The sequence below is a fragment of the Streptomyces sp. NPDC006335 genome, assembly GCF_040612795.1.
GTDB lineage: Bacteria > Actinomycetota > Actinomycetes > Streptomycetales > Streptomycetaceae > Streptomyces.
In genome coordinates, this window is the sequence record NZ_JBEXQX010000010.1 from 171675 (window position 1) to 228521 (window position 56847).

Annotated in this window: 47 protein-coding genes, 1 tRNA gene and 3 pseudogenes (1 of these 51 cut by a window edge); 21 read left to right on the top strand and 30 right to left on the bottom strand. The window is 71.6% G+C overall.

The window, feature by feature from the left end:
* The 5 genes from ABZ098_RS26920 to bldG form a co-directional block, all read right to left on the bottom strand.
* Window positions 1–1017: the 5' portion of a methyltransferase gene (locus ABZ098_RS26920; protein ID WP_356595310.1), read on the bottom strand. Its footprint begins 510 nt before the window's first position; the window shows 1017 of its 1527 coding nt (coding positions 1–1017); its start codon is at window positions 1015–1017; its stop codon lies off the left edge, out of view.
* Window positions 1018–1192: 175 nt separating this feature from the next.
* The gene (locus tag ABZ098_RS26925; RefSeq protein WP_356595312.1) at window positions 1193–1792 is read right to left on the bottom strand and encodes a small secreted protein; all 600 of its coding nucleotides are present in this window, start codon (window positions 1790–1792) and stop codon (window positions 1193–1195) included.
* A gap of 214 nt (window positions 1793–2006) precedes the next feature.
* Complete coding sequence (locus ABZ098_RS26930; protein WP_356595314.1) at window positions 2007–4412, bottom strand: sodium-translocating pyrophosphatase; 2406 nt, start codon at window positions 4410–4412, stop codon at window positions 2007–2009.
* 290 nt (window positions 4413–4702) lie between these two features.
* Window positions 4703–5140 (bottom strand): ATP-binding protein, encoded by a 438-nt coding sequence (locus tag ABZ098_RS26935; protein ID WP_356595316.1) that lies wholly within the window; start codon window positions 5138–5140, stop codon window positions 4703–4705.
* A 118-nt stretch (window positions 5141–5258) separates the two neighbouring features.
* Window positions 5259–5600 carry an anti-sigma factor antagonist BldG gene (bldG, locus tag ABZ098_RS26940; protein ID WP_006132569.1) on the bottom strand — a complete coding sequence of 114 codons (342 nt, stop codon included), beginning with the start codon at window positions 5598–5600 and terminating at the stop codon, window positions 5259–5261.
* An 80-nt stretch (window positions 5601–5680) separates the two neighbouring features.
* On the opposite strand from bldG, the gene ABZ098_RS26945 reads away from it, so the two are divergent.
* Window positions 5681–8290, top strand: a complete 2610-nt coding sequence (locus tag ABZ098_RS26945; protein ID WP_356595318.1) for a DEAD/DEAH box helicase — start codon at window positions 5681–5683, stop codon at window positions 8288–8290.
* On the opposite strand, the pseudogene ABZ098_RS26950 reads toward ABZ098_RS26945, so the two are convergent.
* From ABZ098_RS26950 to ssd, 7 genes and pseudogenes are all read right to left on the bottom strand, one after another.
* A pseudogene (locus ABZ098_RS26950) lies at window positions 8259–8591 on the bottom strand (Rv3654c family TadE-like protein); the annotation flags it as partial. The gene ABZ098_RS26945 and the pseudogene ABZ098_RS26950 sit on opposite strands and share 32 nt — an antisense overlap.
* Before the next feature lie 329 nt (window positions 8592–8920).
* Window positions 8921–9286, bottom strand: a complete 366-nt coding sequence (locus tag ABZ098_RS26955; protein WP_356595320.1) for a TadE family type IV pilus minor pilin — start codon at window positions 9284–9286, stop codon at window positions 8921–8923.
* A complete protein-coding gene (locus tag ABZ098_RS26960; protein WP_356595322.1) occupies window positions 9273–9494 on the bottom strand; it encodes a DUF4244 domain-containing protein in 222 nt (73 codons plus the stop codon). Before ABZ098_RS26960 ends, ABZ098_RS26955 begins: the two co-directional genes overlap by 14 nt.
* A 105-nt stretch (window positions 9495–9599) precedes the next feature.
* Window positions 9600–10388 (bottom strand): type II secretion system F family protein, encoded by a 789-nt coding sequence (locus tag ABZ098_RS26965; protein ID WP_356595324.1) that lies wholly within the window; start codon window positions 10386–10388, stop codon window positions 9600–9602.
* On the bottom strand, window positions 10385–11314 hold the full coding sequence (locus ABZ098_RS26970) for a type II secretion system F family protein (protein ID WP_356595614.1): 930 nt from the start codon (window positions 11312–11314) through the stop codon (window positions 10385–10387). The genes ABZ098_RS26965 and ABZ098_RS26970 overlap by 4 nt, the downstream gene beginning before the upstream one ends.
* A 144-nt stretch (window positions 11315–11458) precedes the next feature.
* On the bottom strand, window positions 11459–12628 hold the full coding sequence (locus ABZ098_RS26975) for a TadA family conjugal transfer-associated ATPase (protein WP_356595326.1): 1170 nt from the start codon (window positions 12626–12628) through the stop codon (window positions 11459–11461).
* A 149-nt stretch (window positions 12629–12777) separates the two neighbouring features.
* Entirely contained in the window at window positions 12778–13896 is a 1119-nt protein-coding gene (gene ssd, locus ABZ098_RS26980; RefSeq protein ID WP_356595328.1) for a septum site-determining protein Ssd, read from the bottom strand.
* A gap of 608 nt (window positions 13897–14504) precedes the next feature.
* Between ssd and ABZ098_RS26985 the strand changes: the two genes are divergently transcribed.
* On the top strand, window positions 14505–15338 hold the full coding sequence (locus ABZ098_RS26985; RefSeq protein ID WP_356595330.1) for an HAD family hydrolase: 834 nt from the start codon (window positions 14505–14507) through the stop codon (window positions 15336–15338).
* 335 nt (window positions 15339–15673) lie between these two features.
* Here the strand turns inward: ABZ098_RS26985 and ABZ098_RS26990 are convergent, their stop codons facing one another.
* Window positions 15674–16498 (bottom strand): oxidoreductase, encoded by an 825-nt coding sequence (locus tag ABZ098_RS26990; RefSeq protein ID WP_356595332.1) that lies wholly within the window; start codon window positions 16496–16498, stop codon window positions 15674–15676.
* A gap of 101 nt (window positions 16499–16599) precedes the next feature.
* On the opposite strand from ABZ098_RS26990, the gene ABZ098_RS26995 reads away from it, so the two are divergent.
* On the top strand, window positions 16600–17586 hold the full coding sequence (locus tag ABZ098_RS26995; protein WP_356595334.1) for an ATP-binding protein: 987 nt from the start codon (window positions 16600–16602) through the stop codon (window positions 17584–17586).
* 88 nt (window positions 17587–17674) lie between these two features.
* Here the strand turns inward: ABZ098_RS26995 and ABZ098_RS27000 are convergent, their stop codons facing one another.
* On the bottom strand, window positions 17675–18946 hold the full coding sequence (locus ABZ098_RS27000) for a hypothetical protein (RefSeq protein WP_356595336.1): 1272 nt from the start codon (window positions 18944–18946) through the stop codon (window positions 17675–17677).
* Between the two features lie 297 nt (window positions 18947–19243).
* Here ABZ098_RS27000 and ABZ098_RS27005 point away from each other — a divergent pair, with 297 nt between their 5' ends.
* Complete coding sequence (locus tag ABZ098_RS27005; RefSeq protein WP_356595338.1) at window positions 19244–21685, top strand: SulP family inorganic anion transporter; 2442 nt, start codon at window positions 19244–19246, stop codon at window positions 21683–21685.
* Window positions 21686–21731: 46 nt separating this feature from the next.
* Here the strand turns inward: ABZ098_RS27005 and ABZ098_RS27010 are convergent, their stop codons facing one another.
* Together ABZ098_RS27010 and ABZ098_RS27015 are read right to left on the bottom strand one after the other, a co-directional pair.
* A complete protein-coding gene (locus tag ABZ098_RS27010; RefSeq protein WP_356595340.1) occupies window positions 21732–22337 on the bottom strand; it encodes a hypothetical protein in 606 nt (201 codons plus the stop codon).
* Window positions 22334–22939 (bottom strand): RNA polymerase sigma factor, encoded by a 606-nt coding sequence (locus ABZ098_RS27015; RefSeq protein ID WP_356595342.1) that lies wholly within the window; start codon window positions 22937–22939, stop codon window positions 22334–22336. The genes ABZ098_RS27010 and ABZ098_RS27015 overlap by 4 nt, the downstream gene beginning before the upstream one ends.
* Window positions 22940–23179: 240 nt before the next feature.
* Here ABZ098_RS27015 and acs point away from each other — a divergent pair, with 240 nt between their 5' ends.
* The 5 genes from acs to ABZ098_RS27040 all read left to right on the top strand — a co-directional run bounded on the left by acs (window position 23180) and on the right by ABZ098_RS27040 (window position 28540).
* Window positions 23180–25138: an acetate--CoA ligase gene (gene acs, locus ABZ098_RS27020; RefSeq protein WP_356595344.1), complete on the top strand. Its 1959-nt coding sequence runs from the start codon at window positions 23180–23182 to the stop codon at window positions 25136–25138.
* A gap of 152 nt (window positions 25139–25290) precedes the next feature.
* Window positions 25291–26709, top strand: a complete 1419-nt coding sequence (gene nhaA / locus ABZ098_RS27025) for a Na+/H+ antiporter NhaA (RefSeq protein WP_356595346.1) — start codon at window positions 25291–25293, stop codon at window positions 26707–26709.
* A gap of 73 nt (window positions 26710–26782) precedes the next feature.
* Window positions 26783–27289: a phage holin family protein gene (locus ABZ098_RS27030; protein ID WP_356595348.1), complete on the top strand. Its 507-nt coding sequence runs from the start codon at window positions 26783–26785 to the stop codon at window positions 27287–27289.
* Window positions 27286–28227, top strand: coding sequence for an alpha/beta hydrolase (locus ABZ098_RS27035; protein ID WP_356111305.1), 942 nt, complete (start codon window positions 27286–27288; stop codon window positions 28225–28227). Before ABZ098_RS27030 ends, ABZ098_RS27035 begins: the two co-directional genes overlap by 4 nt.
* Window positions 28228–28354: 127 nt before the next feature.
* Entirely contained in the window at window positions 28355–28540 is a 186-nt protein-coding gene (locus tag ABZ098_RS27040; protein WP_078936341.1) for a hypothetical protein, read from the top strand.
* Between the two features lie 22 nt (window positions 28541–28562).
* On the opposite strand, the gene ABZ098_RS27045 is transcribed toward ABZ098_RS27040, so the two are convergent.
* The 3 genes from ABZ098_RS27045 to nth all read right to left on the bottom strand — a co-directional run bounded on the left by ABZ098_RS27045 (window position 28563) and on the right by nth (window position 31582).
* Window positions 28563–29762 carry a MarP family serine protease gene (locus ABZ098_RS27045; protein ID WP_356595350.1) on the bottom strand — a complete coding sequence of 400 codons (1200 nt, stop codon included), beginning with the start codon at window positions 29760–29762 and terminating at the stop codon, window positions 28563–28565.
* Between the two features lie 91 nt (window positions 29763–29853).
* The gene (locus ABZ098_RS27050; RefSeq protein WP_356595616.1) at window positions 29854–30543 is read right to left on the bottom strand and encodes a CoA pyrophosphatase; all 690 of its coding nucleotides are present in this window, start codon (window positions 30541–30543) and stop codon (window positions 29854–29856) included.
* 106 nt (window positions 30544–30649) lie between these two features.
* Window positions 30650–31582 carry an endonuclease III gene (gene nth, locus ABZ098_RS27055; protein ID WP_356595352.1) on the bottom strand — a complete coding sequence of 311 codons (933 nt, stop codon included), beginning with the start codon at window positions 31580–31582 and terminating at the stop codon, window positions 30650–30652.
* A 336-nt stretch (window positions 31583–31918) separates the two neighbouring features.
* On the opposite strand from nth, the gene ABZ098_RS27060 reads away from it, so the two are divergent.
* Entirely contained in the window at window positions 31919–32593 is a 675-nt protein-coding gene (locus ABZ098_RS27060; protein ID WP_007383667.1) for a Crp/Fnr family transcriptional regulator, read from the top strand.
* Window positions 32594–32988: 395 nt separating this feature from the next.
* Window positions 32989–33813: a nucleotidyltransferase domain-containing protein gene (locus ABZ098_RS27065; RefSeq protein ID WP_356595354.1), complete on the top strand. Its 825-nt coding sequence runs from the start codon at window positions 32989–32991 to the stop codon at window positions 33811–33813.
* Here ABZ098_RS27065 and ABZ098_RS27070 read toward each other — a convergent pair.
* From ABZ098_RS27070 to ABZ098_RS27085, 4 genes are all read right to left on the bottom strand, one after another.
* On the bottom strand, window positions 33806–34636 hold the full coding sequence (locus ABZ098_RS27070) for an MBL fold metallo-hydrolase (RefSeq protein ID WP_356595356.1): 831 nt from the start codon (window positions 34634–34636) through the stop codon (window positions 33806–33808). The two genes, ABZ098_RS27065 and ABZ098_RS27070, sit on opposite strands and share 8 nt — an antisense overlap.
* Entirely contained in the window at window positions 34633–35502 is an 870-nt protein-coding gene (locus ABZ098_RS27075) for an NUDIX hydrolase (RefSeq protein WP_356595358.1), read from the bottom strand. The genes ABZ098_RS27070 and ABZ098_RS27075 overlap by 4 nt, the downstream gene beginning before the upstream one ends.
* 433 nt (window positions 35503–35935) lie before the next feature.
* On the bottom strand, window positions 35936–36406 hold the full coding sequence (locus tag ABZ098_RS27080; RefSeq protein ID WP_356595360.1) for a RidA family protein: 471 nt from the start codon (window positions 36404–36406) through the stop codon (window positions 35936–35938).
* Entirely contained in the window at window positions 36403–36567 is a 165-nt protein-coding gene (locus ABZ098_RS27085) for a DUF4177 domain-containing protein (protein WP_007383662.1), read from the bottom strand. Before ABZ098_RS27085 ends, ABZ098_RS27080 begins: the two co-directional genes overlap by 4 nt.
* Window positions 36568–36684: 117 nt before the next feature.
* Between ABZ098_RS27085 and ABZ098_RS27090 the strand changes: the two genes are divergently transcribed.
* Together ABZ098_RS27090 and ABZ098_RS27095 are read left to right on the top strand one after the other, a co-directional pair.
* Complete coding sequence (locus ABZ098_RS27090) at window positions 36685–37662, top strand: ArsA-related P-loop ATPase (RefSeq protein WP_356595362.1); 978 nt, start codon at window positions 36685–36687, stop codon at window positions 37660–37662.
* Window positions 37659–39101 carry an ArsA family ATPase gene (locus ABZ098_RS27095; RefSeq protein ID WP_356595364.1) on the top strand — a complete coding sequence of 481 codons (1443 nt, stop codon included), beginning with the start codon at window positions 37659–37661 and terminating at the stop codon, window positions 39099–39101. The genes ABZ098_RS27090 and ABZ098_RS27095 overlap by 4 nt, the downstream gene beginning before the upstream one ends.
* A 65-nt stretch (window positions 39102–39166) precedes the next feature.
* On the opposite strand, the gene wblA is transcribed toward ABZ098_RS27095, so the two are convergent.
* Window positions 39167–39505, bottom strand: coding sequence for a transcriptional regulator WblA (gene wblA / locus ABZ098_RS27100; protein ID WP_030324083.1), 339 nt, complete (start codon window positions 39503–39505; stop codon window positions 39167–39169).
* 508 nt (window positions 39506–40013) lie between these two features.
* Here wblA and ABZ098_RS27105 point away from each other — a divergent pair.
* Window positions 40014–42302, top strand: coding sequence for a transglycosylase domain-containing protein (locus ABZ098_RS27105; RefSeq protein ID WP_356595366.1), 2289 nt, complete (start codon window positions 40014–40016; stop codon window positions 42300–42302).
* 162 nt (window positions 42303–42464) lie between these two features.
* On the opposite strand, the gene ABZ098_RS27110 is transcribed toward ABZ098_RS27105, so the two are convergent.
* A complete protein-coding gene (locus tag ABZ098_RS27110) occupies window positions 42465–42929 on the bottom strand; it encodes a GatB/YqeY domain-containing protein (RefSeq protein ID WP_356595368.1) in 465 nt (154 codons plus the stop codon).
* A gap of 156 nt (window positions 42930–43085) precedes the next feature.
* Between ABZ098_RS27110 and ABZ098_RS27115 the strand changes: the two genes are divergently transcribed.
* From ABZ098_RS27115 to ABZ098_RS27125, 3 genes are all read left to right on the top strand, one after another.
* Window positions 43086–44012 (top strand): metallophosphoesterase, encoded by a 927-nt coding sequence (locus tag ABZ098_RS27115; protein ID WP_356595370.1) that lies wholly within the window; start codon window positions 43086–43088, stop codon window positions 44010–44012.
* A gap of 64 nt (window positions 44013–44076) precedes the next feature.
* Window positions 44077–44862, top strand: a complete 786-nt coding sequence (locus tag ABZ098_RS27120; protein WP_356595372.1) for a Pr6Pr family membrane protein — start codon at window positions 44077–44079, stop codon at window positions 44860–44862.
* 34 nt (window positions 44863–44896) lie between these two features.
* A tRNA-Pro gene (locus ABZ098_RS27125) sits at window positions 44897–44970 on the top strand.
* 478 nt (window positions 44971–45448) lie between these two features.
* Here ABZ098_RS27125 and ABZ098_RS27130 read toward each other — a convergent pair.
* Together ABZ098_RS27130 and ABZ098_RS27135 are read right to left on the bottom strand one after the other, a co-directional pair.
* Entirely contained in the window at window positions 45449–45832 is a 384-nt protein-coding gene (locus tag ABZ098_RS27130) for a PIN domain-containing protein (protein WP_356595374.1), read from the bottom strand.
* A pseudogene (locus tag ABZ098_RS27135) lies at window positions 45829–46028 on the bottom strand (type II toxin-antitoxin system VapB family antitoxin). The gene ABZ098_RS27130 and the pseudogene ABZ098_RS27135 overlap by 4 nt, the downstream one beginning before the upstream one ends.
* 64 nt (window positions 46029–46092) lie before the next feature.
* On the opposite strand from ABZ098_RS27135, the gene ABZ098_RS27140 reads away from it, so the two are divergent.
* Window positions 46093–46377: a hypothetical protein gene (locus tag ABZ098_RS27140; RefSeq protein WP_356595376.1), complete on the top strand. Its 285-nt coding sequence runs from the start codon at window positions 46093–46095 to the stop codon at window positions 46375–46377.
* Between the two features lie 56 nt (window positions 46378–46433).
* Here ABZ098_RS27140 and ABZ098_RS27145 read toward each other — a convergent pair whose 3' ends face one another.
* Window positions 46434–47327 (bottom strand): LysR family transcriptional regulator, encoded by an 894-nt coding sequence (locus ABZ098_RS27145; RefSeq protein WP_356595378.1) that lies wholly within the window; start codon window positions 47325–47327, stop codon window positions 46434–46436.
* Window positions 47328–47420: 93 nt separating this feature from the next.
* On the opposite strand from ABZ098_RS27145, the pseudogene ABZ098_RS27150 reads away from it, so the two are divergent.
* Together ABZ098_RS27150 and ABZ098_RS27155 are read left to right on the top strand one after the other, a co-directional pair.
* Window positions 47421–48305 (top strand): annotated as a pseudogene (locus ABZ098_RS27150) (DMT family transporter); the annotation flags it as partial.
* 503 nt (window positions 48306–48808) lie between these two features.
* Window positions 48809–49039 carry a hypothetical protein gene (locus ABZ098_RS27155; RefSeq protein WP_356595618.1) on the top strand — a complete coding sequence of 77 codons (231 nt, stop codon included), beginning with the start codon at window positions 48809–48811 and terminating at the stop codon, window positions 49037–49039.
* Window positions 49040–49061: 22 nt separating this feature from the next.
* On the opposite strand, the gene mgtA is transcribed toward ABZ098_RS27155, so the two are convergent.
* Together mgtA and ABZ098_RS27165 are read right to left on the bottom strand one after the other, a co-directional pair.
* Complete coding sequence (gene mgtA, locus ABZ098_RS27160; protein WP_356595620.1) at window positions 49062–51614, bottom strand: magnesium-translocating P-type ATPase; 2553 nt, start codon at window positions 51612–51614, stop codon at window positions 49062–49064.
* A 433-nt stretch (window positions 51615–52047) separates the two neighbouring features.
* On the bottom strand, window positions 52048–52407 hold the full coding sequence (locus ABZ098_RS27165; RefSeq protein ID WP_356595380.1) for a metalloregulator ArsR/SmtB family transcription factor: 360 nt from the start codon (window positions 52405–52407) through the stop codon (window positions 52048–52050).
* Between the two features lie 359 nt (window positions 52408–52766).
* On the opposite strand from ABZ098_RS27165, the gene ABZ098_RS27170 reads away from it, so the two are divergent.
* The gene (locus tag ABZ098_RS27170) at window positions 52767–56729 is read left to right on the top strand and encodes a WD40 repeat domain-containing protein (protein WP_356595382.1); all 3963 of its coding nucleotides are present in this window, start codon (window positions 52767–52769) and stop codon (window positions 56727–56729) included.
* Window positions 56730–56847: the final 118 nt, after the last annotated feature.

The window sequence follows — 56847 nt, forward strand, 5'->3', positions numbered from 1 at the left end:
GGCCGGGTCGCCGCGGTGGTCACCGGCGTCCCTCAGCCACAACTCGGCGTACTGCGTGACGTCCTGGACCTCGCGCTGCACGATCCACGCGTCGCAGCCGCGCGGCACCCACGACCTGAGTCTGTCCTGCCAGTCCTCCCCCGCCACGTGCTGCCAGTTGGCGAGGAACTGCGCGAACCCGCCCTCGTTCAGCAGTTCCCCCGCCCCCTGAACGACCGAGCGGCACAGATCGTCCCCGCCCATCCCGCCGTCGCGGTACGTCAGCCGGGCACCAGGCGAGATCACGAAGGGCGGGTTCGACACGATGAGGTCGTACGTCTCGCCCTGCTTGACCGGCTCGAACAGCGAGCCCTCCCGCAGATCCGCCGCCGGGGTGCCGGACAGGGCCAGCGTCAGCGCGGTGATGTGCAGCGCGCGCGGGTTGAGATCGGTCGCCGTCACGCGCGTGGCGTGCTGTGCGGCGTGCAGAGCCTGGATCCCGGAGCCGGTCCCGAGGTCGAGGGCGGAGCCGACGGGCGTGCGCACGGTGATGCCGGCCAGGGTCGTGGAGGCGCCGCCGACCCCGAGGACCACCCCTTCGTCACGGCTGCCGATGCCACCCGCGCCGCCCACGGCACAGCCCAGGTCCGACACGATGAACCAGTCCTCGCCGTCGGGACCGCCGTACGGCCGTACGTCCACCGTCGCGGCGAGCTCGTCCGTGCCGGCGCGCACCAGCCAGCCGCTCTCCAGACACGCGTCGACGGGCAGTACGTCCGCCACGCGCGCGTGGGGCACCGGCTGCTGGAGGAGGAACAGGCGTACGAGCACCTCCAGCGGGGTGTCCCCGCGGGTCGCCCGGAGCGCGGGCACGGTCTCGCTGCGCGCGAGGGCCGCGTAGGCGGGCGCGCCGAGCAGCTCCAGCAGCCCGTCGGCAGTGAAGGAGGCCCCGAGCAGGGCGTCCCGCAGCCGCGCGGTGACGTCCGGACGGCCGGGAGCGGGGGCGGCGGGCAGCGTGGGCAGACTGGAGGTACTCACGCCCCCATTGTGGCCCGCGCCCGCCGCGCGACACGCCCCACCCGGCAACTCACGGCACGGCTCGGCCACCGGCATCAGTACGGGTACCGGTACCCGTACCGGCAGGCGATCGCCCGCTCAGCCGTCGGTGGCTCAACGGGCGCTCACCCCTGGCCGCGTTTACGGCCGAACGCGCCTAGCTGTCGGTCGCCGACGCGGACGCCTCCGGGGAGGTGGACGCCGGCTTGCAGCCCGACTGCTCGGCGAGCGCCTCCTTGGTGTCGCCCGACTCCAGGTCCTTCAGCGCGGCGAGCGCGGTCTGGCGCTGCGTCTCCACCTTCTTCATCTCGGCCGAGACGTCCTTGAGACCGGTCGCGAACTTCGCCTGGTCCTTGGTGTCGAGCCCGTCCACCTGCGTCTTCATGTCGGCGTAGGACGCCGAGAGGGCCGTGAGCTGCTTGACGGCCTCCTGGAGCTTCTTCGCCCCGTCCTCGGCACCGGGAGGCGCCCCGGCGTTGCGGATGACCGTGGCGCGCGCCTTGTAGCCGTCGGACAGGTCCTGGAAGGCCTGGGAGTCGGCCTTCTGGAGCTCCGCCGGGGTGCTCTCGGTGTCCTCGGCCGCCTTGGTGATCGCGTCGTAGGCCGCCGTGATCTTCTTGTTCTGGGCCGGCACCAGGTCACAGACCTTCTTGGCCCAGGCGTCGAGTTCCTTGTTGTCCTCGCTGCCACCGCATCCCGTCAGTGCCAGTACCAGTACCGCACCGCCGGACAGTGCGGCCGCGAGCTTCTTGTTCACCGGATCGGTCCCTTCCGTGGCCTCTCAGCCCCCGGACCTTACACAGCGCACGCACCACACCCGCGCACCGAATATCACGTATGGATACTTTTACAGGTATTCGCACCAGGCGAGAGAAGCCTCACGGACGGGCGGCGCTCACGCACAGGGCGGGCGTGCGGCGCATGAACGCGCGCCGCACGCCCGCCCCTTGAGCTGGGCCTCGTGCCGGAACCTACGAAACCACCGCGGGATCCGCCGACTTGGCCACCTTCTTCTCGTTGTCTTCGTCACCCACGGCGATGCCGCGCCGCTTGGAGACGAAGACCGCGCCGGCGATCACGAGGAACGCGAGGACGGCGATGAAGATCCGTACGCCGATGCTCTTGTCGTCGCCGTAACTGAACTTGATCACCGCGGGTGCGATCAGCAGCGCCACCAGGTTCATGACCTTCAGCAGCGGGTTGATCGCGGGGCCCGCGGTGTCCTTGAAGGGGTCGCCGACGGTGTCGCCGATCACGGTCGCGGCATGGGCCTCGCTGCCCTTGCCCCCGTGGTTGCCGTCCTCGACGAGCTTCTTGGCGTTGTCCCAGGCACCGCCGGAGTTCGCCAGGAAGACCGCCATGAGCGTGCCCGCGCCGATCGCGCCCGCCAGGAACGCGCCGAGGGCACCGACCCCGAGCGTGAACCCGATGAAGATCGGAGCCATCACGGCGAGCAGACCGGGTGTGGTGAGTTCCCGCAGGGCGTCCTTGGTGCAGATGTCGACGACCTTGCCGTACTCCGGCTCCTCGCTGTAGTCCATGATCCCCGGGTGCTCGCGGAACTGCCGCCGCACCTCGTAGACCACGGATCCCGCCGACCGCGACACCGCGTTGATCGCCAGCCCCGAGAAGAGGAAGACGACCGCCGCGCCGGCGATGAGCCCGACGAGGTTGTTGGGCTGCGAGATGTCCATCATCAGGCTCATCGGCGCACCGGCCCCGCTGAGCTTCTCGCCGACGTCCTGCGCGCCGGTCGTGATCGCGTCACGGTACGACCCGAAGAGCGCCGACGCGGCCAGGACGGCGGTGGCGATGGCGATGCCCTTGGTGATGGCCTTGGTGGTGTTGCCGACGGCGTCCAGGTTGGTGAGCACCTGTGCGCCCGCGCCCTGGACGTCCCCGGACATCTCGGCGATGCCCTGGGCGTTGTCGGAGACCGGCCCGAAGGTGTCCATGGCGACGATCACACCGACCGTGGTGAGCAGGCCGGTGCCGGCCAGCGCCACCGCGAACAGCGCCAGCATGATCGAGGTACCGCCGAGCAGGAACGCGCCGTAGACGCCGAGCCCGATCAGCAGGGCGGTGTAGACGGCCGACTCGAGACCGATCGAGATTCCGGCGAGGACGACGGTGGCGGGCCCCGTGAGCGAGCTCTTGCCGATGTCCTGGACCGGGCGACGATTGGTCTCGGTGAAGTAGCCGGTGAGCTGCTGGATGACGGCGGCGAGCAGGATGCCGATCGCCACCGCGACGAGCGCGAGGATCCGCGGGTCGCCGTCCCTGCCGCTGATCGCCGTGTCGGTGACGCCGTCGAGGTCGGCGTACTTGCCAGGGAGGTAGACGAAGACGGCGACCGCCACCAGCACGAGCGAGATCACCGCGGAGATGAAGAACCCGCGGTTGATCGCGGACATGCCGCTGCGGTCGGCGCGCCGCGGGGCCACCGCGAAGATGCCGATCATCGCGGTGATCACGCCGATCGCTGGGACGAGCAGCGGGAACGCCAGTCCGGCGTCGCCGAAGGCCGCCTTTCCGAGGATCAGCGCGGCCACCAGGGTCACGGCGTACGACTCGAAGAGGTCGGCCGCCATGCCCGCGCAGTCGCCGACGTTGTCGCCCACGTTGTCGGCGATGGTCGCCGCGTTGCGCGGGTCGTCCTCCGGGATGCCCTGTTCGACCTTGCCGACCAGGTCGGCGCCGACATCGGCGGCCTTGGTGAAGATGCCGCCGCCGACCCTCATGAACATCGCGATGAGCGCCGCGCCGAGACCGAAGCCCTCCAGGACCTTCGGCGCGTCGGCCGCGTAGACCAGCACCACACAGGAGGCGCCCAGCAGACCGAGCCCCACCGTGAACATGCCGACCACGCCGCCCGTACGGAAAGCGATCTTCATGGCTTTGTGCGAGACGGCGGTGAGATCCTTTTCCGGCTCGCCTTCCGCCGGAGTGGCTTCTCGCGCCGCCGCGGCCACCCGCACATTGCTGCGCACGGCGAGCCACATGCCGATATAGCCGGTGGCCGCCGAGAACGCGGCGCCGATCAAGAAGAACACGGATCGGCCCGCGCGCTGATTCCAGTCGTCCGCGGGCAGCAGCATGAGCAGGAAGAACACGACGACGGCGAATACGCCGAGCGTGCGCAACTGGCGTGCCAGATAGGCGTTGGCGCCTTCCTGGACCGCCGCCGCGATCTTTTTCATGCTCTCGGTGCCCTCGTCGGCCGCGAGCACCTGGCGTACCAGGACGCCTGCCACGACGAGCGCCGCCAGGGCGACGACCGCGATGACGGCGATCAGCACCCGGTTGTCGTCGGTGAGCACCGCGGCCGCGAAGGTTGTGGGCTGGTCCAACTGATCAGGGGTAGAAAGCCCCGCCATTCGTCCTCCTTGACGCTTGGGCTGAGCTCAAGATGTGGACGGATTGTAGGTACCCCGCCCTGATCAAAACAGGGCGCGGTAAACGGAATTCGCCTTTACAGAACCTGAAAGCAGTAATGCCCCGAAGGCATTCATGGCCGATATCTTGATCGTGAACCAATTCACGAAAAGCATCGCACCAGACCACTGTAGGCACAGAAAGCCCACGCCGACATGCGGAAGGGCCCCACCGGTGTGGTGGGGCCCTTCCGCATGTCGAACAGAAATCTGATTCGAACCGGGGAGAAAAATCAGGGGAGCACTGCGGCCGGCGGCGTGGTCGGCCAGGTCATACGGATCTGTCCGCCATGCTCCCCTGCGGTGACCTCGACGTCGTCGACGAGGCCGCTGATGACCGCGAGGCCCATCTCGTCCTCCTCGGTCTCCACGTCGGGCTCCTCGCCCGGAGCGCCCGGCGCCCGGTCACCCGGGGCCGAACGCGGTGCCTCGTCGCCGACCTCGATGGAGAACTGCTTCTCCTCCTCGATCAACAGCACCTTGACCGGCGCGGTGATGCCGCCGCTCTGGTGCAGTCCGACGGCACGGGTGCAGGCCTCGCCGACGGCGAGCCTGACCTCGTCGAGCACGGCCTCGTCCACTCCGGACCTGCGCGCCACCGCTGCCGCCACCAGTCGGGCGGTCCTGACGTGCTCGGGCAGCGCGCTGAAGCGGAGTTCAACGGTGGCCATGCATCCCCCTCGGAACTACGGGCGTGCTGTCGGGGGACCGGGCTGCCGAAAGCCCGGACCCCCTCCTTTGCTTCTGTCGACGTCCTTCTGCCGCGCCGGGCACGGGCCCGGCAACGGGTCAGTCGGTCGCCGCCACCGCTTCCTCGACCGAGGTGTGGATCGGGAACACCTTGGTGAGGCCGGTGATACGGAAGATCTTGAGAATGCGCTCCTGGTTGCAGACCAGGCGCAGCGAGCCCTCATGGGCACGCACCCGCTTGAGTCCGCCGACCAGTACGCCGAGTCCGGTGGAGTCGAGGAAATCCACGCCCTCCATGTCGACGACAAGGTGGAAACTGCCGTCGTTCACCAGCTCGACCAGCTGCTCGCGCAGCTTGGGCGCGGTATATACGTCGATTTCGCCACCGACCCTGACGATCGTGCGATCGCCGACGGTCTCGGTCGACAGGGACAGGTCCACGGATCCTCCAGCACCTTGCTATCGAGCGGTCGCCCCTCGGGACACCTCGGCAGAGCCCCCGGGACGGTTCGCCAGCCGCGATGGCATTCAATCACTTACCGGCAGGCGTGCACGACGCCTTGGTCCCATTGTCCGTCACGCCAGTGACACACTTGGTGCCGATGGCCAAGAATCTCCGATCCGATCGACCCTCGACGGACGCCGGTCCCCGCCCTGCGCCGAGCACGGTCCTGGACCGGCTCGCCGCCGGGCCGGGCCGGGCTGCGCGCATCACTCATACGGAGCACTTGCCCCCACGTGCGGGTCGCCATGCCGTCTGGCCGGACCGGATCCGCTCGGAGGTCATCGCGGCCGTGCAGGCCTGCGGCATCGAGCACCCCTGGGCCCACCAGGCACGCGCGGCCGAGCACGCCCTGGACGGCGAGTCGGTCGTGGTCGCCACCGGCACCGCCTCCGGCAAGTCCCTGGCGTACCTCGTGCCGGTCCTCTCCACCCTTGTGGACGGCTCCGAGGCCCCGAACGGCCGCGGTGCCACCACGCTCTACCTGTCCCCCACGAAAGCCCTCGCGGCGGACCAGTGCCGCTCGGTGAAGGAACTTTCACAACCGCTGGGCAATTCCGTGCGCCCCGCGGTCTACGACGGCGACACGCCGTTCGAGGAACGCGAGTGGATCCGCCAGTACGCGAACTACGTGCTGACCAACCCGGACATGCTGCACCGCGGGATACTCCCGTCCCACTCCCGCTGGTCCTCCTTCCTGAAGGCGCTCAAGTACGTCGTCATCGACGAGTGCCACACCTACCGGGGCGTGTTCGGCTCCCACGTCGCCCAGGTGCTGCGCCGCCTGCGCCGCCTCTGCGCCCGCTACGGCGCCTCCCCCGTCTTCCTGCTGGCCTCCGCGACCGCCGCCGAGCCGTCGGTCGCCGCCCGCCGCCTCACCGGCCTCCCGGTGGTCGAGGTCGCCGACGACGCCTCCCCACGCGGGCAACTGGTCTTCGCCCTCTGGGAGCCCCCGCTCACCGAGATGCAGGGCGAGAAGGGCGCCCCGGTCCGCCGCACGGCCACCGCGGAGACGGCCGACCTCCTCACCGACCTCGCCGTGCAGGGCGTGCGCACGGTCGCGTTCGTCCGCTCCCGGCGCGGCGCCGAGCTGATCTCCGTGATCGCCCAGGAGCGCCTGGCCGAGGTCGACCGCACGCTGGCCCGCCGCGTGGCCGCGTACCGCGGGGGCTACCTCCCCGAGGAACGCCGCGCCCTGGAACAGGCCCTCCACTCGGGTGAGCTGCTGGGCCTGGCCGCCACCACCGCCCTGGAACTCGGCATCGACGTCTCGGGGCTGGACGCCGTCCTGATCTCCGGCTACCCCGGCACGCGCGCGTCCCTGTGGCAGCAGGCCGGCCGCGCCGGGCGGGCGGGCCAGGGCGCCCTGGCGGTCCTGGTGGCCCGCGACGACCCCCTGGACACCTTCCTCGTCCACCACCCCGAGGCCCTCTTCGACCGGCCCGTGGAGTCCACGGTCCTCGACCCCGACAACCCCTACGTCCTCGCCCCGCACCTGTGCGCGGCCGCCGCGGAACTGCCGTTGACGGACGAGGACATGGAGCTGTTCGGACCGGAGAGCGAGAGCCTGCTGGGGCAGTTGGAGTCCGCCAAGCTCCTGCGCCGCCGCACCAAGGCCTGGCACTGGACCCGCCGGGAACGGGCCGCCGACCTCACCGACATCCGCGGGGAGGGCGGCCGCCCCATCCAGATCGTCGAATCGGGCACGGGCCGCCTCCTCGGCACGGTCGACGCGGGCTCCGCCCACACCGCCGTCCACGAGGGCGCGGTCCACCTCCACCAGGGCCGCACCTACCTCGTCCGCTCCCTGGACCTGGAGGACTCGGTCGCCCTGGTCGAGGAGGCGAACCCGTCCTACTCGACGGTCGCCCGCGACACGACGGCCATCTCCGTCCTGGAAACGGACGTCGAAGTCCCCTGGGGCGAGGGCCGGTTGTGCTACGGCTCCGTCGAAGTCACCAACCAGGTCGTCTCCTTCCTCCGCAGACGCCTCATCACCGGTGAAGTACTGGGCGAGACGAAACTCGACCTCCCTCCTCGAACGCTCCGCACCCGCGCGGTGTGGTGGACGGTCACCGAGGACCAGCTCGACGAGGCCCGGATCAACCCAGAGATCCTCGGCGGCGCCCTGCACGCCGCCGAACACGCCTCGATCGGCCTGCTGCCCCTCTTCGCGACCTGCGACCGCTGGGACATCGGCGGCGTCTCCATCCCCCTCCACCCCGACACGCTGCTCCCCACGGTCTTCGTCTACGACGGCCACCCGGGCGGCGCGGGCTTCGCGGAGCGCGCCTTCCACACCGCCCGCGCCTGGCTCACCGCCACCCGCGAGGCCATCGCCTCCTGCGAGTGCGACGCCGGCTGCCCGTCCTGCATCCAGTCCCCCAAGTGCGGCAACGGCAACGACCCACTGCACAAGAGGGGGGCGGTGCGCCTCCTCACGGTGCTGTTGCGGGGGGCGCCGGAGGAGGAGCTCCCCGCGGACCTGCCCCCTGGGCTCCAGGAGCGGCCGGCTCCACAGCAGGCACCGGACCCGGGGCCCGGGGCGGCGTCCCCGCGGAGCCGTCGAGCGCCGGTGGAAGCGGATCCTGCGACGGAACCGGCCCCGCAGGCCCCGCCCGCGCCCTGACCTCCGCCGTGAACGGCCCCCGTCCCGAGGCCGCCGTCACATCGGAGATCTCGCCGACCATCGCGCACCGCACGAGCCGCACACCCTGCTCCCGCGCCACGTCCTGCGCCCGGGCACAGGCCACCACCGGCCCGTCGGCCCAGTGGTCCGCCGCCGCGAGCGCCGCGAGATCCGCCCCACCGGCCGCGCGATGCCGTACGACGACGGCCTGACCGAGGGCCAGCACGGCCCCGAACACCACGCACAGCACCGCGACGGCACCGACACTCCAGACGGTGGCGGAACCCCGGTCCGAACGCACGGCGTCGACGTGGGCGCGGGCACAACGGGCGGCAGATCGGCGGACCTTGGCGAACAGGGCGGACACGAAGCCGACGGTGGGGAACCGGGCGAGGGCGGGGCCGACTGCACCGAACCGGCCCTCGGCGACGCCCACCACACGGCACCGGACTCTCCCGAACCGCACGGCGGCGAGCCCGGCACCGACGAACCGCAACCCGGCCGACCGAGCCCGCACGTCGGTGAACCGCATCCCGGCCAACCGAGCCGGCGCCTCAGCGAACCGCCCACCACCGGACCGAGCAGCCACGTGCCACCCGGCGGCAGGCCCGCGCTCCGGAACTCCCCCGCTCATCCCCCTTCCCCCACCGTCGCCTCCACCAGGGCCACGGCCTCCTCCCGCACCTCGAAGGGCAGACCGTGCAGCGCGGGCGGCTTCGCCACGACCACGACACGGACCCGGTCGCCCTCCCGGGCCACCGTCACCTTCGCATCGCGCGGTGCCGTGTCCCGAGCCACCCGGACAACCGCCTCGGCGGGATCCTCACGGGCCGCCGCGCGGGCGCCCGTCCTGGCCGCGTCCACGCACTGGATCTGGGCGGCCACCACGAGCAACCCCCACACCAGTGCCATCGCGAACATCACCAGCACCGGCAGCACCATCGCCGACTCCGCCGTCACGAACCCCTGGTCCGCCGGCCGTTCACGCCTTCGCATCGAGCGCCCGCTTCACGATGGCCTGGAGTTCCGCGCTGACGGCCCCGCTCGTGACCACCTTGTAGAGCACCACCGCGAACGCCACCGCCGCCACGATCCCCATCGCGTACTCGGAGGTGACCATTCCCTCGTCCCCGCGCATCGACCGCACCCGGCACACCGTCCTGCACACCAGAGCACGCATCCGCGCCCGTACCACCTTGCACATCTCAACCCCCGTAAGGATCAGTCCTGTTGATTACCGTCTGATTACTCGTCCGCCTGCTCGTACACCGGCTCACCGGCTCACCGGCTCACCGACCGCCGGTCGTCATCACCCACCCCCTCCTCCCAGCACTCCTCCCGCGAGCCCGATCACGATCGGCAGCACGCCGACGGCGATGAACGCGGGCAGGAAGCACAGCCCGACCGGCGCGGTGACCAGCACGGCGGCCTTCCGTGCCCGTGCCGTCGCGGCGCGCCCCCAGTCGGCGCGGGCGTCCGCCGCCAGCCCGGCGACCGGTCCGGCCGCGGGCAGCCCGGTCACATCGGCGCGTTCCAGCAGCCGGGCCAGCGCCCCGGCGCCCGGCGTCGAGGCGAGCCTTCGCCAGGCCTCGCCCGGTTCACCGCCGAGCCGTACCTCCGCCGCCCCACGCGCGAGTCCCTCTCCCACGGGTCCGCCCAGCGCCTCGCCCACGGCCTGCGCCGCGATCACGGGACCGGCGCCCGCCGCGATACAGGCGGCCAGCAGGTCGGCGGCGAGCGGTAGTTGCCGGGCCGCCTCTCGCGCGTCGGTCTCCCCGGCGCACACGCCGGCCGTCTGCCGCAGCCGCCACCGCCACAACCCCGCCGCGACGACCAGTCCGACCACGACACCGGCGACTCCGCCGACCAGCACCCACCCGGCACATCCGACGCCGAGCACGGGCAGCCACCGCCGCGCGAACTCCCGCCCCTCGAACCGAGGAGCCTCAGCCGTGGTTTCCGCGACGGCCAGCAGCTCTCCGAGCCGCCGCCGCACTGCGCGCTCACTCCGCACCGCCACGGCCCACCGGGCGAGCCAGGTGACGCCCAGCGCGACCCCCAGGACCGCCCCCAGCCTGTGGACGACTTCCGGACTCATACCGCCTCGGCCCCCCGTACGATCCGCGTCGCCCACCACATCCCGACGCTCTCCAGCAGGCCGCCAACCAGCAGACAGCCCAGCCCGGTCCCGGTGTGCAGAAGGACGTGCAGGGGATCGGCGCCCAGTGCCGCACCGAGACCCAGCCCCAGCACCGGCAGCGCGGCGAGCATCCACACCGTGGACCGCGCTCCCGCCAACTGCGCGCGCAGATCGGCCCGTTGGTCACGCTCGGCCCGCAGCGCCCCTTCCAGCCGATCGAGCCCGGCCGCGAGCCCCGCGCCCTGGTCCACGGCCACCCGCCAGCACGCGGCCAGCCCCAGCAGTCCCTCGGCACCAGGCCGCCGGGCCGCCGTCGCAAGCGCCCCCGGCACATCACCGCCGAACCGGGCCGCCGCCAACACAGCGGCCTGCGTCTCCCCGAGCCCGCCGCACTCGGGCGCCCCGGCCACGGACCCACCCGAGTCGGCCCCGCCGTCCCCCGGCCCCTCGAAGTCCCGCACCGCCCGCACCAGCGCCTCGCCCGGCTGCCGTCCCGCACGCACCTCCCCGGCGACCATCGCGCACAGCGCGATCACCGCGGCCGCCCGCCGCTCACGCACCCGACGTTCCTCCCGGGCCAGCCGCACCCGCCGCAACAACGGCACCCCGGCCGCCCCCGCGACGACCGGCAGCACCGAGGCCCCCAGCACGGCGAGCACCAGCCCGGCGGCCGCCGCCCACCACTCGAACCCCAGTCGCCCGCGAACCCGCCGCACCTCCCCCACCAGGCGCCGCCACGCCGGAGGCCCGGCTCCCACCACTGCGCCGTCGGCGAGCAGCACCTGCGCCCGCCGCATCCCGGAACGCCGCCCGCCCCACAGCCACACGGCCATCCCGAGGCACCCCACGGCCACTCCCGTCGACCCCACCGACATCTCCCCCATCCCGATCACCACGCCCACTCACCGTCCGAGCCCTCTCGTCGCCGTCCGGTCGCCCGCACCCGTCCAAGCCCCGTCTTCGCCGTGCCGTCGTGCCCCACCCACCCGAGTCGCCCAGCGAGTCGCCCACCGGGTCACCCACCCGAGTCATCCGCCCTCCCCCGGCCCCCGCATCGCATCCCCGAGCAGTGCCCGCAGCCGCTCCCAACCCCGCTCGTGCACGAACGCCCCCGCTCCCCACCGCAGCGCCGACACCGTGCGCACCAGCCCTGTGGAATCCCGCTCCAGCACCCGCACCTCGGCGATCCGCCGCCGCCCGGCCCGGTCGCGCACGAGATGCAGTACGACCGACAGCGCGGCCGCCAACTGGCTGTGCAACGCGGCCCGGTCGAGCCCGGCGGCCGTACCCAGCGCCTCCAGGCGGGCCGGTACGTCGGCCGCCGCGTTGGCGTGCACGGTTCCGCAGCCGCCCTCATGGCCGGTGTTCAACGCGGCCAGCAGATGCACCACTTCGGGCCCGCGCACCTCACCCACGACGAGCCGGTCCGGTCGCATCCGCAGTGCCTGTCGCACCAGGTCCTCGAGCGTGACCAGCCCGGCGCCCTCCTGGTTGGCGGGTCGCGTCTCCAGGCGGACGACGTGCGGATGGTCCGGCCTGAGCTCCGCCGAGTCCTCCGCGAGCACGATCCGCTCGCCCGGCCCGACGAGCCCCAGCAGCGCGCTCAGCAGCGTCGTCTTCCCGGTGCCCGTCCCTCCGCTGATGAGGAAGGACAGCCGTGCGTCGAGCAGGGCCCGCAGCACCCGGTCCCCGCCCGGCGGCACCGTGCCGGCCGCGACCAGTTCGTCCAGCGTGAACGCGCGCGGCCGTACGACCCGCAGCGACAGACAGGCGCAGCCGACGGCCACGGGAGGGAGCACCGCGTGCAGCCGCGTCCCGTCCGGCAGCCGGGCGTCGACCCAGGGCCGTGCGTCGTCGAGGCGCCGCCCCGCCACCGCGGCGAGCCGCTGCGCGAGCCGTCGTACGGCGGCCGCGTCGGGAAAGGCGACGGCGGTCAGTTCGAGTCCGCCGCCCCGGTCCACCCAGACGCGGTCCGGCGCCGACACGAGGACGTCCGTCACCGACGGGTCGGCGAGCAACGGCTCCAGGGGCCCGCTGCCGACCAGTTCGGACCGCAACCGCTCGGCCGCGCCCAGGACTTCCGCGTCCCCGAGGACCCGTCCCTGCTCCCGCAGCGCCTGCGCCACACGCGCGGGCGTCGGTTCGGCCCCGCTCTCGGCCAGCCACTGCCGTACGCCGTCCAGCAGGCCCGGAGCCATGTCCGCGCCGGCCGCGGCCGAGGACGCCGTAGGAACGCCTGCCGGGGCCGTCCGTGGCCGCCCGGAAGCACCGACCGGCGCCTCACCCGACCGCGGTCGCTCCAACTGTCCCGCCAGCCGTGAGACTCCTGAGATCTCTGAGAAGCCGCTCATGCCGTCCCCGCCCCCGTCTCCGCCAACGCCCGCTCCCAGAACTCCTTGCAGAACCGGGCCAGCGGGCCCCGTGCGGCCGCGCCCGGTGGTGATCCGCTGCCCTGTGGCCGCTGGAGCGCCGACTCGACCGGGACCTCGCCCACCAGGGGCAGGCCCAGCAGGCGGGCCACCTCGCGGTCGTCGAGGCCGGGTGCGTACGGGCCGCGCACCGCCACCCGCAGGTCGCGCAGGACCATGCCGACACCCGAGGCCACGCGACCGGCCGCGGCGACGGCGCGCAGCTCGGCCGGGACCACGAGGATCCCGAGGTCGAGCTGGGCGAGGGCCTCGGCGACGCCGTCGTCGAGGCGACGGGGCAGGTCGACGACGACCGTGCCTCCCCGGCGCCGGGCGGCGGCGAGCACCGCCCGTACGGCCTGGGGCGGAACGGCGATGCGGTCGCCGCGGTCCCAGCTCAGGACCCGCAGCGAGTGCAGCCGTGGCAGCGACTCCTCCAGGGCGCCGCCGCCGACCCGCCCCCGCGATGCGGCGAACGCCGGCCAGCGCAGCCCTTCGGTGCTCTCGCCGCCGAGGAGTACGTCCAGTCCGCCGCCCAGCGGATCGGCGTCCACGAGGAGCGTGCGCAGGCCCTCACGCGCGGAGGTGACGGCGAGGGCACACGCGAGCGTGGAGGCTCCGGCCCCGCCCCGGCCGCCGATGACGCCGACGGTGAGGGCGGGCCGGCCGACGCCCTCGGTGACGTCGGCGATCCGGTCCACCAGCCACTGCTCGCCGTCGGGCAGCATCAGGACGTGATCGGCGCCGATCTCGACGGCCCGCTTCCAGACTCCCGAGTCGTCCTGGTCCCGGCCCACGAGCACCACTCCGCGCCTGCGGGCGGCCCCGCGCACCCGCCGTGCGGCATCGTCGCCGACCAGGACGAGCGGCGCTGCCTCCCAGGTGCCTCTGGGCTGAGGCACCCCGTGATGGACCTCGGCCGTCGCCCCGGCCGCCGCGCACAGCCGCAGCAGGTCGTCGAGCAGGTGCTCGTCCTCCGTGACGATCAACGGCCGGCCCGGCCGCCCTCCGGCGGTGGGCTGTCCCTCGTGTGTGACGGCTGCGGTCACCGTTTCCATCCCCCTTCACCGCGCCACGCCAGGCCCCTTCATGGGCCCGTCCGGCGCCTCTCCCACGCGGCCCCTGCGGCCCCGTGAATCCCAAACATGTGAAGAACCGGCAACCGGCCTCCATATGAACGGCCGATACGAACCGGCCAAACACACCCGACAAACCAGAACCGGCCATGAAGTCGGCCGGAGCGGGGCGTCTGGGAATCACGGTGCAGCGATCCCGGAAATCGTGTGGATCTTGGTGGATAACTGTGGACAACTGCGCGCCTGTGAATATCGCCGTCACCCATACCGGTGAGGGTGTGCCGCCTGTGGGCGACTTCCGCAGAGCAGCGCTACGGCTACACAGAGTGATGAATCATGAGCATGCCGAAGAGACGGCCGAAGCCGCCTCGCAGAGAGCGCAGAACCTTGAAGGAAGAAGAAAAACCCACCCGGACATGCGACGACCCCCACCGGGGGGGAGAGTGGGGGTCGTCTCCACGGCCGACTCGGGGGGGGAGGAGCCGGACCGGGTTAGCACGGTCGCGAACGATCCGTGACTTCCATGGTGTACCCGAGAGCCCTCTCAGGCAAACCCACGCGCCTCACCTTACGCCGAATGGGCTGCGCCTATGCTCGGGGTCGTGGAAAACCACTCCTTGCCCCGCACAGCCGCCTTCTTTGACCTGGACAAGACGGTCATTGCGAAGTCGAGCACGCTCACCTTCAGCAAGTCGTTCTACCAAGGCGGCCTGATCAACCGCAGGGCCGCCTTGCGGACCGCATATGCCCAGTTCGTCTTCCTCGTCGGCGGTATGGACCACGACCAGATGGAGCGCACCCGCGAGTACCTCTCCGCCCTGGTGCGCGGCTGGAACGTCCAGCAGGTCAAGGAGATCGTGGCCGAGACCCTGCACGACCTGATCGACCCGCTCATCTACGACGAGGCCGCCTCTCTCATCGAGGAGCACCACACCGCCGGCCGGGACGTCGTCATCGTCTCCACGTCCGGCGCCGAGGTGGTGGAGCCGATCGGTGAACTCCTGGGCGCCGACCGGGTGGTGGCGACCCGCATGGTCGTCGGCGAGGACGGCTGCTTCACCGGCGAGGTGGAGTACTACGCGTACGGCCCGACGAAGGCCGAGGCCGTCAAGGAACTCGCCGAGTCCGAGGGCTACGACCTGGAGCGCTGCTACGCCTACAGCGACTCGGCGACCGACCTGCCGATGCTCCGAACGGTGGGCCACCCGCACGCGGTCAACCCGGACCGCGCCCTGCGTCGCGAGGCCCTCGCGCGCGGGTGGCCGATTCTCGATTTCCACCGGCCGGTCCGGCTCAAGCAGCGGCTGCCCGGATTCGCCGTACCGCCCCGCCCGGCGCTCGTCGCGGTCGCCGCGATAGGAGCGGCGGCGGCGACGGCGGGTCTCGTCTGGTACGCGAATCGGCGTCGGTCGACCGTCGCCTGAGGTGATTCCGGCTACTTGCCGCCTATTTGAGGACAAAAGTAAAGAACGGCGGCCGGGGGTTCCACTTGCCGCGGTCCAGGAGTACAAAGGGGTTAACGGCCCGCGAGACCAAGGACATCCGAGAGGATCACCTTAAAAACGCATTTGGCCCCACGGACCGAGCATGAACACCGGGCACCCACGCGACGTCGACCCGTCGATTACGGGCCAGCCGCACCAGGTGACGGGCGAAGTTCCCGACCTGATGGGCAATATATCGAGGACGCTTGGTAACTCGGTGAACATGCCAGCGGCGGTACGAATCCTCGTACCGCCGCAACCCTGTTCAGGGGGTCCTACGCCGCCCCGCGCTGGAGCGCCTCGCACACCGCCGTCGACTCGCGCGCGCCCAGTTCGATCGCGCTGCCGCAGTGCGCGATCCAGGCGGCCATGCCCTCGGGGGTGCCGGAGACGTAGCCGTCGAGCGCCGCCAGATAGGCCGCCCGGCCCAGTTCGGCGTGACCGACCTCCGCCGGGCAGACCGACTTCGGGTCGAGGCCACTGCCGACCAGGACGATCCGCGCGGCCGCGCGCGCGACCAGGCCGTTGTGGGAGACGAAGGGCCTGAGGGCGAGAAGCTCTCCCTGTACGACGGCGGCCGTGACCAGGGCGGGGGCCGAGCTGCCCGCGATGATCAGCTCGGACAGGCCCTCCAGCCGGCCCGAGACCTCGGCCGCGTCCGGCAGGGGCAGCTCGATGAGCGGCTCGTCGACGCTCTCGCCGGCCTGCCGGGGGCGCCCGATCTCGTCCTCGTCGGTGGCCGCGGCGACCAGATGCAGCCGGGCCAGCACCCGTAGGGGCGACTGACGCCAGATGGACAGCAGTTGCCCTGCCTCGGCGGTCAGCCTGAGCGCAGCGCCCATCACCCGCGCCTCGCCGTCGACTCCGAAGTCGGAGCGTCGGCGCACCTCTTCGAGGGCCCAGTCCGCGCCGGACAGCGCGGCCGAGCCGCGGGCGCCGCGCAGAGCGGCCTCGGAGGTGATCTCGTTGCTGCGGCGCCGCATGACACGGTGTCCGTAGACCCGGTCCACGGACTTGCGCACGGACTCCACGGACTCGGCCACACCGGGCAGCGAGCCCAGGGCCGCGAGCGGATCGGCGTTCGCGCCTGTCGTACTCATGAGTACGACCCTACGCAACCCGGCCCCGCACCCCTCGATGGAGTGGTCTTCTTCACGCCCGCCTGCCACATACAGCTATCACCCGACTACTCTTGGTGAACATGAAAATTGCTTTCGTCGGGAAGGGTGGCAGCGGCAAGACCACCCTGTCCTCCCTGTTCATCCGCCACCTCGCGGCCACCGGTGCGCCGGTGATCGCCGTCGACGCCGACATCAACCAGCACCTGGGGCCGGCCCTGGGCCTGGACGAGGCGGAGGCGGCCGCTCTGCCCGCCCTGGGTGAGCGGCTGCCGTTGATCAAGGAATACCTGCGCGGCACCAATCCGCGGATCGCCTCGGCCGAGGAGATGATCAAGACCACCCCGCCCGGCGAGGGCTCGCGGCTGCTGCGGGTGCGCGAGGACAACCCGGTCTACGACGCCTGCGCCCGGCCGGTGGAACTCGACGGCGACGTCGTCCGTTTGATGGTCACCGGCTCTTTCACGGAAGCCGACCTCGGGGTCGCCTGCTACCACTCCAAGACCGGAGCGGTGGAGCTGTGCCTGAACCACCTGGTGGACGGGCGGGACGAGTACGTCGTGGTGGACATGACGGCGGGCTCGGACTCCTTCGCCTCCGGCATGTTCACCCGTTTCGACATGACGTTCCTCGTCGCCGAGCCGACCCGGAAGGGAGTCTCCGTCTATCGCCAGTACAAGGAGTACGCCCGCGACTTCGGCGTCGCCCTGAAGGTCGTCGGCAACAAGGTGCAGGGCCAGGACGACCTCGACTTCCTCCGCGCCGAGGTCGGGGACGACCTGCTGGTGACGGTCGGGCACTCCGACTGGGTGCGCGCCCTGGAGAAGGGCCAGCCGCCCCGGTTCGCGCTCCTGGAGGACGTCAACCGGCGCGCCCTGCACCGGCTGCGGACGGCCGTCGACGCGACGTACGACCTGCGTGACGCCGAGCGTTACACCCAGCAGATGGCGCACTTCCACCTGAAGAACGCCCGGTCCTGGGGCAACGAGCGCACAGGGGCCGACCTGGCGGCGCAGATCGACCCCTCGTTCGTGCTCGGCGAGAGCGCGGTGCCGGCCGCGAGCGTCTGACGGCCACCACCGCCCGACGACCGCGACCGCCCACCGCTACTGTCACCTGGCCGGTACAGCCACCCGCCCGCTACGGCCCCGCCTGGCGCTACGGCCGCTTGGCCGCCGGAGCCCCCGGTACGCCCTTCGGCGCCGGGGCCGGACGGCCGGACAGGAAGGCCGGCCAGCCCTGCTTCGGTGCCTCGCCGACCCCGAGGGTACGCAGCTTCTCGAGGGTGTTCGGATCCTGGGCGTCCAGCCAGTCGGCGAGCTGCCGGAAGGAGACACAGCGCACGTCGGGCTTGTTGCACACCTGCTCGACGGTCTCCTCGACGGCGCGCATGTAGGTGCCGCCGTTCCAGGACTCGAAGTGGTTGCCGATGATCAGAGGCGCGCGGTTGCCGTCGTAGGCCCGGTGGAAGCCCTTGAGGATGCCGTCGCGCATCTGGTCGCCCCAGAACTCGTGCTTGCCCGGGTCGCCCTGGGTCCTGGTGCCGGACTGGTTGACCATGAAGTTGTAGTCCATGGTGAGCTGCTCGTAGGAGTGCCCGGGGAAGGGCACGAGCTGCATCGACAGGTCCCACAGGCCCTGCTTCTTCTTCGGCCACAGCTGCTCGTTGACCCCGCTGGTGTCGTAGCGGAAGCCCAGCTCGCGGGCGGCCTCCATGAAGTTCTTCCGGCCCTCGAGACAGGGGGTGCGGGCGCCGATGAGCTCCTTGTCGTAGTCGAAGGGAAGCGGGGCGGCCTTGGTCATCCCGGTGTTGGTCTTCCAGGACTTGACGAACTTCTTCGCCTGGGCGATCTCGTCCTTCCACTCCTCGACCGACCACTGGCCCACCCCGCCGCCGCTGCCGCAGAAGTGACCGTTGAAGTGGGTGCCGATCTCGTTGCCCTCCAGCCAGGCGAGGCGGAGCTGCTTGACGGTGTCGGCGATGCCCTGCTCGTCGTTGAAGCCGATGTCGGAGCGGCCCGGGGAGTGCTGCGGCGGCCTGTACTCGACGCGTTTGTCCTCCGGCAGCATGTACACGCCGCTCAGGAAGTACGTCATCGTCGCGTGGTTCGCCTTGGCGACCTCGCGGAAATGGGAGAACAGCTTCTGGCTGTCCTCGCCGGCGCCGTCCCAGGAGAACACCACGAACTGCGGGGGCTTCTCGCCGGGCTTGAGGCGTTGGGCTCTGGGCAGGTGCGGTTGCGCTCCGGTGTACGCGGTGGAGCCGTCGCCGATCAGCCGGAACACCCGCTTGGGCGGGGCCTGGGCGGGCTTCGCCTTCTGCGGGCCGGCGGCTCCCCCCTCGGTGGTGTCGGTGGCGCAACCGGCGAGCGAGGCGGCGCAGACCGCGGCGACCACGGCTCCCGCGGCAATCCTGTGGGTGGCGGCCATGTTCCGCCCACCTTCTTCCTTCTCTCGGGGCAACGACAGCGCCGCCAAGTTCGCACGTGCCCGAGAAGGAATTAGTACGACAAGCCGATGAAATTCCCACTTCACCCATTCAGGTGAGCCATTAACCCATTTGCCCCGAAAGTCTATGCCTGTCCTTTACTCTGCATTACGATCCATTTACCGAGCGTTGATTCATCCCGCCGCTGCACGCCGTGACCCACGGCCGCGACCCGACCCCCGCCACGCGCGGGGGACCACCTGTTCCGCGACCGCGCTGCCCCGGAGGAGACGGGAAAAATGTCAGCCTTTGTTCCCACCCGCACGACCGACCCGAGCGACTCGCACGACGCGAGGCGCATCCACCCCGCCCACAGCCCCCCGCCGGCCCCGCCCCGCCGCTTCCGGATCGCGAGCGCCGACGTGTCGGCCTCCATCGCGGTCTTCCTGATCGCCCTGCCCCTGTCCCTGGGCATCGCCCTCGCCACCGGCGCACCGCTTCAGGCCGGCCTCGTGGCCGCCGCCGTCGGAGGGATCGTCGCCGGCCGGCTGGGCGGCTGTCCGCTCCAGGTCAGCGGCCCCGCCGCCGGACTCACCGTGGTCACCGCCGACCTGATCCACCGCTACGGATGGCGGACCACCTGCGCCATCACCGTCCTGGCCGGAGTGGTCCAACTCGGCCTCGGCTGCCTGCGCGTGGCCCGCAGCGCGCTCGCCGTCAGCCCCGCGATCGTGCACGGCATGCTCGCCGGCATCGGCGTCACCATCGCCGTCGCCCAGTTGCACATCGTCCTCGGCGGCACCCCGCAGAGCTCCGTCCTCGACAACCTCCGTGGCCTGCCCGCCCAGTTGGCGCGTATCCAGCCCGCCTCGGTCTCGGTGAGCGCGCTGACCCTGGCGCTGCTCTTCCTCTGGCCGCGGATCCCTGGCCGGGCGGGCCGCCTCCTGCGCAAAGTCCCGGCCGCACTCGTGGCCGTCGCCGGAGCAACCACCGCCGCCTCCCTCGCCGGGCTGGCCGTGCCGAAGGTCGATCTGCCGTCCTGGAGCAGCCACGCGCTGGCCGGGCTGCCCGAGGGTCCCGTGCTGGGGCTCGTCGCCGCCGTCCTCACCACCACGTTGGTGTGCAGCGTGCAGTCGCTGCTGGGCGCCGTGGCCGTCGACAAGCTGGCGGCCGGGCGCCCCGACCTGATCGCCGCGAGCTCCGGTGCGGGCGGCGCCCGCGTCGGCCGCTCCGACCTGGACCGCGAACTGCTCGGACAGGGCGCCGCCAACATCGTCTCCGGCTCCCTGGGCGGACTGCCCGTCGCCGGTGTGGCGGTCCGCAGTTCGGCGAACGTCCATGCGGGTGCCGTCAGCCGGAACTCCACGATGCTGCACGGCGTTCTCGTAGTGATCGCCACGCTGCTGATGGTCCCGCTCCTCGAGTTCATCCCGCTCGCCGCGCTCGCCGCCCTGGTGATGTCCGTCGGCATCCAGATGGTGTCCCTGCACCACATCCGTACGGTGACCCGCCACCGAGAGGTCCTGGTCTACGCCGTCACCACCCTCGGCGTGGTCGTGTTCGGTGTCCTGGAGGGCGTGACGCTGGGCATCGCCGTCGCCGTCGGAGTCGCCCTGCACCGCCTCACCCGTACCCGGATCACGCACTACGAGAGGGAAGGAGTCCATCACGTCCACGTACGAGGGCAGTTGACGTTCCTCGCGGTGCCCCGGCTCAGCCGGGCCCTGCATCTCGTCCCCCACGGGGCGGACGCCGTCGTGGAGCTGGACGGGTCGTTCATGGACCACGCGGCGTACGAGTCACTGCACGACTGGCAGAAGACGCACACCGCGCAGGGCGGTTCCGTCGAGCTGACCGGGCGCAGGCCGGGGACGCGCATCGCCGAGCCGTCCGATTCCGCCGACTGCCGCTGCCGCCCCTGGACGGCCTGGCGCAACCACCAGTGCGAGCGCCCGCCCACCGGTCCGGACACCGCGGACACCGGTGCGCCCGGCGAGACCGGCGGGACGACCAGGCCGACCAGGTCGAGCGGTGCCGGAGGTCCCCTCGGTGCCCCGGGGTCGAGCGGACACGAACTGGCGCGTGGCATCAGCGCTTTCCAGCGCAACACCGCGCCGATCGTGCGGGGTGAGCTGGCCCGGCTGGCGCGTGAGGGCCAGCAGCCCGACCAGCTCTTCCTCACCTGCGCCGACTCCCGGCTGGTCACCTCGATGATCACCTCCAGTGGTCCGGGCGACCTGTTCGTGGTGCGCAATGTGGGCAACCTCGTCCCCCTGCCCGGTGAGGAGAGCGGGGATGACTCGGTGGCGGCCGCGATCGAGTACGCGGTGGACGTGCTGAAGGTGCGCTCCATCACGGTGTGCGGGCACTCCGGCTGCGGGGCCATGCAGGCACTGCTCAACTCCGAACCGGGCGGCGCCCAGACCCCGTTGAAGCGCTGGCTGCGGCACGGACTGCCCAGCCTGGAGCGGATGGCCGACGGCAGCAGGCCCTGGGCCAGACTTGCCGGGCGGGCGCCCACCGACGCGGTCGAGCAGCTCTGTCTGACCAACGTGGTCCAGCAGTTGGAGCACCTGAGCGCCCATGACTCGGTCGCCCGCGCCCTGCGGGAGGGGGAGCTGGAGCTGCACGGGATGTACTTCCACGTGGGCGAGGCGCAGGCGTACCTGCTCACCGAGGCGTCCGGCGCGGAGGTGTTCGACCTTGTGAGCGATGCGGAGGGTCTGCACAGCCCCGCGTAGCCGAGGCCTGGGCGCGCCGTCGCGCGGGCGCGCCCACGCCGCCCGCTCAGCGGAGACCGGACGTCTCCGCCGGGCCGGGCTCCGGGGCGGGAATCGGATGGCACGGGGCGACCTCACCACGGACGAAGACGTAGCCGGTGACCCGCTGGAAACTCCCGTCGGGCTGGCGCTGCCCCAGCTTTTCGAGGACCAGGGAGTCCCCGCGCCGCAGGTCGAACACCCAGCTGGGGTCCTCGCTCGGATCGGAGCTGCTCGGGACCCCCTTCCCCCGGGGCTCGGTGCACTCGTAGCCGTTCGGCACGTTGTCCACGACCACGTGGACGCCGTTCTCCTTGAGCCGTTCGACGAGCCCGTCCGGCAGGGTGCCGCCGAGGCCGATGTCGTTCATGGTGACCGTCAGGCTCCCGTCCGGGTGCGACACCACCGCGTAGGCCGGGCTTTCGGCGGGGGAGCCCGGCATCAGCACCCAGGCGCCCGCGACAGCGGCGCAGGCCAGGGTCACGAGGCCGAGTCTCGGAGCGGTGAGGGCCGGGAGGCGGCGGCGCCACACGGACGTCGGCGCCGCGTCCGTCGTAGGGTCGGCCGCGCGCAGGTCGATCTCGCGGCGCAGTTCCGCCAGCAGCCGGTCCTCGAACGTAGTCCTGGTGGTCATGCCTCTCCCCCGGTTCCTCCGGTGACGTATGACAGGGATGTGCCGAGCGGCCCGTCGGTGGGCTCACCCGTCGCCCCGCGCAACGACTTGCGCGCCCGGTGCAGCCGTACGCGGGCCGTGACCTGGGCGATGCCCAGTGCGGCGGCGGCCTCGGACACCGTCAGCTGGTCGACCGCGACCAGTTCCAGGACGGCTCTCTCCCCCGCGGGGAGCCGTTCCAGTGCGGCCAGGGCGCGGCGGCCCGGGCTCTGCGCGTCGAGCTTGTCCTCCAGGCGGGCGATGTCGTCGGGCTCCAGCAGCCGCCGGCCCGAGATGCGCCGGTCGCGGTCGGTCTCGCGGGCGACCCGGCGGCGCTCCCCGGCGACCACGTTGCGCGCGATGCCGTACAGCCAGGCCCGCTCGCTGCCCCGGGACGGGCGGTAGGTGTGGGCGGAGTCCAGGACGGCGAGGAAGATCTCCGCCGTCAGGTCGGCGACCGTGTGGGGGTCCGCGACACGCCGGGCCACGAAAGACGTCATCGCGTCCACATGGCGCCGGTAGAACTCCTCGAAGAGCTGTGGGTCGCGAGCCGCCGCCTGCGGTCCGCCCCGTATCCCGTCCACTCGGACTCCCCTCACCCAGATGTGTCGACGGCGCTTCACCCGTACTTGGGCGGGAGTGTGAAAGGCGTTACACCTGCTGAACTCCGCCTGGTCGGCGTCCGTGGGTACGGATGAGCCGGGCCGCCGGACTCGACGGGTCCACAGGTCTAAACCAATTTTCGGTCGACCCTTGTCATCGCACCCCCGGTCTGATGAGCTGTGGCCTGGGACACAACGGACACCCTGGGAAAGGCAGATGCCGTGAGCAACGAAAGCCTGGCCAACCTGCTCAAGGAAGAGCGCAGGTTCGCACCCCCCGCCGACCTGGCCGCGAACGCCAACGTCACGGCGGAGGCGTATGAGGAGGCCAAGGCTGACCGGCTGGGTTTCTGGGCCGCGCAGGCCCGCCGGCTGAGCTGGGCCAAGGAGCCGACCGAGACGCTGGACTGGTCGAACCCGCCGTTCGCCAAGTGGTTCAAGGACGGCGAGCTCAATGTGGCGTACAACTGCGTCGACCGGCATGTCGAGGCGGGCCACGGCGACCGGGTCGCCATCCACTTCGAGGGCGAGCCGGGCGACAGCCGCGCGATCACCTACGCCGAGCTCAAGGACGAGGTCTCCCGGGCCGCGAACGCCCTGCTGGAACTGGGCGTCCAGAAGGGCGACCGGGTCGCCGTCTACATGCCGATGATCCCCGAGACGGCGGTCGCGATGCTCGCGTGCGCGCGGATCGGCGCCGCGCACTCCGTGGTCTTCGGCGGCTTCTCGGCGGACGCCCTCGCCACCCGCATCCAGGACGCCGACGCCAAGGTCGTCATCACCTCCGACGGCGGCTACCGGCGCGGCAAGCCGTCCGCGCTCAAGCCCGCCGTCGACGAGGCGGTCGGCAAGGCCGGCAACGTCGAGCACGTGCTGGTCGTCCGCCGCACCGGCCAGGAGGTCGCCTGGGACGACAGCCGGGACGTGTGGTGGCACGAGATCGTCGAGCGCCAGTCGGCCGAGCACACGCCCGAGGCGTTCAACGCCGAGCAGCCGCTGTTCATCCTGTACACGTCCGGTACGACGGGCAAGCCCAAGGGCATCCTGCACACCTCCGGCGGCTACCTCACCCAGACCGCGTACACCCACCACGCCGTCTTCGACCTCAAGCCGGAGACCGACGTGTACTGGTGCACGGCCGACGTCGGCTGGGTGACCGGGCACTCGTACATCGTCTACGGCCCGCTCGCCAACGGCGCCACCCAGGTCATGTACGAGGGGACTCCGGACACCCCGCACCAGGGCCGCTTCTGGGAGATCATCCAGAAGTACGGGGTGACGATCCTGTACACGGCGCCCACGGCGATCCGTACGTTCATGAAGTGGGGCGACGACATCCCCGCGAAGTTCGACCTGTCCAGCCTGCGCGTGCTCGGCTCGGTCGGTGAGCCGATCAACCCCGAGGCGTGGATCTGGTACCGCAAGCACATCGGCGCCGACCGGACCCCGATCGTGGACACCTGGTGGCAGACCGAGACCGGCGCGATGATGATCTCGCCGCTGCCGGGGGTCACCGCGACCAAGCCCGGTTCCGCGCAGACGCCGCTGCCCGGCATCTCGGCCACCGTGGTGGACGACGAGGCCAAGGAAGTCCCGAACGGCGGTGGCGGCTACCTCGTCCTCACCGAGCCGTGGCCGTCGATGCTGCGCACCATCTGGGGCGACGACCAGCGCTTCCTCGACACGTACTGGTCGCGCTTCGAGAACAGGTACTTCGCCGGTGACGGCGCGAAGAAGGACGACGACGGCGACATCTGGCTGCTGGGCCGCGTCGACGACGTCATGCTGGTCTCCGGCCACAACATCTCGACCACCGAGGTCGAGTCCGCGCTCGTCTCGCACCCCTCGGTCGCCGAAGCGGCCGTCGTCGGCGCCGCGGACGAGACCACCGGGCAGGCCATCGTCGCCTTCGTGATCCTGCGCGGCACGGCGAACGCAGAGGACGAAGGCCTGGTCAACGAGCTGCGCAACCACGTCGGCGCCACCCTCGGCCCGATCGCCAAGCCGAAGCGGATCCTGCCGGTGGCCGAGCTGCCCAAGACCCGCTCCGGCAAGATCATGCGCCGACTGCTGCGGGACGTCGCCGAGAACCGCGAGCTCGGTGACGTCACCACGCTGACGGACTCCACGGTCATGGACCTCATCCAGGCCAAGCTGCCGGCCACGCCCAGCGAGGACTGAGCGGCTTCTTGAACAAGGGGGGGCGCCGGGCGCGGGACCGCGCCCGGCGCCCCTTTTAGGTAAACTAAACAAAACAGCGTGACCCTCAAGGTGTGCCGGGAAGTCTGGTCGGCGAGTAGTTCTGCCCTGCCCACCGACCGGAGGTCCCCCTGATGCCCGCGCCCACTCGCAAGGTCCTCGGACGTCTCTCGCTCCCCGAGCGCACCTTCGTCGCGGACGCGCTGCGCACCGAGACGGTCGGCGGTGTGCTGCTGCTCATCGCCGCCGTCGCCGCGCTGGTCTGGGCGAACATCCCCGCGCTGCACGACAGTTACGAGAGCGTCAGCCACTACCACCTGGGTCCCGCGGCCCTCGGACTCGACCTGTCGATCGAGCACTGGGCCGCCGACGGACTCCTCGCGATCTTCTTCTTCGTGGCCGGCATCGAACTCAAACGCGAGCTGGTCGCCGGTGACCTGAAGGACCCCAGGGCGGCCGCGCTTCCCGTGGTCGCGGCCCTGTGCGGCATGGCCGTACCGGCACTCGTCTACACGCTCACCAACCTCACCGGCGGCGGCTCCCTGGCCGGCTGGGCCGTGCCCACCGCCACCGACATCGCCTTCGCGCTCGCCGTGCTCGCCGTCATCGGCACCTGGCTGCCGAGCGCGCTGCGCGCCTTCCTGCTCACCCTCGCCGTCGTCGACGACCTCTTCGCGATCCTGATCATCGCGGTCTTCTTCACCGCCGACATCGACTTCGCCGCGCTCGGCGGCGCCGCCCTCGGCCTGGCGGTCTTCTGGCTGCTGCTGCGCAAGGGCGTACGCGGGTGGTACGTCTACGTCCCGCTCGCGCTGGTGATCTGGGCGCTGATGTACAACAGCGGCATCCACGCCACCATCGCGGGCGTCGCGATGGGCCTGATGCTGCGCTGCACCCGGCGGGAGGACGAGCAGAGCTCCCCGGGCGAGCACATCGAGCATCTCGTACGGCCGCTCTCGGCAGGCCTGGCCGTCCCGCTGTTCGCCCTCTTCAGCGCGGGTGTCTCCGTCTCCGGCGGCGCGCTCGGCGACGTGTTCACCCAGCCGGAGACCCTCGGCGTGGTGCTCGGGCTGGTCCTCGGCAAGGCGCTCGGCATCTTCGGCGGGACGTGGCTGACGGCCCGTTTCACCCGGGCCTCGCTCAGCGAGGACCTCGAGTGGGCCGACGTGTTCGGGGTGGCGACCCTCGCCGGCATCGGCTTCACCGTGTCGCTGCTCATCGGGGAGCTCGCCTTCGACGGCGACGCGGCGCTGACCGACGAGGTTAAGGCGGCCGTACTCCTCGGCTCGCTCACCGCCGCCACCCTCGCGACCGTGCTGCTGAAGCTGCGCAACGCCAAGTACCGGCGGCTGTACGAGACCGAGGAGCGCGACGAGGACCTCGACGGCATTCCGGACGTCTACGAGGAGGACGACCCGGCGTACCACCTGCGCATGGCGGCCATCCACGAGCGCAAGGCCGCCGAGCACCGCCGGATCGCCGAGCTCAAGACCGCCGAGCGGCTTGCCGAAGTGGCGGGCGGGGCAGGCGAGGAGGACGACCGTCGGGCATGATCTGACGGGACGGTACAAAAGTCACGGCCCACAAGGGTCCTGGTGAAGAGTCGAAGTGAAGAGGGAGACCGCGATGAGCGCACCCGACGGCAGCCCGGTCGGCGCCGAACGCAGCATCGGCCAGCTGTTCGCCTCGGCGACGACCGAGATGTCCGCGCTGGTGCACGACGAGATCGCGCTGGCGAAGGCGCAGCTCAAGCAGGACGTCAAGAAGGGCGCGATGAGCGGCGGCGCGTTCAGCGTGGCCGGCGCGGTCCTGCTGTTCTCCCTGCCGATGCTCAACTTCGCGCTGGCGTACGGCATCCGGACCTGGAGCGACTGGAACCTCGCGGTCTGCTTCCTGCTGTCCTTCGCCGCGAACGTCCTCGTCGCGCTGGTCCTCGCGCTGATCGGGGTCGTCTTCGCGAAGAAGGCGCAGAAGGGCAAGGGCCCGCAGAAGGTCGCCGCCTCGGTGAAGGAGACGGCCGGCGTGCTCCAGAACGCCAAGCCGCACCCGCGACCCGACGGCGACAACAAGGTCCTGGAGGAGCGGGTCCGCAACACGAAGGCCATCGAGGCTGTGGCACGCTCGTCGTCATGACCGACCCCGCCACCCCTTCGGCGCAGCAGCCCGCCTCACTCGTACGGCCCGACGGTCCCTGGACGCACCGGGACGTGGCGGCCAACGGCGCGCGCTTCCACATCGCCGAACTGGGCGACGGACCGCTCGTGATGTTCCTGCACGGCTTCCCCCAGTTCTGGTGGACCTGGCGCCACCAACTGGAGGCGCTCGCCGACGCCGGCTTCCGGGCCGTGGCCATGGACCTGCGCGGCGTCGGCGGCAGCGACCGCACCCCGCGCGGCTACGACCCGGCCAACCTCGCGCTCGACGTCACCGGCGTGATCCGCTCCCTCGGCGAGCCGGACGCCGCGCTGGTCGGCCACGACCTGGGCGGCTATCTGGCGTGGACGGCGGCCGCGATGCGTCCCAAGCTGGTACGACGGCTCGCGGTCGCCTCGATGCCGCACCCCCGGCGCTGGCGCTCGGCGATGCTCTCGGACGTCAAGCAGACCCGGGCCGGCTCCTACATCTGGGGGTTCCAGCGGCCCTGGGTCCCCGAGCGGCAGCTCACCGCGGACGACGGCGCGCTGGTCGCCGAGCTGATCCGGGACTGGTCCGGCCCGCGGCTGCCGGACGACAAGGCGGTGGAGACGTACCGGGCGGCGATGTGCATCCCCTCGACGGCGCACTGCTCGGTCGAGCCGTACCGCTGGATGGTGCGGTCGATGGCCCGTCCCGACGGCATCCAGTTCAACCGGCGCATGAAGCGGCCCGTCCGGGTGCCGACCCTGCATCTGCACGGCTCGCTCGACCCGGTGATGCGGACACGCAGTGCGGCCGGATCCGGGGAGTACGTCGAAGCGCCGTACCGCTGGCGGCTGTTCGACGGCCTGGGGCACTTCCCGCACGAGGAGGATCCGGTCGCCTTCTCGACAGAACTGATCAATTGGCTGAAGGATCCCGAACCCGATCGGTGAACAACGCGTCGCGCCCGGTACCCGGATCTGAACGCCTGTCCTACGAACGGCCACTTGCCCGGCGCATAGGCCAATTGGGGGGCGTGGGGGCGGTTATCGACCTTGGGGCGGGGGCACACGTCCGGGTATGGGCTGGACGCACGACTACGGTGACGCAGCACGCAATCGACGCTCGGGCGCTGCCCTGAGCTCCCACCATCAGGGCGGTGCCCCGCAACTGCCGGGCGGCACGGACCTGAGGGTGGGCATTCCGCGCATCCTGCGCCGCCGGGCCCGCTGGGTCTCGGTACGCCTGCGTCACCCCCGCGGCTGACGCTCCGGTCCCGCGGCACCTCTCACAGCGCGCAGCTGTCGCTGTCCACCTGCTGGTTCGCGGTGCGCCCCTTGGTGATGTCCTCCTGGATCTCGTCCGCGGTGAGCGCGTACCCGGTGTCGGCGTCGTCGAGTGACTTCGCGAAGACCACGCCGTATACCTTGCCGTCCGGGGTGAGCAGCGGGCCGCCGGAGTTGCCCTGGCGGACGGTCGCGTAGAGGGAGTACACGTCGCGGTTGACGGTGCCGCGGTGGTAGATGTCCGGCCCGTGGGCGTCGATGCGCCCGCGCACGCGCGCGGAGCGGACGTCGTACGAGCCGTTCTCCGGGAAGCCCGCGACGATCGCGCTGTCCCCGCTGGCGGCGTCCTCGGACGTGAACTGCAGGGCTGGCGCGTCCAGATCGGGCACGTCCAGGACGGCGATGTCGCGCTGCCAGTCGTACAGGACGACCGTGGCGTCGTACTTCTTGCCCTCGCCGCCTATCTGGACGGTGGGCTCGTCGACCCCGCCGACGACGTGGGCGTTGGTCATGACGCGGCGGTCGCCGAAGACGAAGCCGGTGCCCTCCAGGACCTTGCCGCAGCTCTGCGCGGTGCCCATGACCTTGACGATGGAGCGCTGGGCGCGGGTGGCGACGGCGCTGTTCGCGAGCTTCGGGTCGGGCGGCTGGACCTCTTTGATGGGCTCGTTGGAGAACGGGCTGAAGACCTGCGGGAAGCCGTTCTGCGCGAGGACCGAGGTGAAGTCCTTGAACCAGGTGTCGGCGTCCGAGGGCAGCGCCTCCTGCACGCCGAGGAGCACCTTGGAGCCGCGTACCTCCTTGCCGACCGTCGGCATGGTGGTCTGCGCGAGGGTGGCGCCGATCAGCCAGGCGACCAGGAGCATCGCGAGGACGTTGACGAGGGCGCCGCCGGTGGCGTCCAGGGCGCGGGCCGGGGACCAGGTGATGTACCGGCGCAGTTTGTTGCCGAGGTGGGTGGTCAGGGCCTGCCCGATGGAGGCGCAGACGATGACGACGACCACGGCGACGACGGCGGCGACCGTGCCGACCTCGGCGTGGTCGGTCACGGCGTCCCAGATGACGGGGAGGGTGTAGACGGCGACGAGACCGCCGCCCAGGAACCCGATCACCGACAGGATGCCTACGACGAAGCCCTGGCGGTAGCCGACGATCGCGAACCACACGGCGGCGACCAGCAACAGGATGTCCAGCACGTTCACCGGTTCGAGCCTCGCCTCATCACTTCGCGTTCACCACAGGTCGGTCGGCCGGGGGCTGTCCCCGGGACGACACAGCACGGACGCCACCCTGTCATGCGCGCCAGTCGAGCGGGACCTGCTTCTCGCGGTCCCAGGGGCGCTCCCAGCCCGCGTAGTGCAGGATCCGGTCGATGATTCCGGCGGTGAAGCCCCATACCAGGGCCGATTCGACCAGGAATGCCGGACCTCGGTGTCCGCTGGGGTGCACGGCCGTCGCACGGTTGTCGGGATCCGTGAGATCCGCCACGGGGACCGTGAAGACGCGGGCCGTCTCGTTCGGGTCGACGACCCCGACCGGGGTCGGCTCGCGCCACCAGCCCAGCACCGGGGTCACCACGAAGCCGCTGACCGGGATGTACAGCTTGGGCAGCACGCCGAAGAGCTGGACACCCGACGGGTCGAGACCGGTCTCCTCCTCGGCCTCGCGCAGGGCGGCCCTGAGCGGCCCGTCGCCCTTCGGGTCGCCGTCCTCCGGGTCGAGCGCGCCGCCGGGGAACGACGGCTGCCCGGCGTGCGACCTGAGCGAACTCGCCCGCTCCATGAGCAGCAGCTCGGGCCCGCGCTCGCCCTCGCCGAACAGGACCAGCACGGCCGACTGCCGCCCCGCGCCGTTCGCCGGCGGCAGGAAGCGGCTGAGCTGGAGCGGCTCGACCGTCTCCACGGCGTGCACCACCGGGTCCAGCCAGCCCGGCAGACCGTCCTTGCTGAGCGTCACGCCCTCCGTATGGCTCGCCTGTGTCATCGCCACCCCCGTCGTCCTGCCCTGCCCAACGCAGGAAGGCCCTTAGATCGTTCCGCCCGCGTCCGTGCCCGCCCTCCCGGCCGTGCCCTGCGCGTCGTCCGTGTCCTCACCCGGTGGCCCCCAGTGGGGGCGCGGCCTTGCCGCCCGCGTCGAGATAGGCCTGCGGGGGGTTCAGCCGCTGGCCCGGGAAGCCGCCCTTCTCGTACTTGAGGAGCTTCCGCGCCTTGTCGGGGTCCGTCTCGCCCTCGCCGTAGGCCGGGCAGAGCGGGGCGATGGGGCAGGCGCCGCAGGCGGGCTTGCGGGCGTGGCAGATGCGGCGGCCGTGCCAGATGACGTGGTGTGACAGGTCCGTCCAGTCGCTCTTCGGGAAGAGCGCGCAGACGGCGGCCTCGATCTTGTCGGGGTCGGTCTCGGCGGTCCACTGCCAGCGCCTGACCAGGCGCATGAAGTGGGTGTCGACGGTGATGCCGGGCCGCCCGAAGGCGTTGCCGAGGACGACGAAGGCGGTCTTGCGGCCGACACCGGGCAGCGTGACCAGGTCTTCGAGCCGCCCCGGCACCTCGCCGCCGAAGTTCTCCACCAGGGCCTTGGAGAGCCCTATCACCGACTTGGTCTTGGCCCGGAAGAACCCGGTCGGCCGGAGGATCTCCTCGACCTCCTCGGGATTGGCCGCGGCCAGGTCCTCGGGGGTCGGGTACTTGGCGAACAGCGCGGGGGTCGTCTGATTGACCCTCAGGTCGGTGGTCTGCGCGGACAGGACCGTCGCCACGATCAGCTGGAAGGGGTTCTCGAAGTCCAACTCGGGGTGCGCGTACGGGAACACCTCCGCGAGCTCGCGGTTGATGCGCCGGGCGCGGCGGACGAGGGCGGTCCGCGACTCGCTCCTCGGCGGCTTCGCGGCGACCGTCTTCGTGGCCGAGGCCTTCTTCACCGGAGCCGCCGCCTTCTCGGGAGCGACGGTCGCCTCCTTCACGGCGGCCGCCTTCCGCACGGGAGCCGCCTTCTTGGCCGTCTTCTTCGCCGAAGCCCTCTTCTCCACCGGAGCCTTCCCTGCCGCTTTTGCCGTTTTCTTTCCACCCCCGGCGCCCTGTTCGCCCACAGCGGAATCCCGACGTGCAACCACCCGCCCAGCCCCCTCGGCCTGTGCTCTCACCGGCGTTTTGGACACCCGGCCAGCCTAGAGCCCGGCACTGACATCCGCCCCGGACCCCGAAGACCGGCCCCCAATTGGACCCCTGCCGCTTACCCCGGGACATGTGTGCGGCATCCTTGTGACAGATCACACTGTTTGGACCGTCCGGCAAAATGGGCACCGGGTTCCCCTGGTACCAAGGGGGAACAAGATCCCCTGAGCAGGTCGACAAGGAGAGAACTCGTGGACGACGTTCTGCGGCGCAACCCGCTCTTCGCGGCACTCGACGACGAGCAGTCCGCGGAACTGCGCGCCTCCATGAGTGAGGTGACTCTCGCGCGTGGCGACTCCCTGTTCCATGAGGGCGACCCGGGCGACCGGCTCTACGCGGTCACCGAGGGCAAGGTGAAGCTCCACCGCACCTCCCCCGACGGTCGCGAGAACATGCTGGCCGTCCTCGGCCCCGGCGAACTCATCGGCGAGCTCTCGCTCTTCGACCCGGGCCCGCGCACGGCGACCGCCACCGCTCTGACCGAGGTCAAGCTGCTCGGCCTCGGCCACGGCGACCTCCAGCCCTGGCTGAGCGCGCGCCCCGAGGTGGCCTCCGCGCTCCTGCGCGCCATCGCACGGCGTCTGCGCAGGACCAACGACCAGATGTCCGACCTGGTCTTCTCTGACGTGCCGGGCCGTGTGGCCCGCGCGCTGCTCGACCTCTCCCGCCGCTTCGGCGTGCAGTCCGAGGAAGGCATCCACGTCGTCCACGACCTCACCCAGGAGGAGCTGGCCCAGCTGGTCGGCGCCTCCCGCGAGACGGTCAACAAGGCCCTCGCCGACTTCGCCCAGCGCGGCTGGCTGCGCCTGGAGGCCCGCGCGGTGATCCTCCTGGACGTCGAGAGGCTCGCGAAGCGCTCCCGCTGAGCACGGATCGTCGTACGACGTCGAAGGGCCCTGCCACACGGCGGGGCCCCTTCTCGTGCCGCCGGCCGCCGGGGCCCTCCGGCGGGCTCTCGGCGCGACGGCTGTGCGCCGGCCCGCCGTGGGCGACCCGGCGTGACGGCCCGCCGTGGACGACCCCGCGACGGCCGAGCGGTGACCCGCCGCCGACCGGCCGGCGCCGGATCCGACCGCCTGCCGGGTGGACGCCGCGCCCGGCGACCGCACGTGATCGCCACCGCTGCCGCTCCCCCAGCGCCTCACGCCCCCGCGCGCTCCCGCACGTCACGTCCCCGACCGGGACCACGTTCGGCCCCACACGGGCCGTCCAGGGCCGTAAATGAGCTGTCCAGGGGCTCGCCCCCGGGCACAGTGATCCCATGGCCGCCGAAACAGTTCCCCCCATCGCCCCCAAGGGACTCGACGCCCAGGGCTACATCGAGCGCGAGGGCTCGCTCGGGCGGATCCCGCAGCCGTTCCGCCCGGTCGTCGCCGCCGCCCGCGACCGGGTGCTTGATCTGTTCGGGCCGAGGCTGCACAGCGCGTACCTCTACGGCTCGGTTCCGCGCGGCACCGCGCGCGTGGGTCGCAGCGACCTCGACCTGCTGCTGGCCCTGCGGGACGAACCGACCGACGCGGACCGGGAGGGCGTACGGCAGCTCGGGGAGGCGCTCGACAAGGAGTTCCCGCAGATCGACGGCGTCGGAACGCTGCTCTACGGCCGTGACGTCCTGCTGAGCGAGCCGGAACGGCACGACATGGGCTGGTTCGTGGCCTGCCTGTGCACCCCGCTGCTCGGCGACGACCTCGCGGAGTACCTCCCCCGCTACCGCCCCGACTCCCTCCTGGCCCGCGAGACCAACGGCGATCTCGCCGTCCTGCTGCCCCGCTGGCGCCAACAGATCGAGGCGGCGGACTCGGAGGAGACCCGCACCCGCCTGGTCCGCTTCATGTCCCGGCACCTGGTGCGCACGGCGTTCACGCTGGTCATGCCCCGCTGGAACGGCTGGACGAGCGACCTGGGAGAGATGGCGGAGGTCTTCGCCGCGTACTACCCCGAGCGCGCCGACCAGCTCCGGGCGGCGGCCGACTTGGGCCACACCCCGACCGCCGACCCGGCCGTACTGCGCACGTACGTCGACGACCTGGGCCCCTGGCTGGCCGCCGAGTACGCGCGCGTGCACGGCGTGAAGACCCCTAGATGAGCCCGTGCTCCTCCAGATACTCGAGCTGGGCCCGCACCGACAGCTCGGCGGCCGGCCAGAGCGACCGGTCGACGTCCGCGTACACATGTTCTACGACGGCCTCGGGCGTCCGGTATCCGTCCTCCACGGCCGTCTCGACCTGGGCGAGCCGGTGGGCCCGGTGGGCGAGGTAGAACTCGACGGCACCCTGGGCGTCCTCCAGGACGGGCCCGTGGCCCGGCAGGACGGTGTGGACGCCGTCGTCGACCGTCAGGGACCTCAACCGCCGCAGGGAGTCCAGATAGTCGCCCAGGCGGCCGTCGGGGTGGGCCACGACGGTCGTACCGCGCCCCAGGATGGTGTCACCGGTCACGACGGCCTGGTCGGCCGGGAGATGGAAGCACAGCGAGTCGGCGGTGTGCCCGGGCGTCGGGACCACCCTCAGTTCCAGCCCGCCGACCAGCACCACGTCCCCCGCGCCGAGCCCCTCGTCCCCCAGCCGCAGCGCCGGGTCCAGGGCCCGCACCTCGGTGCCGGTGAGCCCGGCGAACCGGACGGCGCCCTCGGCGTGGTCGGGGTGCCCGTGGGTGAGCAGGGTGAGCGCGACGCGCTTGCCCGCGGCCGCGGCGGTGTCGACGACGGCCCGCAGGTGCCCCTCGTCGAGCGGGCCGGGATCGACCACGACCGCCAGCTCGGAGTCCGGCTCCGACAGGATCCAGGTGTTGGTGCCGTCCAGGGTCATCGCGGAGGCGTTGGGCGCGAGGACGTTGACGGCTCGCGCGGTGGCGGGGCCCGAGAGGACCCCGCCCCGTGGCTGGCCGGGGAGGGCTGCGGCGTCGGTCATGCGGGGGCTCCACCGGTCGGGATGTGTTTGGTGAACTCGTCGTGTCCCGGCCAGGAGAGCACGATCTCGCCGTCCACCAGCCGGGCCTGCGCGAGCACAGGGGTCAGGTCGCGTTCGGGCGCGGCGGCCAGCGCGTCGGCGGCGGTGCCGTACGCGGTGAGCTGCCGCAGGGTGGCGAGGGTGGGCGGCATCATCAGCAGCTCGCCCTTGTCGTAGCCGTCCGCCGCGTCCTGAGGGCGGATCCACACCGTACGGTCGGCCTCGGTGGAGGCGTTGCGGGTGCGCTGGCCCTCCGGGAGGGCGGCGACGAAGAACCACGTGTCGTAGCGACGGGGTTCGAACTCGGGTGTGATCCAGCGTGTCCAGGCCCCGAGCAGATCCGACCGCAGCACCAGCCCCCGGCGCTCCAGGAACTCCGCGAAGGACAGCTCCCGGGCCACCAGAGCGGCCCGGTCCGCCTCCCACTCGGCGCCCGTGGTGTCACCGACCACCGACTCGGCCGTCGGCCCGGCGAGCAGGACACCCGCCTCCTCGTACGTCTCCCGCACGGCCGCGCAGACGATCGCCTGAGCCGCGGTCTCGTCCACCCCGAGCCGGGCCGCCCACCACGCGCGCGTGGGGCCCGCCCAGTGGATCTGGTGCTCGTCGTCACGGGAGTCGACGCCACCGCCGGGGTAGGCGTACGCCCCGCCGGCGAACGCCATGGAGGAACGCCTGCGCAACATGTGCACGACCGTCCCGGCCGGCCCGTCCTTCAGCAGCATCACGGTGGCGGCGCGCCTGGGCACGGCCGGCACGAGCGAGCCGTCCGCGAGCGCGCGGATACGGTCCGGCCATTCCGCTGGGTACCACTGCCCGTTTGCCATGGGCGGAGGCTAACTCGTGGGGGGCGGATGTTCGAGGGGCGGTCGCCTGTGGGGGTGCCGGGTCGGGTGGTCGGGCGGGTGCGGGTCCGACCTGGCTGGTCGCGCAGTTCCCCGCGCCCCTACGGGGTTGCAGTCACCTGCGCCAGGACGGGCCGTTGGCCGCGTACGGCGGGAAGGGGACGGGGTGGGGGGTGTCCGCCCGCAGCGGCCGGCGTCCGTGACAGAGCACCACTCAAGGGACCGAGCCGCCGGACCGAGGACGGATACCCCCCACCCCGGCCCCGACCCCAAACCGCACCCGACGCGCTACACAAGCCCCCACCGGGCCCGCAGCTGCGCCGCAGGCATCAGGGGCGCGGGGAACTGCGCAAAACGCCCGCCCCCACCGACCCGCAGCCAAACGACGACCCCGCCCGCCCAAGCTCCGCAGGCATCACGACGCAGCCAACTCCACCTGCACCTCGACCTCGACCGGCGCGTCCAGCGGCAGCACAGCCACGCCCACCGCACTGCGCGCGTGCACACCCGCCTCGCCGAGCACCTCGCCGAGCAGCTCGCTCGCGCCGTTGATCACACCCGGCTGCCCCGTGAAGTCCGAGGCCGACGCCACGAACCCCACGACCTTCACCACGCGCGCGATCCGGTCCAGATCACCGGCCACCGACTTCACCGCCGCCAGCGCGTTCAGCGCACACGTGCGGGCCAGCGCCTTCGCCTCCTCGGCCGTGACCTCCGCGCCCACCTTCCCGGTGACCGGAAGCTTGCCGTCGACCATGGGCAGCTGACCGGAGGTGTACACGTACACACCCGACTGCACGGCGGGCTGGTAGGCGGCCAGCGGCGGCACGACCTCCGGCAGCGTCAGCCCCAGCTCCGCGAGCCGCGCCTCTACCGCCCCGCTCACGCCGCCTTCTCCCGCTTCAGGTACGCCACGAGCTGCTCGGGGTTGTTCGGCCCGGGCACGACCTGCACGAGCTCCCAGCCGTCCTCGCCCCAGGTGTCCAGAATCTGCTTCGTGGCGTGGACGAGCAGCGGCACGGTCGCGTATTCCCACTTCTTGGTCATGCGGCCGACTTTAGCCGCTGCTCACCCCGGGCTTTCAGCCGCTGCGCCCACAGCCGGTGCCCGCGTTGTCCACAGCCTCCTGCTTAGGTTCCCCGTCGACTGGTTACGCTCGAATACGTGAGCAGGCTCCAGGTCGTCAGCGGCAAGGGCGGGACCGGAAAGACGACGGTCGCCGCAGCCCTCGCGCTGGCCCTCGCCACCGAGGGGAAGCGGACGCTTCTCGTCGAGGTGGAGGGTCGCCAGGGAATCGCGCAGCTCTTCGAAACGGAGGCGCTGCCCTACGATGAGCGGAAGATCGCCGTCGCTCCGGGGGGCGGGGAGGTGTACGCACTGGCCATCGACCCCGAACTGGCCCTTCTGGACTACCTCCAGATGTTCTACAAACTCGGCGGAGCGGGCAGAGCCCTCAAGAAGCTCGGCGCGATCGACTTCGCGACCACCATCGCGCCCGGCCTCAGGGACGTCCTCCTGACGGGCAAGGCGTGCGAGGCGGTCCGCCGGAAGAACAAGTCCGGCCGCTTCGTCTACGACTACGTCGTGATGGACGCGCCCCCCACCGGCCGTATCACCCGCTTCCTGAACGTCAACGACGAGGTCGCGGGACTGGCCAAGATCGGCCCGATACACAATCAGGCGCAGGCCGTGATGCGGGTGCTGAAGTCCAAGGAGACGGCCGTCCACCTGGTCACTCTCCTGGAGGAGATGCCCGTCCAGGAGACCGCGGACGGCATCGCGGAGCTGCGGGCCGCCCACCTCCCCGTGGGCCGGATCGTGGTGAACATGGTGCGCCCTGAGGTGTTGGACGACACCGACCTGGAACTCGTACGCAGCACACAGCGTTCAGCGGTGGCGAAGGCGCTGTCCTCGGCCGGTCTCGGCGGCGCCCGCCGCGGGGGCAACGCCGAGAAGCTGGTCGACCCGCTGATACGGCAGGCCGAGGAGTACGCCGAGCGGTACGACCTGGAGCACGAACAGCGCGCGGTCCTCGGCGAACTGGGACTGCCGCTGCACGAACTGCCCTTGCTGACGGAGGGCATGGACCTGGCAGGGCTGTACGAACTGGCCGCCGAGCTGCGGAAGCAGGGGATGTCATGAGCGCGGACGCCGACCGTCACGACCGAGCTCCCCGGAATCCGCAACCGGACCGCCACCACCGCCTCTCCCCCGCGCCGGTGCTCGACCTCGACCCGCTGATCGACGACCCGAGGACCCGGATCGTGGTGTGCTGCGGTTCGGGCGGCGTCGGCAAGACCACGACCGCGGCGGCCCTCGGCCTGCGCGCCGCCGAGCGGGGCCGCAAGGTCGTCGTCCTCACCATCGACCCGGCCCGCCGCCTCGCCCAGTCGATGGGCATCGACTCGCTGGACAACGTCCCGCGCCGGGTCAAGGGCCTCGACGACTCCGCGAGCGGCGAGCTGCACGCGATGATGCTCGACATGAAGCGCACCTTCGACGAGATCGTCGAGGCGCACGCGGACGCCGAGCGGGCGGCCGCGATCCTGAACAACCCCTTCTACCAGTCGCTCTCCGCGGGCTTCGCGGGCACGCAGGAGTACATGGCGATGGAGAAGCTCGGGCAGTTGCGGGCCCGGGACGAGTGGGACCTGATCGTCGTCGACACGCCCCCCTCGCGCTCCGCCCTCGACTTCCTGGACGCGCCGAAGCGGCTCGGCTCCTTCCTCGACGGAAAGCTCATCCGGCTGCTCACCGCCCCGGCCAAGCTCGGCGGACGGGCGGGGATGAAGTTCCTGAACGTCGGGATGTCGATGATGACCGGCACCCTCGGCAAGCTGCTGGGTGGGCAACTCCTCAAGGACGTCCAGACGTTCGTGGCCGCGATGGACACGACCTTCGGCGGGTTCCGCACGCGCGCGGACGCCACGTACAAGCTGCTCCAGGCGCCAGGGACGGCGTTCCTCGTGGTCGCGGCCCCGGAGCGGGACGCGCTGCGCGAGGCCGCGTACTTCGTGGAGCGGCTGGCCGCGGAGAACATGCCCCTCGCCGGCCTGGTGCTCAACCGGGTCCACGGCAGCGGCGCCGACCGGCTCTCGGCCGAACGGGCGCTCGCCGCCGCGGAAAACCTGGAAACCCCGGAAACTTCCGAGGCCGCGGAAAATCTTGAAGAGCCCCGCATTGTCGATCAGGAGGGTGGGAAAGCTGGACTTCGTAACTCTCCCGACACGTACGGCAGTTCAGAATCTCCCGCTTCCGGGGCACCGGCTCCCGACGAAGGCTCCCCCGCCGACTCGGAGAACCCCAGCTCGAAGCGCACGGAGAAGGAGCGGTCCGCCCACGCGGCTGACCGGTCCGTCGACCAACTCACCGCGGGCCTGCTGAGACTGCATGCCGACCGTATGCAGCTGCTCTCCCGCGAGCAGCGCACGCGTGACCGCTTCACCGCGCTCCACCCCGAGGTGGCCGTGGCCGAAGTGGCCGCGCTGCCCGGGGACGTACACGACCTCGCGGGGCTGCGGGACATCGGAGACCGGCTCGCGGCCGGGCGGCCGGAGCTGCCCGAGACTGCCGTGGACTGACCCGAGCCCTGGGCCAAGCCCTGGGCCGACGTGAGCCGGCCCCGCCTCGGCCGCGGGGTGTCCCCTCAGCTCACCGCCGCGTAGTTCTCGTAGATCTCGTCGTCCTCGAGGGGCAGGATGCCGACCCCCCGCTCGTACTCGACGCGCGCCGTCTCCAGCAGCCTGCGCCACGACGTGACCGTCGGCCGCCGGCGCAGCAGGGCGCGGCGCTCGCGCTCTGTCATGCCTCCCCACACGCCGAACTCGACGCGGTTGTCCAACGCGTCGGCGAGGCACTCCGTTCGCACCGGACATCCGGTGCACACCGCCTTCGCCCGGTTCTGCGCTGCTCCTTGAACGAACAGTTCATCCGGATCGGTAGTGCGGCAGGCCGCCTGCGCACTCCAGTCGACTACCCAGCCCATACCGGCGCCGTCCTCTCCCGAATCGAGGCTCCCCCACGGCGGCAGCGGCATATTCACCGCCGCCAGTTGAGGACGTTACGGAAGGCAGGCACAGCGCAACACCCCCTTCGGGCCCAATCTTGAATGGCCCGAACGGACTATGCGTAAGCGGCAGATCACCCGGGGGAGTGAGCCCGCGACATACATGACTATCCCGGCAAACCGGGACACTTGTCTTGCGTCACAACGGGCACCTGATGACACACGAGGCGGATTCGGACACGCACCCACCAAAAAAGTCGGGGAACTTCCGGAACGATTCGGGGTCGCCGGACGTATTGATACGTGGCCCTACTGCTGTGACAGTTGAGAGCAGCTTAGGCCAACGCCTGTGCGCGTGTCCGGCGAATGAGAAGGTAGGGCGCTGCTGTCGCCATGCCCGCTCCGACGCGGCCGTGCCCGCTTCCGTCGCCATGCCGTGACACGGGCTCCCTCTGAACGCTCATGAGGACGGATTAGGCTGCCCCCTATGTCGAAGAAGCGCTCGGGTGGCGGTCTGTCGCCCACGCAGCAGGCCGCCAAGTTCCTCGGAGTCAGTGTCCTCGCGGGAGCGGTGATGGCAGGCATCGCGCTGCCCGCGGCCGGCGCGCTGGGGCTCGCGGCCAAGGGGTCGGTGGAGAGTTTCGACGAGCTCCCGGCCAACCTGAAGACCCCGCCGCTGAGCCAGCGCACCACGATCCTCGACGCCGCGGGCGGCACCATCGCCACGGTCTACTCACGCGACCGCACGGTGGTGGACCTCAAGGACATCTCGCCGTACATGCAGAACGCGATCGTCGCGATCGAGGACTCGCGCTTCTACCAGCACGGCGCGGTCGACCTGAAGGGCGTCCTGCGCGCGCTCAACAAGAACGCCCAGAGCGGCGGGGTCGCCCAGGGCGCCTCCACGCTGACGCAGCAGCTCGTGAAGAACGTCGCGGTGGAGGAGGCCGGTGACGACCCCACGAAGGTCGCCGAGGCCACCCAGCAGACCATCGGCCGCAAGATCCGCGAGCTGAAGTACGCGATCCAGCTCGAAGAGGAACTCGGCAAGAAGAAGATCCTCGAGAACTACCTGAACATCACCTTCTTCGGCCAGCAGGCGTACGGCGTCGAGGCCGCCGCCCAGCGCTACTTCTCCAAGCACGCCAAGGACCTCGACCTGGAGCAGTCGGCGCTGCTCGCGGGCATCGTCCAGTCCCCGAGCCGCTACGACCCGGTCAACGACGAGGCCGAGGCGACCAAGCGGCGCAACACCGTGCTCCAGCGCATGGCGGAGGTCGGTGACGTCTCGCAGGCGGAGGCCGACAAGGCCAAGGAGCAGCCGCTGGGCCTCAAGGTCAGCAAGCCGAAGAACGGCTGCATCACCGCGGTCAAGGGCGCCGGCTTCTTCTGCGACTACGTCCGTGAGGTCTTCCTGACCGACCCGGTCTTCGGCAAGACCAAGGAGGCCCGGGCCAAGGTCTGGAACCAGGGCGGTCTGACGATCCGCACCACCATGGACCCGCAGGCCCAGAGGTCGGTGCAGAGGTCCATCAAGGAGCACGTCTACCAGGACGACGACGTGGCCACGGCCGCGACCATCGTCCAGCCCGGCACCGGCAAGATCCTGGCGATGGGCCAGTCACGGCCGTACGGCATCAACAACAAGAAGAACGAGACGACGCTCAACCTCTCGGTCAACGCGGACATGGGCGGCGGCGCGGGCTACCAGCCCGGTTCGACGTTCAAGCCGATCGTGGCCGCGGCCGCCATAGAGGGCGGTATGCCGGCGACCAAGATCTACCCCTCGCCGTACAAGATGGACTACCCGGCCCCGGTCCAGCAGTGCAACGGCGGCGTCTGGAACGAGAAGGGCGTCCCGGTCACCAACGAGAACACCTCCGAGGTCGGCCCGTACGACATGAAGACGGCGACCGCCAAGTCGGTCAACACCTACTACGTGTCGTTGATCAGCGACATCGGCATCTGCCCGGTGACGGAGATGGCCGCGAAGATGGGCGTCCAGCGCGCCGACGGCCGCAAGATCCAGCAGGCGCCGTCGATCGCCCTGGGCACCCAGGAGATGTCCCCGCTGACCATGGCGAACGCGTACGCGACCTTCGCCTCGCGCGGGATGTACTGCACCCCGGTCGCCATCGAGTCCATCACCCAGCGGGTCGGCGAGAAGTCGAAGTCCCTGCGGATCCCGAAGTCGACCTGCTCACGGGCGATGTCGGAGAACACCGCCGACACGATCAACACGCTCCTCAAGGGCGTGGTCGAGGACGGCACGGGTTCGGAGGCGGGCCTCGGCGGTGGCCGTGCCAGCGCCGGCAAGACCGGTACGACCGACGAGCGCTACGCGGCCTGGTTCGTCGGGTACACGCCGAACATGTCCGGCGCGGTGTGGGTCGGCGACCCCGCTCACAAGCGCCAGATGAAGAACATCACCATCGGCGGCGTCTACAACCAGAAGGTGTTCGGCGGCAAGGTCCCCGGCCCCATCTGGCGGGACATGATGAGCGGCGCGCTGGAGGGCAAGGACGCCCCGAGCTTCAACCTCGTGCACATCCCGGACATGCCGAAGAGCGAACCCCCCGCCGACGGTGACGACGACAACGACAACGGGGACACCGGCGGGAACGACAACGGTGGGAACGACAACGGTGGCAACGACGGTGGTGACGACGGCAACACCACCTTCCCGACGCCGAGCTTCTCGATCCCGGAGAACTTCATCCAGGGCACGACCAACGGAAACGGGAACGGCAACGGGGGCGGGGGCGGGCGCGGCTGACGCCCGGAGGCGGCCTGGAGGCCTGGAGGCCTGGAGGCCCGTAAGGATGAGAGCCCGGTCCCGCTATGTGCGCGGGGCCGGGCTCTCGTACGACTGGCAGGTGCTGTGGTCAGCCGGTGACCGGCGCGTGCTGTACTCAGCCGGTGGTGACAGGTGCTGGGCTCAGCCGGCCAGGAGCTTCTTCACCGTGGCGGCGACGCGGCCGCCCTCGGCCAGGCCGGCCACCTTCGGGTTCACGATCTTCATGACGGCACCCATGGCCCGCGGCCCCTCGGCGCCGGCCGCCTTCGCCTCCTCGACGGCCTGGGCGACGATGTCGTTCAGCTCCTCGTCGCTGAGCTGCTTGGGCAGGTACTCGGCGAGGACCTCGCCCTCCGCCTTCTCCCGCTCGGCGGACTCGGCACGACCACCCTGGGCGAAGGCGTCCGCGGCCTCACGGCGCTTCTTCGCCTCCTTGGCGATCACCTTGAGCACCTCGGCGTCGGAGAGCTCCCGCTTCTCCTTGCCCGCGACCTCCTCGTTGGTGATCGCGGCGAGCGTCATCCGGAGCGTCGAGGAGCGCAGCTCGTCACGCCCCTTGATCGCGGCGTTGAGGTCTTCCTGCAGCTTCGACTTGAGCGTGGTCATGCGGGTGATTGTCGCAGGTGTGGGGGGACGGGTGCCCGCGTATTTGTGCGGGGGGCCTCGTGGGAGGGGTGGCCCCGCGGGTGGGCGGGGCCCCGGCATCACGGTGGCGGCGGGCGCCCGGTCAAGGAGGCGCTCGTGATCTGACACGATGGAGGCATGCGCGCGCGATACGGAGTTCCCTTGGGAATCGCGGCGGTTGGCGCCGCCGGCCTCGTCTACTCGGCGGGTTTCGAAGCCCGTTCCTTCCGGCTGCGACGAGTGACGGTCCCCGTCCTGCCGTCCGGCATGCGCCCCCTGCGGGTGCTCCAGGTCTCCGACATCCACATGGTCGGCGGCCAGCGCAAGAAGCAGCGATGGCTGCGCTCGCTCGCGGGCCTGCGCCCGGACTTCGTGATCAACACGGGCGACAACCTCTCGGACCCGGAGGGCGTGCCGGAGGTACTGGACGCGCTGGGCCCGCTGATGGAGTTCCCGGGCGCCTACGTCTTCGGCTCCAACGACTACTACGGCCCCAAGTTCCGTAACCCCGCCCGGTACCTGTACGAGAAGGCCCAGGGCCGCCACGGCCTGAACGGCAACGCCCCCGCCGTCGGAGTCGTCCACAACCCGTGGGAGAACCTGCGGGAGGGCTTCGACGCGGCCGGCTGGCAGAACCTCACGAACACGCGGGGCATGCTCAAGATCGAGGGCGTGTCGGTCGAGCTGACCGGCCTGGACGACCCGCACATCAAGCGGGACCGCTACGCCGAGGTGGCCGGCGGCCCGTCCGGCGCGGCCGACTTCGCCATGGGCGTCGTACACGCCCCTTACCTGCGCGCCCTGGACGCCTTCACGGCCGACGACTACCCGCTGATCCTCGCCGGCCACACCCATGGCGGCCAGCTCTGCCTGCCCTTCTACGGCGCCTTCGTCACCAACTGCGATCTGGACACCGACCGCGTGAAGGGCCTGTCCCGGCACACGGCGGAGGGCAGGACGTCGTATCTGCACGTGTCGGCGGGCTGCGGCACGAACCGTTACACACCGGTGCGGTTCGCGTGCCCGCCGGAGGTGACGTTGCTGACGCTGGTGGGCCGGGAGTAGGAAGCGTTAACCCGGACAGCTCGCCCGCATCGCCCCTTTTGCCGGGTTTGCCTAACGTGAGGGCATGACCGCGCCGATACCGAGGGACCTCCCGGACCTCCCCGCCCTCCCGGGCATGCCCGCGTTCCTGCCCTCGACCGTCCCCGCCTCGGCGGTGGTGGCTCCCGTACGCCACCCCCTGGCCGCCGCCTACCGCGTGCTGGTGGCACTGGTGGCCGCGGGAGCCGTGACCGTCGAACTGCTCCTGAGCAGCGCGATCCGCACCCTGAGCTACTTCTCGGTCCAGAGCACGATCCTGCTGGCCCTGGTGCTGCTGCTGTCGGCCCGCAGGGCATGGACCGCCCGCCGCCCGCTGCCGTCCGCCGTGACGGGCGCGGCCCTCCTCTACGTCACCATCACGGCCCTGGTGCACCACGTGCTGCTGGCGAACGCGGCGAGCCCCTTCGTCCTCACGGGCGCGTCGGCGAACCCGACCGGCTGGCACGCGGTGACCGCCCACCTCATGCACACGGCGATCCCGGCGGCGGCGCTGGCGGACTGGCTCCTGCTCACGCCCCCCGGCCGCCTGCACCTGCGCCAGGCGGCGACCTGGCTGCTGTACCCCCTGGCGTACCTCCTGTTCTCCTTCACCCGAGGCGAACTGATCCCTCCGGGCACGTCCGGCCGCTACCTCTACCCCTTCCTGGACGTGGACCTGCACGGCTACAAGAACGTCCTCGGCAACGCCCTCCTCCTCGGCCTCTCCTTCTACGCCCTCGCGATCCTCCTCGTCGCCCTCGACCACGCCCGCCCGAACCCCATCCGCCACCGCACCAAAACCGGATTTCGTCTCCAGCCACCGGTGGGCTAAAGTAAACGACGTCGCCGCGACGAGCAGCGACGATCGGGGTGTAGCGCAGCTTGGCAGCGCGCTTCGTTCGGGACGAAGAGGTCGTGGGTTCAAATCCCGCCACCCCGACAGCTGTAAATCCAGATCAGGGGCCTGATCCGCTTAGCGGGTCGGGTCCCTGAGTGGTTTGTGAGGCCATATTGGGGCGCCGACTCGAACCTGGCTTCCAAGGAACCGTCCGCGAGATCGCCCTTATCAACCGTCCGGCAGGCCAAGTCTCCGCCTGTGATGGACGGGCTGCGTCAAGGCAGGGCGGCCGGGGTAGTTCATGGCAGGGGACGCGTTCGGCAAGTACCCGCAAGGTTGCGAACGGGCGATCATGGACTGAGCTGGGGGCACACAGTGCCGGCGCCGATCTGAGCACCTGTTCGAGGAGCATTTGGAGCTCGACGTCATCCCCGGACCGGTACCGCCGAAGCGGCGTTCCCGGTCGGTGCGCTGCAGGCAGAGGCCCGTCGCAGAATGGGGCACTCGGCGATACCAGTAGCCGGTGAAGAGCCTGGAGGGTACGGCCATCGGTATGGCGGTGGATCGGGGAGCTGATCGGCTACTTGACGGTGGTGCGTGCGATGGTCTCGAAGTCGCGGTCGTGGTGCAGCAGCACGAGTCCTGCTTCTTCCGCGGCTGCGGCCACGAGGAGGTCGACGGCTCCGGCGCTGCGGTGCTCGCCCTTGGAGGTGAGCTCGTGCTGGACGACGCGGGCGCGCCGGTGGATGCCGTCGGGCATGGGGCACCAGGTGAACTGGTTCAGCCGTTCCTGGATGGCCTCGCGGTCTTTCGCGGAACGTACGGAGTAGAGGACTTCCAGTTCGGTGAGGTCGCACAGGGCGATCAGACCGGCGGCCATCCTCTGCTCCCACTCTTCCGTTGTCTGACGCAGCAGAACGCGAGCCAGGGCCGACGTATCGATGAGGTAGTCGGCAACGCTCACCGGGCGGAACCAGCTCGGTAGTTGCGCTTGTCCAGGAGGATTCGGCGTCGAGGGCGCCTTCATCCGCGAGATCCTGCAGCTCATGCAGCTCATGCAGGGCACGCAAGCGGCGGTTGCGGGCGACGATCTCACGTAGGGCGGTGTTGATGGTGTCCCGCTTCGTGGAAGTGCCCAGTTCCTTCGCTGCGGCTCCCACGCGCTCGGTGTCAGCGGGGGCTCCGAGACCTCGACGGCTGCGGCGGGGCTGTCATCATCATGGGATGGCGGACGGGCGGCTACCGGCAGGGTGGACTCTGGAGGAGATCCGCGAGGTCTCCGGCGACAAGGAGGCTGTGGCTCTCGACGCCGATCGCGTCGTGACGTGGGTGGGCCGGCCGGGGGAAGACGAACGGCTTCACCCCGAGATCGTCTTGGGGTTCCATGGGCTGTGTCTGGTGAAGCCGGTCAGCGACGAGGACTGGTACATGGGCACTCTGAACGACGACGGCAGTGTCGACTGCTGGAGTGCTTACGGCGACCTGTACGAGGCGCTGCGCGGACTGTAGCCCCGGCCGCACCGGACCGAGCACCGCACCCACCGTGTCCCGGCCCCAACGCCCGATCAGTCGGTGGCTGCCGCGTCCCGGAGAGCTGTCAGGAGGCTGCGGAGGGCGGGCTGGTCGAGGGCGGTCTCTCGGACCACCGCCGCGATCACCCGGACGGGTTCGGGGTTGCGGACCGGGCGTACGACGACGCCGGGGTGGCGGCTGCGCAGGCCCAGTCTCGGCATCAGGCCGACGCCGAGGCCGGCCGCGACGAAGCCCTGCGCGGTGGCGTAGTCCTCGCTGCGGATGACGAAGTCGGGGGTGAAGCCGGCCGCCGCACAGGAGTCGATCACCGGTTCCAGGCAGGGGCCGGGCGGTTCGCTGCCGACCCACTGCTCCCCGGACAGCTCGTGCAGGTCGATGACCTCCCGGTCCGCGAGCGGATGCCCCAGCGGCAGGACGGCGTCGTACGGGTCGTCGAGCAGGTGGACCAGGCGGAAGCCGTCCCCTGCCCGACCCCGCGCCTGTACGACCACGGCCAGGTCGGCCCGGCCCCGGGCCACCTCCTGGAACGGGTCCTCGGGGTCGGCGAGTTCGAGGTCGACCCGGACGCCTGGGTGGTCGGCGCGGAGCCGGGCGAGAGCCGGGGCCACCAGCGTGGAGCCCGCTGTGGCGAAGTAGCGGACCGACAGGGTGCCGATGCGTCCGGCGCGGAGGTCGGCGAGGGCGGTCTCCGCCTGGGCGACCGCCGAACTGATCAGGGCCGCGTGCTCGGTGAGCAGCAGGCCGGCGGGAGTGGGCCGCACTCCCCGCCCGACCCGTTCGAGCAGCGCGGTGCCGGCCTGCTTCTCCAGCGCCGCCACCTGCTGGCTGACGGCGGACGGCGTGTAGCCGAGGTGGGCCGCGGCGGCGGTGACCGTCCCGCTGGTGACCACCGCCCGCAGAACCTGGAGGCGCCTCACGTCAAGCATGTAGCACAGCTTAACGTACTCGGTAGAAACGTTTGCTTGTACTCATAGGTCGGCTGGGACATCGTCGAGGAACGGGAACGGGACGTCGGCCGGATGGAGGAAAGCATCGTGAACGGTGGGACACGGAGTCTGCGGGGCGGCGTACGGGTGGCCGTGCTCGCCCTGCTGTGGGGCTCGACCTTCCTCTGGATCGAACTGGCGCTGCGCGGCCTGTCCCCGCTCCAGGTCACGTTCGTCCGCTGCCTCCTCGGCGCGCTCGTCCTCACCGTCGCCTGCTACGCGTCGGGCCGGCGCCTGCCCCGTGGCCGCACCCTCTGGCGGCACATCGTCGTCGCGGCCTTCTTCTGCAACGCGCTGCCCTTCGCCCTGTTCAGCCTGGGCCAGCAGACCGTCGACTCCGGCCTCGCGGGCGTCCTGAACGCCACGACCCCGCTGTGGTCGATCGCCCTCGGCCTGGCCCTCGGCTCGGAACGCGGCCTGCGTCCGGTCCGCCTGACCGGCCTGCTGCTCGGATTCGCCGGCACGGTCCTCATCCTCGCCCCCTGGCAGTCGGCCGGGGCCACCGGCTGGGGAGCGCTCGCCATCCTCGGCGCGGCCGCCAGCTACGCCGTCGCCTTCACCTACATGGGCCGCACCCTGGTGCGCCGGGGCACCCCCACCATCTCGCTCTCCGCCGCCCAGCTCGTCGCCGCGAGCGGGCTGACCGCCGTCGCGCTGCCGGTCGGCGGGCTGGAGTCGATCGATCCCGGCCCGGCCGTGGTGGTCGCGGCCCTGGTCCTCAGCGTCTTCTGCACCGCGATCACCTTCCACCTCACCTACCGGATCATCAACGACGAGGGCGCCACCAACGCCGCCGTGGTCGGCTACCTGCTGCCCGTGGTCTCGGTGCTCCTCGGCGCGCTCGTCCTGGGCGAGGGCCTGAGCGTCCGGGTCGGGCTGGGCATGGCCGTGGTCCTGGTGGGGGTCGGGATGACCCGGCGCAAGGACGCGGCGTCCGCGCCGGTCCGGACCGGTGAGGAGAGGGTCGCGGACTCATCGACGCCCACAGAGGAAGCGCACGCGGAGGAGGCGCACACAGAGGGGCCGCACACAGAGGAGGCACACACAAAGGGGCCGCACACAAAGGGGCCGCACACAAAGGAGGCGCCCGCGGAAGACGCCCAAGCCCAGGAGGCAGACGCGCCCCCGAAGGACGCGCCCGCGAAGGACGCGCCCGCGAAGCACGCCGAGGGCGAGCCCGCCGACGTCCCCTCCACCCGCCACCCCGCACTGGGGACCGCCCGATGACCTTCGGTGCTCTCCGGGGAGCGCCGGCTCCGGTCCGCCCACCGCGTGAGACGCCCTCGCCGTCACGGTCCGCCCGGACCGCACGTCCGCCGGCGCTTCCCTGCCGGGGTGGTCACCGTGCATCCGCGCATCGGACATCTGTCCCCGGACGATTGCGCAAGCTCTAAACTGTCGCCGTGGACGCAGCGGAGACAGTGGAGACGGCCGACGTGACCGGGTGGGAAGTCGCCGTCCTCGACGGCGGACCGGCCCACGGGATGCGGGTCAAGGTCGCCGACCGGCCCCGGGTCGTGCAGGTGTCGTACCCCTGCCGCACGGAGGGCGCGCCGTCCGGGGTGCGGGTGGAGGGTGTCTACGTCTACCGGCTCGACCACGGCGTGACGGACGAACCCCTGCGGTACGGCTTCGACATCGCCTGCCCCTGAGCCGGCCGGTCTCCGGGTCCGGTCAGCCACCCGTACGGCGTCTCGCCGCCAGCAGGCCCACGGCGTACAGGGCGAGGACGGCGGCGAGCAGTCCGTAGTACACGCCGGGCAGTGCGCTCAGGTCCAGGGCCGCGCCGGGCGGTGACATGGGCAGGAGCAGACCGGTCGCGGCCAGTGCGGCGGCGGACCAGGTCACCGGGCCCGGCCGCCTCCCGTTCCGGCCCGGCGGGCCCAGGGACAGCAGCACCATCACCACGGCCTGGGTCAGCAGGTTCTCCGTGAACCAGCCCGAGTGGAACAGCGCCTCGTCGTCGCCCGGGCCCCGCAGGGCGAAAGCCAGGACACCGAAGGTCGCCAGGTCCGCCACGGCGTTCAGGGCGCCGAAGCCGACGATGAACCGGAGCAGCGCCCGGGGGTCCAGGACGCTCGGCCCGCGCAGGGCGGACGGGGCGGGACGGTCGTGGGCGAAGGCCAGTTGGGCCGCGTCGAAGCACAGGTTCTGGACGAGGACCTGGGCCGGGAGCATCGGCAGGAAGGGCAGCAGGAGACCCGCGGAGAGCATCGCGATCACGTTGCCGAGGTTGGAGGAGAGCGTGACGCGCAGATACGTGGCGATGTTGCCGCCCGCGTGACGGCCGGCGGCGACCGCGTGGTCGATCGCGGTGAGGTCCTTCCCGCCGAGGACGAGGTCCGCGTTCTCCCTGGTCACCCCGGCCGCGTCGCGAGGGGCGATGCCCACGTCGGCGGTGCGCAGGGCGGGCAGGTCGTTGACGCCGTCGCCGAGGAAGCCGACCGTGTGGCCGCCGGACTGGAGGGCCCGGGTGACGCGGGTCTTGTGCTCGGGGGCACAGCGGGCGAAGACGGTCGTACGGCGGGCCAGTTCGGTGAGTTCGGCGTCGGTGAGGGTGTCGAGGCGGTCGGCGGTGACGACCCCGGCCACCGGGACCCCGAGATCACGGCAGACCCGGACCGCGGTGCCCGGGTGGTCGCCGGTGAGGATCTTGACGGTGACTCCCCGCCCGGCGAGTCCGGCGAGGGCCTCGGCGGCGGTGGGGGCGAGGTCGTCCCGGAGGGTGACCAGGCCGCGGAAGGTGAGGCCGCGTTCGCGGGGGCGGTCTCCGGCCGGGATCTCGGCGCCGGCGACCGCGAGGACCCGCAGCCCGTCCGCGGCCTGCGCGTCGGCCAGGTCGCGCAGGCGGGAACGCTCGCCGTCGGACAGCGAACAGCATCGCAGTACGGCCTCCACGGCCCCCTTGGTGATCAGCGTGTGCGTGCCGAGGCGGCCGGGGGTGCGGACGACCACGGTGGCGAGGCGGCGGGCCGGGTCGAAGGGGAGGGCCGTGACGCCGTCGTACGCCATGAGGGCGTCCACGTCGGCGGCGGCGAGCAGGGCCTCGTCCAGGGCGTCGGGGGTCGGGAGGTCGGCGAGCTGGAGCGACCACCAGGCGGCGGTGGCCGCGAGGCGCGCCACCTCGGGGTCGTCGCGCCCCTCCGCGTCGAGTGCGCGGTGGACGACCGGGCGGTCCTGGGTGAGGGTGCCGGTCTTGTCCACGCACAGGACGTCCATGGCGCCGATGTCGTGCAGGGCGGGGAGCCGTCGCACGATGACGCCATGGGTACGGGCCAGCAGGGCGGCGCCGCGGGCCAGGCAGGTGGTGACGAGGACCGGCAGCATCTCGGGGGTCAGCCCGACCGCCACCGCGACGGCGAAGGGCAGGGTCTCCAGACCGCGGCCGCGCAGGGCCGCGTTGGCCATGAGCACCAGGGGCGGGGTCAGCAGCGCGAACCGGATCAGGATCCAGGAGACACCCTGGACGGAGCGTTCGAAGGCGGTCGCCGGGGGTTTTCCGGTACGGCGGTGGGCGGCGGCGAAACGCGTGTCGGCGCCGGTCGCGGTGACCACGGCGGTGGCACTGCCGGAGGCGACACTGCTGCCCTGGAAGCAGTGCCGGGGGTCCTGGAGGCCACCGCCGTCCCCCGGGTCCTCGGCCGCGGACTTCTCCACCGGTGCGGACTCTCCGGTGAGGGCGGCCTGGTGGACGGTGAGCCCGCTCGACCGCAGCAGTCGTACGTCCGCGGGGACCAGGTCGCCGGGGCCGAGCCGTACGACGTCGCCGAGGACGAGTTCCTCCACCGGGATCTCACGGCTTGCCGGGGCCGACTCCTCCCCGGCCCGGCGCTGGACCGTGACGGTGGTCGCCACCAGGCGGCGCAGTCCTGCCGTGGAGCGGCCCGCGCGGTGTTCGCCGGAGGCGCGCAGGACGCAGCTCACGACGACGAGCAGGAGGATCACCGAGGCGGTGCCCCAGGCGAGGACGGCGGCCGACACCAGTCCCAGGCAGAGCAGCACCGCGGTGAAGGGGTCACGCAGGCTCCGCGCGAACAGGCGGGGCCAGGAGGGGTCCCGGGCGTCCGGCATCGCGTTCTCACCGAACCGCGCCAGCCGCTCCTCGGCCTGCTCCTCGGTCAGCCCCCGGGGCCCGGTCCCGAGCCGCCGGAACACCTCGAGGAGGCTCGCCTCCGGCCCGGCCGGTCCGGTCCCGGAACCACCGCCCCGCCCGTCACCGCCGCCCACGGACGGAAGAACCCGCAGGACCGGAGGGACGGGCGGGGCCGAGGACGCGGCAGCATCGTCGGAACCGGCGGGGACCTCGGACACGGGCGAGGAAGGGCCGACGGGACCGCCCGGAGAAACAGACGCGGACGACTGCACAGCCGGGGCGAGGGCCCCGGGCTCCGACCGAACCGGCCCGGCAGGCACAGCCTGGTCGACCGACCCCACCGTCGCCCGGCCGGGAACAGCGGATGCGGACCCCGGCCCGTCCGCCGCCCCGCCGTCAACAGCAGGTCCGGACACCGGCCCCACCGTCACCGCGCCCGGAACAGCAGGTCCGGACACCGGCCCGTCCGCCGCGGCAGGTGCGGGCGTCACCCCGGCACCCCCCGGCACCGCTCGGTCCCACGTGGCACAGGGGGCGTCCCCGTCCTCCCCCCGTGCCCCCGACCGCTCAGACACCGGCCTCGCGCAGTCGGTCCGGCGTGCCGGTGGAGGTCTCCCGGGCCGTGAGCTGGCCGACCATGACGCGGACCACGGTCACGATGTCGGGGTCGTCGACGTAGTAGATCTGCCGGCGGCCCTCACGGCGGGAGCGCACGAGCCCGGCGAGTTTCAGTTTCGCCAGGTGCTGGCTGACCGCGGGCAGCGCGCCGCCGACCCGGTCGGCGAGGCGGGTGACGTCGCTCTCGCCCTGGGAGAGTGCCCACATGATGTGCAGCCGGGCGGAGGAGGCGAGGAGTCCGAAGACGGCGGCCGCCTCGGCGAGCACCTCCGACGACGGGTCCTGAAAACCGGCGACGATCTTCGCCACAGCCCTCTCCCGTCCTCTGGGGTCAACCGCCGGACCAAGTGTAGGGGCGGCGCAGTGATCGTCCCGCTTCGTCCGGTACCGGTCCCTCCCCTCGTGGGGACCGGTACCGGAGGAAGCGGGTGACCGTGGGCGGAATGTGGCCGAGATCGTGCGGCGCGCTGGTTGGCGTGCGGGGCGCCGGGCTGGTGGCCTGTCATGGCGTCGCCCGACGGCGGTGCCGCAGGGCCATGATCCTGCCAGCCAGGGGGCCCACAGAGGAGGTTCCGGTGCCGGAGACAGTGCGTTACCGCAGGTCAGGCATATAAAGTGAGTTTTCCGGTCCGGATTCAGCCGGCGAGGGAAGTAAGGGGTGGAAGACCTTGAGCTCCGACTCGGGAGCACGCACGGCCTTCGCGGAGCGTCTCGCACTGTTGTACAGAGAGGCAGGGAATCCGCCCCTCAAGCGGGTGTCCGAGGCAGTCGGCCGGCTCCAGCGGGTGGACGAGCGCGGGCGCCCGGTCCGGGTGTCCGCGCAGCGGATCAGCGACTGGCGGCGGGCCCGGAACGTGCCCGCTCAGTTCACCGCCCTCGCGGCCGTGCTGCACATCCTCGTTCCCGAGGCCCGGCGGATCAGTCCCACCCCCGTCTCGGCCGGTCTGTACGACCTCGGCCAGTGGCAGCGGCTGTGGGAGCGCGCGCTGGCGCCGGACGAGGACGAAGGCACCCAGCCGGAGCCCCCCGCCGGGGTCTGCCCGTACCGCGGCCTCGCCTCCTACCGGCAGGAGGACGCCCGCTGGTTCTTCGGCCGGGAGCGGAGCACGGAGGCCCTGGTCCGGCTGCTCCACTCGGCAACCCAGACGGGCACCGGCGGTCTGGTGATGCTCGTGGGCGCCTCGGGCGCGGGGAAGTCCTCGCTGCTCAACGCGGGTCTGGTGACCGCCCTGGAGGAGGGCGCGCTCGGCGGTGACGGCGAGGACGGCGGCCGTCCGGTCGTGCAACTGGTGCCGGGCGCCGATCCCCTCGCGGAACTGACCGGTCGCATACCCGAGCTGGAGCCGGTCCTGTCCGCCACCCGGACCGGCGGACCGGACATCGACCATCCTCCCGAATTCGCGCACGCCGTCCGGGAAGCGGTCGCCTCGTGGGCTCAGCGCGAGGCCGCCACCGCCCGGCCCGTAGTGATCGTCGACCAGTTCGAGGAGGCGTTCACGCTCTGCTCGGACGAGGCGGTCAGGCGTACCTTCGTCCAGTTGCTGCACGCCGCGTGCACGCCCGCCGGCCCGGACACGCCGGCGCCCGCCCTGGTCCTGCTCGGCATCCGCGCCGACTTCTACGAGCGCTGCCTCGACCACCCCGAGCTGGCCGACGCGCTCCAGCACCGGCACATGGTGCTCGGTCCGCTCACCGGCGCCGAACTGCGCGAGGCGGTGACGGGTCCGGCCCGGGCCGTGGGCCTGGAGCTGGAGCCGGGGCTCGCGGAGCTGATCGTGCGCGAGGTGAGCGCCGACGGTCCGCGCGGCGCGCATGACGCGGGCGTGTTGCCGTTGCTCTCGCACGCCCTGCTGGCGACCTGGCAGCGCCGCAAGGCGGGCCGGCTGACGGTGGCCGGATACCGCGCGGCCGGCGGTATCCAGGGCGCGGTCGCGGCGACCGCCGAGCGGGCCTGGTCCGGTCTGGACCCGGCGGCGCGAACGGCGGCCCGGTTGCTCCTGCTGCGTCTGGTGCGGCTCGGGGAGGACACCCAGGCCACCCGTCGGCGCGGCACCCGGCGCCGGCTCGCCGCGGAGTCGACCGACCCCGCCAAGACGGAGGAGTCGCTGGAGGCCCTGGTGCGGGCCCGGCTGGTGACGCTGGACGCGGAGACCGTGGAGATCACCCACGAGGCGCTGCTGACGGCGTGGCCGCGGTTGCGCGAGTGGATCGACGAGGACCGCAGCGACCATCTGCTGCGCCAGCGCATCGAGGAGGACGGCCGCTCCTGGGAGGGCTCGAACCGCGACTCCTCGCTGCTGTACCGGGGGTCGAGGCTCGAACAGGCGCGTACCTGGGCGAAGTCCGCCGGGGACACGTATCTGACCCGTAGCGCGGTGGAGTTCCTGGCCGCGTCGGTCCGGCTGCGCCGCCGTACGGTCCTGATCGCCCGGGGCGCGGTGTCGGCGCTGGTCGTCCTCGCGCTGGTGGCCGTCGGTTCGGCGGTGGTGGCCTGGCAGCAGCGCAACGACGCCGTGTTCGAGCAGGTCGTCGCGGAGGCGGACCGGGTCCAGGCCACGGACCCGTCGCTGTCCGCCCGGATCGACCTGGTCGCCCACCGGCTCAGGCCCGACGACGAGGGAACCAACACCCGCCTGATCTCCATCGTCAACGCGCCGCTGGCCACCCCGCTCACCGGTCACACCGGCGCCGTCTACCTCACCTCGTTCAGCCCGGACGGCAAGCTCCTCGCCACCGCCAGCTACGACCGCACGGTCCGGCTGTGGGACGTCAGCGACCGTCGGCATCCCAAGGCACTGGGACGCCCCCTCGCCGGTGGCACCAGCTGGGTGAGCAGCGCGGTCTTCAGCCCGGACGGCAGGACCCTGGCCAGTGCCGGGGACGACGGGAGGATCCGGCGGTGGGACCTCGCCGATCCCCGCCGCCCCAAGCCGCTGGGGGCTCCCCTGACCGGTCACCGGGGCACCATCTACCTGATCGCGTTCAGCCCGGACGGGCGCACGCTGGCCTCCGCCGGCGAGGACCGCACCGTACGGCTGTGGACGACGGGCGGCGCGAGGAAGCCGCCCGTCGTCCTGACCGGGGCCGGTGCCGCTGTGCGGTCCGTGGCGTGGAGCCCCGACGGGCGGACGCTGGCGGCCGGTGGCGACGACAACACGATCCGGCTGTGGAACACCGCCGATCCGCGGCGGCCCCGGGCGTACGACAAGGTGCTGAAGGGACACACCGGTCTGGTGCACTCCGTCGCGTTCAGTCCGGACGGGGACGAGCTGGCCAGCGGCAGCGCGGACGACAGCGTCCGGCTGTGGGACGTCACGGACCCGGCCGACCCGGCCCCGGTCGGCTCGCCGCTCACCGGTCACTCCGGTCCCGTCTGGTCGGTGGCCTTCAGCCCCGACGGGCGGATGCTCGCCGCCGCCAGCGCGGACAGCACGGCGAGCCTGTGGAACGTGAGCGACCCGGCGTACCCCTCACAGGTCGGCGAGCCCCTCGCCGGCAGCAGCGGGGAGATGTACGCGCTGGGCTTCAGCCCCGACGGCCGTACGCTCGCGACCGGCAGCGGCGACAGCAAGGTGCGCCTGTGGTCGATCCCGGCGGGAGACCTGGTGGGCAGCAGCGGGGCGTTCCGGCGGGACGGCGAGGTGCTCGCCACGGCCGGGCGGGACGGGCGGATCCGGCTGTGGAACGTGACAGACCCGGCCCGGCCCGTGGCCCTGGGCGAGCCGTTCACCCCCGTGGTGCGCGACCCGGACTCCCAGGTGCTGTTCTCCCCCGACGGCCGCACCCTCGCGGTGCTCACCACCGGCCGGGTCCACCTGTGGAACGTCACCGACCCGGCCCACCCCGCCCCCTACGGTCCGGCGCTCGTCCTGCGCTCCCGGTTCATGGGCCCGGACGCACTGGCGTTCAGCCCGGACGGACGCACCCTGGCCAGCGCCTACGACAGCCGCAGCCTCCAGTTGTGGGACGTCACCGACCCGGCCCACCCGGTCTCCCACGGCCCGATCACCGGCCACAAGGGGTACATCGACGGCCTCGCCTTCAGCCCGGACGGCCGGACCCTGGCCAGCGGCAGCGCGGACGGCACGATCCGGCTGTGGAGGGTGACGGACCCGGCCCGTCCGACCCCGCTCGGCAAGCCGCTCACCGGCCACACCGGCCCCGTCAACGTGCTCGTCTTCAGCCCGGACGGGCACACCCTGGCCAGCGGCGGCAACGACGACACGGTCCGGCTGTGGAACGTGGCCGACCCCGCGCACGCCGAGCGGACGGGCTCCGCGCTCACCGGGCACACCGAGGCGGTCGTGTCGCTCACGTACAGCCGTGACGGCTCCACGCTCGCCAGCGGCGGCAACGACAACACGGTCCGGCTCTGGGACGTGGCCGACCCGGCCGCGGCCGGCCCCATCGGGCAGTCGATGAGCCCCAGCGCCAAGACCGGCAGCTTCCTGTCCTTCAGCCCCGACAGCCGCATGCTCGGGGTGTCCAGCGGCGCGGACACCATCCGGCTGTGGGACCTCGACGTGGACGACGCCATCAGCCGCATCTGCGCCACGACGGCGAACGTCCTGACCCGCCAGGCCTGGGAGGAGTACCTGCCGCGGCTCTCGTACGATCCTCCGTGCGACTGAAGCGCATTACGTGATCCCGCTCACAACCGTCCCCCGCAGCGGAGCAGTCCGCTCCCGCTGTTCCTGCGGCCTTGTTAGTGTTGGCCATAGCCCGACCGCTGGTGCATCCCCCGTCGCC

What these genes read in the sequence shown, in the direction of transcription:
- ABZ098_RS27040 (WP_078936341.1), top strand. Translation starts at nt 28,355, where the DNA reads ATGGGCTGGACGCACGACTACGGTGACGCAGCACGCAATCGACGCTCG.
- ABZ098_RS27110 (WP_356595368.1), bottom strand. Translation starts at nt 42,929, where the DNA reads ATGACCACGCTCAAGTCGAAGCTGCAGGAAGACCTCAACGCCGCGATC.
- ABZ098_RS27050 (WP_356595616.1), bottom strand. Translation starts at nt 30,543, where the DNA reads ATGACACAGGCGAGCCATACGGAGGGCGTGACGCTCAGCAAGGACGGT.
- ABZ098_RS26975 (WP_356595326.1), bottom strand. Translation starts at nt 12,628, where the DNA reads ATGGCTCCGGGCCTGCTGGACGGCGTACGGCAGTGGCTGGCCGAGAGC.
- ABZ098_RS27070 (WP_356595356.1), bottom strand. Translation starts at nt 34,636, where the DNA reads ATGACCGACGCCGCAGCCCTCCCCGGCCAGCCACGGGGCGGGGTCCTC.
- nhaA (WP_356595346.1), top strand. Translation starts at nt 25,291, where the DNA reads ATGCCCGCGCCCACTCGCAAGGTCCTCGGACGTCTCTCGCTCCCCGAG.
- ABZ098_RS26935 (WP_356595316.1), bottom strand. Translation starts at nt 5,140, where the DNA reads ATGGCCACCGTTGAACTCCGCTTCAGCGCGCTGCCCGAGCACGTCAGG.
- ABZ098_RS27075 (WP_356595358.1), bottom strand. Translation starts at nt 35,502, where the DNA reads ATGGCAAACGGGCAGTGGTACCCAGCGGAATGGCCGGACCGTATCCGC.
- ABZ098_RS27085 (WP_007383662.1), bottom strand. Translation starts at nt 36,567, where the DNA reads ATGACCAAGAAGTGGGAATACGCGACCGTGCCGCTGCTCGTCCACGCC.
- ABZ098_RS27105 (WP_356595366.1), top strand. Translation starts at nt 40,014, where the DNA reads ATGTCGAAGAAGCGCTCGGGTGGCGGTCTGTCGCCCACGCAGCAGGCC.
- ABZ098_RS26960 (WP_356595322.1), bottom strand. Translation starts at nt 9,494, where the DNA reads ATGTGCAAGGTGGTACGGGCGCGGATGCGTGCTCTGGTGTGCAGGACG.
- ABZ098_RS27065 (WP_356595354.1), top strand. Translation starts at nt 32,989, where the DNA reads ATGGCCGCCGAAACAGTTCCCCCCATCGCCCCCAAGGGACTCGACGCC.
- ABZ098_RS26995 (WP_356595334.1), top strand. Translation starts at nt 16,600, where the DNA reads ATGAAAATTGCTTTCGTCGGGAAGGGTGGCAGCGGCAAGACCACCCTG.
- ABZ098_RS26945 (WP_356595318.1), top strand. Translation starts at nt 5,681, where the DNA reads ATGGCATTCAATCACTTACCGGCAGGCGTGCACGACGCCTTGGTCCCA.
- ABZ098_RS26955 (WP_356595320.1), bottom strand. Translation starts at nt 9,286, where the DNA reads ATGCGAAGGCGTGAACGGCCGGCGGACCAGGGGTTCGTGACGGCGGAG.
- wblA (WP_030324083.1), bottom strand. Translation starts at nt 39,505, where the DNA reads ATGGGCTGGGTAGTCGACTGGAGTGCGCAGGCGGCCTGCCGCACTACC.
- ABZ098_RS27120 (WP_356595372.1), top strand. Translation starts at nt 44,077, where the DNA reads ATGACCGCGCCGATACCGAGGGACCTCCCGGACCTCCCCGCCCTCCCG.
- ABZ098_RS27035 (WP_356111305.1), top strand. Translation starts at nt 27,286, where the DNA reads ATGACCGACCCCGCCACCCCTTCGGCGCAGCAGCCCGCCTCACTCGTA.
- ABZ098_RS26990 (WP_356595332.1), bottom strand. Translation starts at nt 16,498, where the DNA reads ATGAGTACGACAGGCGCGAACGCCGATCCGCTCGCGGCCCTGGGCTCG.
- ABZ098_RS27000 (WP_356595336.1), bottom strand. Translation starts at nt 18,946, where the DNA reads ATGGCCGCCACCCACAGGATTGCCGCGGGAGCCGTGGTCGCCGCGGTC.
- ABZ098_RS27115 (WP_356595370.1), top strand. Translation starts at nt 43,086, where the DNA reads ATGCGCGCGCGATACGGAGTTCCCTTGGGAATCGCGGCGGTTGGCGCC.
- ABZ098_RS26965 (WP_356595324.1), bottom strand. Translation starts at nt 10,388, where the DNA reads ATGAGTCCGGAAGTCGTCCACAGGCTGGGGGCGGTCCTGGGGGTCGCG.
- ssd (WP_356595328.1), bottom strand. Translation starts at nt 13,896, where the DNA reads ATGGAAACGGTGACCGCAGCCGTCACACACGAGGGACAGCCCACCGCC.
- ABZ098_RS26985 (WP_356595330.1), top strand. Translation starts at nt 14,505, where the DNA reads ATGCTCGGGGTCGTGGAAAACCACTCCTTGCCCCGCACAGCCGCCTTC.
- ABZ098_RS27030 (WP_356595348.1), top strand. Translation starts at nt 26,783, where the DNA reads ATGAGCGCACCCGACGGCAGCCCGGTCGGCGCCGAACGCAGCATCGGC.
- ABZ098_RS27005 (WP_356595338.1), top strand. Translation starts at nt 19,244, where the DNA reads ATGTCAGCCTTTGTTCCCACCCGCACGACCGACCCGAGCGACTCGCAC.
- ABZ098_RS27095 (WP_356595364.1), top strand. Translation starts at nt 37,659, where the DNA reads ATGAGCGCGGACGCCGACCGTCACGACCGAGCTCCCCGGAATCCGCAA.
- ABZ098_RS27140 (WP_356595376.1), top strand. Translation starts at nt 46,093, where the DNA reads ATGGCGGACGGGCGGCTACCGGCAGGGTGGACTCTGGAGGAGATCCGC.
- ABZ098_RS26970 (WP_356595614.1), bottom strand. Translation starts at nt 11,314, where the DNA reads ATGGGGGAGATGTCGGTGGGGTCGACGGGAGTGGCCGTGGGGTGCCTC.
- ABZ098_RS27145 (WP_356595378.1), bottom strand. Translation starts at nt 47,327, where the DNA reads ATGCTTGACGTGAGGCGCCTCCAGGTTCTGCGGGCGGTGGTCACCAGC.
- ABZ098_RS27010 (WP_356595340.1), bottom strand. Translation starts at nt 22,337, where the DNA reads ATGACCACCAGGACTACGTTCGAGGACCGGCTGCTGGCGGAACTGCGC.
- ABZ098_RS26930 (WP_356595314.1), bottom strand. Translation starts at nt 4,412, where the DNA reads ATGGCGGGGCTTTCTACCCCTGATCAGTTGGACCAGCCCACAACCTTC.